This window comes from Variovorax sp. W1I1, assembly GCF_030815625.1.
Classification (GTDB): domain Bacteria; phylum Pseudomonadota; class Gammaproteobacteria; order Burkholderiales; family Burkholderiaceae_C; genus Variovorax; species Variovorax paradoxus_C.
In genome coordinates, this window is sequence record NZ_JAUSWZ010000001.1 from 6,190,362 (window position 1) to 6,244,427 (window position 54,066).

The following is a 54,066-nucleotide window of genomic DNA, read 5'->3' on the forward strand; positions in this document are numbered from 1 at the left end:
TCTGCAGGCCTTGCGCCGCGAAGCCGGCCTGCCAGCGCTGATCGTCGCGACAGATCAGGAGGGCGGCGCCGTGTCCCGCCTCTTGCCGTTGATCGAACGGCAGCCCGGCCTCTCCACGCTCATCGACGCCGACGTGCCCGAAGCCGAACTTGCACAGCGCGCCCGCGCCTACGGCGCGCAACAAGGCCGCTCGCTCGCCGCGCTCGGCATCACGCTCAACTTCAGTCCCGTGGTCGATCTGCGTACCGGCCGCGCGCCCGGCCGATGGGATCTGCACACCCGCATCGACGAGCGCGCCATCTCGGCCGACCCCGCACTCACCACGCAGGTGGCGCTCGCTTACGAGCAAGGCCTCGAGTCGGCTGGCGTGCGCGGCACGCTCAAGCACTTTCCCGGACTCGGCGGCGTGACCGAAGACACGCATCACGTCGCCGCAACGCTGCGTACGCCCGTCGCTCGACTTGCAACACATGACTGGAAGCCGTTTCAAGACGTGTCGAAAAACTCGAACGCCGCGATCATGCTCGCCCATGTGGTCGTTCCGGAACTCGATGCGGTCTATCCGGCCTCTTTCTCGCGCAAAATCGTGCAGCAGCTGATTCGCGGCGAGTGGGGCTTTCAGGGCCTGCTCGTCACCGACGATCTGACGATGGGCGCGGCCTACAACCGCGGGCTGTGCGATGCCACGGTCCGCGCCCTCGATGCCGGTGTGGACCTGGTGTTGATCGCCTTCGACCACGACAAGTATTTCGACGCCATGCATTGCGCGCAGCAAGCCGCGCAGCGCGGCGCACTCGACCTGCCGATGCTGGAACGCAGCGGCGCCCGCCGGCTCCAACCCATTCGCTAGCCACTTTCTCTATGTTCAAACGTTCAAGCTCCTCCCGATCCGACGACGGCGCCACGCCGGACGAACGCAACGCCCGCTGGAAACGCATCGGCAAATGGAGCGCCATCGTGGCGGGCTCCGGCGCACTGGTGGCGCTGGTCGCATCCATCGTCGTGGTGGTCGCCGTCTATCCGAAGCTGCCCGACATTTCCGAGCTCGCCGACTACCGGCCCAAGCTGCCGCTGCGCGTGTACTCGACCGAAGGCACGCTGATCGGCGAGTTCGGCGAAGAGCGCCGCAACCTCACGCCCTTCGCGAGCATTCCCAAGATCATGAAAGATGCCGTGCTCGCCGTGGAAGACGCGCGCTTCTACGACCACGGCGGCGTCGACTACAAGGGCTTCATGCGCGCCGCGGTGGCCAGCCTGAAGGGTGGACGCAAGCAGGGCGCCTCGACCATCACGATGCAGGTGGCGCGCAACGTCTACCTGAGCTCGGAGCGCACGCTCAGCCGCAAGACCTACGAGATCATGCTGGCCTTCCGGCTCGAGCAGCAGCTCACGAAGGACCAGATCCTCGAGATCTACTTGAACCAGATTTATCTCGGCAATCGCGCCTACGGTTTTGCCGCTGCGTCGGAAGCGTATTTCGGCAAGCCCCTGCAGAACGTGACGATCGCCGAAGCCGCGATGCTCGCCGGTTTGCCGAAGGCGCCGGGTGCGAACAACCCGGTGGCCAACCCGCGCCGTGCGCGCGCGCGCCAGCTCTACGTGATCGACCGCATGCAGGAGACCGGCTTCATCACCGCCGAACAGGCAGCCGAAGCCAAGAAGGAAGAACTGCATCTGCGCGACGCGGCCGACCCGAACCGCCTGCATGCCGAATACGTCGCCGAAACCGTGCGGCAAATGATGTACGCGCAGTACGGCGACAGCATCTACACCAGCGGCATGAAGGTCTACACCTCGCTGGTCGCGGCCGACCAGGCAGCGGCCTACAAGTCGCTGCGCAAGGGCATCATGGATTACGAGCGGCGCCAGGTTTATCGCGGGCCCGAGAAGTTCGTCGACCTGCCGACCGAGCAGAAGGAAGTCGATGAGGCCGTGGACGACGCACTCGCCGAGCATCCCGACAACGGCGACGTGATCGCGGCTGTCGTGCTCGATGCCAACGCGAAGGAAATCAGCGCGGTGCGCGCCAACGGCGAAGCGATCCAGATCACCGGCGAGGGCTTGAAGCCCGCGCAGTCGGGCCTCGCAGCCAAGGCACCGCCCAACATCAAGATCCGCCGCGGCGCGGTGATCCGCGTGGCGAAGACACCGAAGGGCACCTGGGAGATCACGCAGTTGCCCGAAGTGGAAGGCGCCTTCATCGCGATGGACCCGCGCAGCGGCGCGATCAAGGCGCTGGTGGGTGGTTTCGATTTCGGCAAGAACAAGTTCAACCACGTCACGCAGGCCTGGCGCCAGCCGGGTTCGAGCTTCAAGCCCTTCATCTATTCGGCCGCGCTCGAAAAGGGCTTCACCCCCGCCACCGTGGTGAACGATGCGCCGCTGTATTTCGATGCTGCCGCCAACGGCGGCCAGCCGTGGGAGCCGAAGAATTTCGAAGGCACGTACGAAGGCCCGATGCCGTTGCGCACCGCGTTGATGAAATCCAAGAACCTGGTGACGCTGCGCGTGCTGCAGTCGATCGGCGCGCCCTATGCGCAGGACTGGGTCACCAAGTTCGGCTTCGACAAGGACAAGCAGCCCGCCAACCTGCCGATGGGCCTGGGCGCCGGGTCGGTCACGCCGATGCAGATGGCGGTGGGCTACTCGGTGTTCGCCAACGGCGGCTACCGCGTCAATCCATACCTGGTCACCCGCATCACCGACATGAAGGACAAGGTCATCATGGAAACCGAGGCACCGGTGCTCGACGAAGCACGGCGCGCCATCCCCGCGCGCAATGCCTTCGTCATGGATTCGCTGCTGCAAAGCGTGGTGAAGGGCGGCACCGCGTTCAAGGCGCACCAGGCCCTGAAGCGCGACGACCTCTACGGCAAGACCGGCACCACCAACGATTCCTTCGACACCTGGTTTGCGGGCTTCCAGCCCACGCGCGTGGGCATCGCCTGGATCGGCTACGACACGCCGCGCCAGCTCGGCGTGCGCGGCGAAACCGGCGGCAGCCTGAGCCTGCCGATCTGGATCGGCTACATGCAATCGGCGCTGCAGGGCGTGCCGGTCACGCAGCCGACTGCACCGCCGGGCGTGGTGAGCATCGACGGCGAGTGGTACTTCGACGACTTCACGCCGGGGCACAACGTGGCGAGCCTGGGCCTGGAGAACGCCGAGCAGGCGCCACCGCCGGTGGAAGAACTCACCGGCGCGCCGATCGGGGCACCGCCGCCGCCTGAAGAACGCAACCGCATCCTCGATTTCTTCAGGTAAACGCTGACCGAAGGGGACGGCACCGGGTCTCTACACTCGGTGCCGTCCCTTTTTTTCTTTGGCCGAACGCATTCATTCATGGAAATCCTCACGCTGGTGGCGCTGCTTCTTGTCGGCGCCTACATCCTCAAGTCCAGAGACCAGCGCCAGCGCATCGCGCTGCTGGGCAGCCACCTCGGCCAGTACCAGATCGAGAAGCTCATGGAGAGCCTGACCCAGGGCTACCTCCGCTGCCTCGGCGAAGACGACCCCGAGCGCCGCCAGCAGATCTGGAGCCTGCTCGACACCACCGAGGAAAAGCTCTCGTCGCAGTTCGACAGCTTCGCCGCCGGGTTCGCGCGCCTTCCCGAAGCGGACACGCGCGTGAGCAAGCTGCCCATCGCCATTCCGTACGCGCACAAGCTGTTCCCGGCAGCGACCTTCGACCTGCGCGAAGCACTGAACATCCACGCACGCGGCATCGCCGGCGTGATGAAGAACGCATCGAACCGCCCGGCCAAGTCCAAGGCCTTCACCATGTCTGCCGAGTTGTTCCTGATGCAGCACACCTGCCACTGGTTCTGCAAATCGAAGACGGTGGCGTCGGCGCGCATGCTGGCGCGGCACCAGACGTCGTACGAGCAGCTGCTCGATGCGGTGAGTCCCGAGACGCGCCGCGCCTACGGCACCCTGACGGGTCAGTGATGTGACAACAACGGCAGCGTGAGCGTGGCCACCGCGCCGCCGCGCGTCGCATTGCCCAGTTCGATGCGCCCACGGTGCAGCGCTGCGATTTCCTTGACGAACGCGAGCCCCAGCCCCGTGCTTTTCTTCTGGTTGTGCGGCCGCGCGAGCGAATAGAACTTCTGAAAGACTTTTTCCTGCGCGTAGTCCGGAATGCCAGGGCCGTGGTCGCGCACGCTCACCCGCGCGAGCTTCGCCGTGGTCTCCAATGTCAGCAGCACTTCGCTGTCGGGCGGTGAAAAATCGATCGCGTTGTCCAGCAGGTTGCTGATTGCGCGGCGCAACAAGAACGGGTCGCCCTCGGTGCTGGCTTCGGTGCGGATGTTCACCAGCAGGCGAATGTTCCGCTTGGCCGCCGCGGGCTGCGCGCTGATGGCGATGTCGTCGATCAGCGAAGCCAGCGGTACGGGCTCGGTGCGCTCCAGCGCGCGCCGCGTTTCGAGCGCTGTGAGCTCCATCATGCGGTCGACGATTTCCTGGATGCGCTGCGTCTCGCGTTCGATGTTCTTCAGGAACCGCTCGCGCTCCGCATGCGGCATCGACGGCTCCTGCAGCAGCTCGGCCGCGCCGCGAATCGCCGAGAGCGGACTCTTCACTTCGTGCGTGAAGGTCTGCACGTAGTCGGCGACGTAGTTGCGGCCCGTCAGTGCATCGCGCATTTCGCTGAAGCCGGTGCGCACCGCATCGACCGCGCGCCGCGCCATGCGCGAAAAGCTCAAGGTGCGCTGCGCGCGCACCCAGGTCCAGTAGTCAGAAATCAGCCCGAAGGGCCGCACCAGCCAGACCGAGACGATCACCGCCAGCAGCAACAGCGCCAGGCCCGAACCCACGCCCACCCACAGCGTGCGGGCGCGCGCGTCTTCCACGAACTGGCCGAAGCTCTGCACCGGCTTGCCGACGCTGACCATGCCGACGATCTCGTTGTTCCAGCGGATCGGCGCGCCCACGTACATCACCGAAGTGCGCGGATCGCCGTCGACATCGCGCGAGGTGCGCGCGCCATAAAGGCCGGCGAGCGTGCGGCTCACGTCGCTCCATTGCGAGTAGTCGGCGCCCAGGTGCCTGCCGAGCGAATCGAACATCACGCGGCCGCTGCGGTCGGTGACGTACACGCGCAGTTCCACCTGGCTCTTGTGCAGGTTGTAGATCTGCGCGGAGAACTCGCGCGCGTAGACGGTGCGGAACAGGGGCTCCAGTCGCCCGGTGTTGATGGCGCCCGCGATCACGTCCTGCTCGACGAGGCTGGCCATGAGCTGCGAGGTCTCGACCAGCGATTCTTCTGCCGATTCGCGGTAGCGCGGATCGATGTCCGACACCACGCGGTAAAGCAAAAAGGCGATGCCCGCCGTGTAGATCAGCAGGATGCCGATGAAGATCCGCGTGCGCCGAGTCACGAAGCCTTGGCCGGCAATTCTTCGTTCAAGGCGTAGCCAGTGCCGCGCAGCGTGCGGATCGGCTCCACATCGGGTGCCACCGCCTTGAGCTTGGCGCGCAGGGTCTTGATGTGCGCATCGACCGTGCGGTCGAAGCTGTCGCTCGCATCGTCCCAGACGTGTTCCAGCAATTCGTCGCGGGTGAAAACGCGGCCCGGCCGCTGCACCAGCAGCCGCAGCAAGCCGTATTCGTAGCGCGAGAGCTCCAGAAGCCGGCCGTAATAGCGGATCTGCATGCGCTCGTTGTCGAGCGCGAAGGGCATTGGCGGGGTCTGTGGGGCCGTTGGCGGCGCTGGCGGCGAAATTTGAGGGGGTACCCCGTTTCCGGGTCCTGCGGCCGTTCCGGGGCCTCCAGGGCTGTTGCGCGTGCTGCGCCGCAGGATCGTTCGGACCCGCGCGACCAGTTCGCGCGGCGAAAACGGCTTGGCGATGTAGTCGTCGGCGCCCAGTTCCAGGCCCACCACGCGGTCGATTTCGTCGCTGCGCGCCGTGAGAAACAGCATCGGGACCTCCGGCCCGCCCTGCGACTGGTTCAGCGCTCTCAGGCGCTTGAAGAGCTCGAAACCGTTGAGATCGGGCAGGCCGATGTCCAGGATGGCCAGCGCGGGCGGCTCCTCTGCGAACTGCGCGATGGCCTCTTCGGCGGTGGCGCACCAGACCGGCGTGAAGCCGTCGCTCTTCAGGACGTATTGCAGCGTGTCGGCGATGCCCGATTCGTCTTCGGCGATCAGGATCCGGGGTTTGAAGCTCATCCGCGAATGTTAGCGAGGGCAAAGAAGGACGGCGGGCCCGCTTTCCCGTCCGAGGCGCCGGAGACCGGCGCGGCCTTTCGCGGCCTTTTTTTGGCGCGGCGCTCTTTCTGTCTTCTATTTCTTATTCTTCTTATTCAAATTAGTAGTAGTAGATAAGGGAAGCACTCTTCTGTGGACAGGGCACTTTTTTCCTTATGCGACAACGACTTGTCATTGCTCTGTCACTGTGCGCAGCCGTGCTTCCGGGATGTACCCGCAAAAGGGACAACATCGGGTAACCCGTCGGCCCTGTGGATAACCCATGGCTTGTGCCAGAACTCTCCCCAGAGTTGTCCTTTGACAGGCCCTGGAAAATCTGCGAAAGGCGGTTTTCGGTCGGAAAAATCCAGTGCCTCTTATTTGGGCAATATGTAGATTTCCCTTTGAGATCAACCACTTGCCACGCCCCTACACAGAAGTGCCGACGTTATCCACAGAGTTGCCCAAGTTTTGCGGGGACAACGCGCGAGGAACCTTCGCGCCGGTGGGCAACCCAACGCCGTCCTTCACATTGCAAAAAATTTCGAACATGACACCTTCAGAAACCAAGGCCATCGTGACCCTGAGCCTGCTGGCTGCCTTTGTCGACGGCGAGAAACACGAGCGCGAGCGCGCCGAGATCAAGCGCATTGCGGAGGGCCTGTCGCAAGCCGACGGGTTGAACCTGCCGACGCTCTACCAGGACGTGCTGATGAAGCGTGTGTCGCTGGCCTCGGTGGCGGGTGAGCTGACCAGCAGCGAATCGAAGCAGCTCGCCTATGAAATGGCGGTGTGCGTGTGCGACGCCGACGGCGCGCAATCGGAAGCGGAGCGCATGTTCCTCGTGGATGTGCGCACCTCGCTCGGCCTCGATGCCTCGGCGGCGCGGTTTTCAGAGCAGGCGGAAGAAATTGCCGCGGTGCCTGTCGCGGCTGCAGCGGGAACTGCCGTGACTTCGGTTGCCGCGCCCAACGTGCCGGACAGCGCCGAGCTCGACAAGTCGATCCTCAACGCCTCCATCCTCAACGGCGCGCTCGAGCTCTTGCCCGAGACGCTCTCGACCATGGCAATCATTCCGCTGCAGATGAAGCTGGTCTACCGCATCGGCCAGGCGCATGGCTACCAGCTCGACAGCGGCCACATCAAGGATTTCCTCGCCACCGTGGGTGTGGGCCTGACCTCGCAGTACCTGGAGCAAGCCGGGCGCAAGCTGCTCGGCGGTCTGCTCGGAAAGATGGGCGGCGGTCTGCTGCGCGGGCTGGGCAACCAGGCCGTGAGTTCGGGCATGAGCTTCGCGTCGACCTACGCCCTCGGCCATGTGGCCAAGCGCTATTACGGCGGCGGGCGCACCCTCTCGACGCAGATGCTCAAGGATGCGTTTTCGGGCGTGGTGAAGGAAGGGCAGAGCCTGCAGACGCAATATCTGCCGGCCATTCAAGAGAAGGCCCGCACGCTGGATGCGGGCAAGGTGCTGTCGCTGGTGCGAGGCGCCTGATCTAGGCTTTGCCCAGGTCGTCGAGGATCGGGCAGTCCGGGCGCGCATCGCCGTGACAGCAATGCACGAGGTGCGCGAGCGTGTTGCGCATCGACTGCATGTCCGCGATGCGCTGCTCCAGTTCGCCCAGGTGCTTTTCCGCAACCCGCTTGACGCTCGAACTCGCGCGCCGGCGGTTGTGCCAGAGGCCCACCAGCTCGGCGATTTCTTCCATTGAAAAACCGAGGTCGCGCGAGCGCTTGATGAAGCGCAGCGTGTGCACGTCGGCCTCGCTGTATTGCCGGTAACCGCTGTCGGTGCGCGCCACCGCCGGCAAAAGGCCCAGCCCCTCGTAGTGCCGGACCATGCGCGCCGACACGCCAGAGAGGCGTGCGGCTTCGCCGATGGCGACCTGGACCGTCATTGAACGGCGTAGCCCGCGTTCTCGATCGCGGCCACGATGTCCTTGCGCGGCTGTTCGCTCAGTACGTCGACATGGCCGGTTTCGAGATCGACCGTGACCTGCGCTTCGGGATCGACCGTCTGCACCGCGTTCTGCACCGCGTTCACGCAATGGCCGCAGCTCATGCCCGACACCTGGAATTTCTGGCTCATCGTTCTGGCTCCTTCTTTGGTGGATGAATGAATGATTGAAATGAGCCGCCAGTTTGAACCCTCTCACGATGTCAACGTCCAGCGAAGGGGCACTTCTAATCCGGCCTTGACCTTGCCATGGTGTGAGGCTTTAGTCTCCGGCACATGGAAACCTTGCAGCAACATCCTTCGGCCGCCACTGCCAACGCCACCACGCTGGACATTTCGGTCGGCGGTATGACCTGCGCTTCGTGCGTGATGCGCGTGGAGCGCGCCTTAAAGAACGTGCCCGGCGTGCAGGACGTGAGCGTGAACCTCGCCACCGAGTCGGCCCGCGTGGTGACCACCGATGCCGAAGACATGGACGCACGCTTGCGCCGCGCCGTGCGGGCTGCGGGCTACGAACCGCGTGCCGCAAGCAGCGCGGCCGACGAAGCGGCCGCACTGTCACCGTGGCACGGCTTCGGTCCGGTGGCCATCGGCCTCGCACTGTCGATTCCGCTGCTGGCACCCATGCTCGGCGACCCCTTCGGGCAAGACTGGATGCTGCCGCCCTGGCTGCAATTGCTGCTGGCGGCACCGGTTCAGTTCTGGCTCGGTGCGCGGTTCTATCGCGCGGGCTGGCACGCAGCGAAGGCCCGCACCGGCAACATGGACCTGCTGGTGGCACTCGGCACCAGCGCAGCGTTCGGCCTGTCCCTGTGGCTGTGGTGGCGCTCGGCGACGGGTGAACACGCGGGTCACGGCGAAATGCCGCACCTGTACTTCGAAGCTGCCGCCGTGGTGATCACGCTGGTGCTGCTCGGCAAGTGGCTCGAGGCGCGTGCCAAGCGCCAGGCGACCTCCGCGATTCGGGCGCTGCAGCAACTGCGGCCCGAGGTCGCGCACCTGGTCGGCGCGCGCGGTGAAAGCGATGTGCCGCTTGCCGAGGTGATGGTGGGCGACCGCCTCGCCGTGCGTCCCGGCGAGCGCGTGCCGGCCGATGCGCGCGTGATCGAAGGGCAGTCCGAAGTCGATGAATCGATGCTCACCGGCGAACCGCTGCCGGTGGCCAAGGGACCCGGCGATGCGTTGACGGGCGGCGCTGTCAACGGCGATGGCCGGATGGTGATCGAGGTGAGCGCGATCGGTGCCGAGACCGTGTTGGCGCGGATCATCCGTCTGGTCGAGGACGCACAGGCCGCCAAGGCGCCGATCCAGCGGCTGGTGGACAAGGTGGCGGCCGTCTTCGTGCCCGTGGTACTGGTGATCGCGTTGCTCACGCTGGCGGGTTGGCTGATCGCAGGCGCCGGCATCGAAACCGCGTTGATCTACGCCGTTGCCGTGCTGGTGATCGCCTGCCCTTGTGCGCTGGGCCTCGCAACGCCGGTCGCGGTGATGGCCGGCACCGGCGTGGCCGCCCGGCACGGCATCCTGATCAAGGATGCACGCTCGCTCGAGATTGCGCACCGCGTCGACACTGTGGCTTTCGACAAGACCGGCACGCTGACGTTGGGCCGGCCCGTGCTCACTGCTTTGCTGCCGGTGGCAGGCATCGAAGCCACGGAAGACCAGTTGCTTGCCACCGCCGCCAGTCTTCAAGGCGGCAGCGAACACCCGTTCGCACGCGCCGTGCTCGCGGCCGCTGCGCAACGCGGCGTGCAGGCGCCACCGCTGGGCGCGATGCAGGCCATGCCGGGCCGCGGTGTTCGCGGTGAAGTGAACGGCGCCACCTGGGCCATCGCGAGCCTGCGTTGGTGCCGGGAGCTCGATGCGATGCCCGCGGAAGCCGAGGTCGAGAGCCTGCAGGCGCAAGGCGCCACGGTGTCGGCGCTGTTGCGTTTCGACGAAGCAGGCGCCGCGCATGTGCAGGCCTTGCTGGCCTTCGCCGACGAACCCAAGCCGCAGGCCGCTGAAGCCATTCGCACGCTGCGTGCGCGAGGCTTGCGCGTGGTGATGATCTCGGGCGACAACCTGCGCGCGGCGCAAGCCATGGCGGCGCGGCTCGGCATTGCGATCGAGGATGTGCGTGCCGATGTGTTGCCGGCCGACAAGGCCGCGCAGGTCAGCGCGTTGCGTCGCGACGGCCATGTCGTGGCGATGGTCGGCGATGGCGCCAACGACGCGCCCGCGCTCGCCGCAGCCGATGTAGGCATCGCGATGGCGCCCTCGGGCGGCGGCACCGACGTGGCGATGGAAGCGGCCGGCATCACGCTGATGCGCGGCGACCTCGCGCTGGTGGCGCAGGCGTTCGAACTCTCCGCGCGGACGGTCGCGAAGATCCGGCAGAACCTGTTCTGGGCCTTTGCCTACAACGTGGCCGGCATCCCGCTCGCGGCCTTCGGCTTGCTGAGCCCGGTAGTCGCAGGTGCCGCGATGGCGCTGTCGAGCGTGAGCGTGATGGCGAATGCGTTGCTGTTGCGCCGCTGGAAGCCCTGATACGAATTGGCGATCAATTCACAAGAACCGTTCGGGCTGAGCTTGTCGAAGCCTTGCGCGGCGCTTCGACAAGCTCAGCGTGAGCGGTTTTATCTTTTCGAACGCCTTGGTATGGGCCGTTTTCTTCAGTCGAACAGCAGCGCCATCATGTGGTCGTCGATGGCCTCCGCGTCGCCGGCTCGTTTGTAGAACTTGCGCAGCGTGCCTTCGCGCTGGAAGCCCAGCTTCTCGTAGAAGCGCAGGCCCGGGGCGTTGTCGCTTTCGACGCAGAGCTCGATGCGCTTGACGCCGGCCGCTTTCAGCTCGTCGATGGCCTGGCTCACCATCGCGAGTGCCACGCCTTTGCCGTGCAACGTGGGATCGACGGCCAGCGTGCCCAGGCTGGCCACATGCTGTACCCGACCGGGATAGCGCGTCGCGCGGTAGAAGCCAGCGATGCGCCCGTCGAGTTCATAGACGAAGAAGCGCCGGCTCTCGAGCATCTCCTGATAGATGGGCCGAAATTCTTCGAGCGGCATTGGGTCGTAGCCGAGGTAGGGCACTACCTTCTCGTGCATGTAGAGCGTGAAGACCGCATGGAGGTCTTCGAGGGTGGCGAGCCTGCGCATTGGTGAAAGTCCCGGAGCGATGGAAGCGCCGAGCTTAGCGAGCGACTGCGCCTCAGGCCAGGAGCGCCACCGAGAACGCCAGCAGTGCGCATTGCGCGCACCAGGCCCATCGCAGGCGGATGCGCGAATCCAGCACAGCACCGATGGTCCAGAAACCCGCGATGGCCAATGCAAGGAGTTCGAGGCCCGTGCGGAACACGAGGTCGTCCGCGCCCCACAGGAAAGCAAGCGTCACGCCGATCCATCCGATGAAGTGGATCGTCGCCGAGACGACCTGCGCACGCGTCAGCACCGGATCATGGATGTGCATCGCTTCATCGAGCGAGAACGGCGCTTCCAGGAAACGTGCCGCCACATCGGCCGGCCGCCAGCCCGGCGGCTTGAACCACACCGCGAGCTTGTCGCGCCACCTGCGCGTGTGCCAACTGTCGCGCACGAGCGGCGCATACGGCGCGAGGATCGCCCGCACCGGATCGAAGCTCGCGAGCGCCTTGCGCGTGCCATAGACAGCGCGTTCGTTCTCTTCGGCGAAGGTGCCGAACATGCGGTCCCACACCACGAACATGCCGCCGTAGTTGCGGTCCACGTACCCGTCGTTCACCGCGTGGTGCACGCGATGGTTCGAAGGAGAAGAGAACACGCGGTCGAACCAGCCAAGCTTGCCGATGTGCTCGGTGTGGATCCAGAACTGGTAGACCAGTACGATGAGCCCCGCGATGCCGAACTGCTCGGGCGGCACGCCGACGACCGCCATCGGCAGGTAAAAGGCCCAGCCGAGAAAGGCGACCATGCTCTCCTGCCGCAGCGCGGTCGAGAAGTTGAACTGCTGGCTCTGGTGGTGAACCGAGTGCGCGGCCCAGAACACCGCCGACTCGTGCCCCGCGCGGTGCAGCCAGTAGTCGCAGAAGTCGAACAGCAGCACCGCCGCGATCCAGCCGATGGCGCCGTCCCAGAAGGTGGGCCGTGTCCAGATCGCGACGACCGGGTAGACCATCGCGTAGAGGCCGATCTGGAAGAGCTGCGTGCACACCGCGAGCGCCTGGCTCAACAGGCCCTGGCTCAGGCTGCCGAGCGTGTCGCTGAAGCGGTAGGTGTTGCGGCGCTTGAACCAACCCCATGCGAATTCGCACGCCATGAGCAGCGCGAACACGGGCACGACGAGAACGACCAGCCGATGCACCGCGTTGTGTTTTTCAGCAAGCCTTCAGCGAATCTTCAGCGATCCGGCGCGTCCGATGCATCTGAAGAGAGACCCGCCACGATCACCGCGTTGGTGCCGCCGAAAGCGAAGGAGTTGGAGAGCGCATAGCGGATGCCCTTGGCTTCGCGCGCTTCGCCGCGCACGAAGTCGAGATCGAAAGCGGCATCGGGCGTCTGCAGGTTCGCAATGGGTGGGAGCGATTCGCGCGCCAGTGCGCGCAGCGCGGCAATGAGCTCGATGGCGCCACCGCCGCCGAGCACGTGACCATGAATCGCCTTGGTGGCGCTCACCGGCGTGGCATTGCCGAACACCTCGCGGATCGATGCAGCCTCGGCCGCATCGCCGGCCGACGTGGCGGTGCCGTGCGCGTTGATGTGGCCGATGTCCGAGGCCTCGATGCCGGCATCACGCAACGCGGCGCGCATGGCGCGCACCTGGCCCGCGCTGTCGGGGTTCGTGATGTGGGTGCCGTCGCAGTTGGTGGCGTAGCCCGTGAGCACGAAGGGGGCGGCTTCCGCACCGCGCGCCCGTGCATGCGCCTCGGATTCGATCACCAGCGCGGCAGCGCCTTCACCGATGGCAAAGCCCGCGCGATCACCAGAGAAAGGCCGGCAAGCGGACGACGGTGCATCGGCCGGCGGCGGCGCCATCACGCGCATCGCGTGCCAGCTGGCCATCACGCCGGGCGTGAGCATCGCGTCGTGGCCTCCGACGATGGCAACGTCGATCCAGCCGCCGCGAATCGCGCGCATCGCCTCGCCGATGGCGACAGCCGAGGAGGCGCAGGCACATGCATAGGCGATGGCCGAGCCGCGTGCGCCGAAGTGCAGTGCGAGTTCCGCGACGGCCGCGTTCGGCATCACGGTAAGCACGGTCGTCGGGCGCATGCGCTTCTGCTCGCCGTAGAGCGCGCTGGTCGTGGTGTCGAAGGCGCCAGCGCCCGCAAGTCCGCTGCCCCAGAAGATGCCCAGGCGTTCGGGGTCGACGCTGTCGGCACCGAGTCCCGCCTGCGTGGCCGCGTCCTGTGCGGCAGCGAGCGCCATCGCCGTGCCACGGTCGAGCGGCAAGCGCGAGGTGCTGCGCACGCCGTTGGAATCGAAATCGCAGGCAGCCACGGCGAGCGACATCGGGTCCATGCCCTTGATCTCGAGCGTCTGCGCACGCACGGCCGAGCGGCCTGCGAACAGCGCATCGTCGAAGGCCTCCACGGTGCGGCCGATGGGCGTGACGAAGCCCATGCCGCTCACGCGCACAGGTGCGGATGCCGCACGCGCTGCAGACGCAGCCAGCACGGCGTGCGCGGCACCGCTGCTCATGCGTGGGCCACCTCAGCCGCAGGTGCAACCACGCCGCTGCTCTCGGTATCGATCACCTCGCACAGGCGCTGCAGCGTGATGCCGGCTTCGCGCGGGTCGAGCCGGTCCTCGGGAATGCGCAGATGGAACGCGTCTTCCACCGCGAAGACGAACTCCATCAGCGCGAGCGAATCGAGGCCGAGGTCGGTCAGCACGGTGGCGGGCGAGATGGCGCTGCGATCGACCTTGAAGTCGGTCTCCAGGATCGTCGCGATGCTGTTGAAGGTGGGCGAGGAGGACATGGGCTGTGTTCCTTTCAGGTGTGTTCGTTCGTGCGAACTCATGCGTACAGGGGATGCGCGGGCATCGTGCCGTGTGCGACCGCATCGGCGAACGACACGGTTTCGCGCACGACCTGCTGGCGGTCGTTGTCGATCGTGATCATGTGGTAGCTGTTGGCCACGACCACGGTGCGGAATGCGCGGCAGCGCAGGCCGCGCGCGAGGATGCCCAGGTTGGCCACGCTGGCCACCTCGTCCTGCTGGGCATGCAGCGCGAGCACGTTGTCGCACTGCACGGCGTTCAGGTTGCGACGCACATGGCGAATCAACCGGTCGTGTTCGCGCAGGTGATCGACGCCGAGCACCGAGCAGCCCGCGCGCGAGATCTTGCGGTGGCGCAGTTCGCGCTCGATCCAGGCGCGCACGCGTTCGTTCTTCACGCCATAGGGCGGCCGTTCGCGGTATTGCCAGAGGCGCCCGAGCGGCGTGTAGAACGCGAGCGGCAGCAGGAACTGCGTGCGCGGAATCGCCCAACCGTCGAAGCGCAGCGTGGTCGACATGAGCACCAGCGCATCGACATCGCGACCGCAGCGGATGGCCGCGCCCAGCGCGAGCGAGGAGCCGGCGGAGATGCCGACCAGCATCACGCAGTCGTGCTGCTCGCGCAGCGCCTTCACTTGGGCCTGGATGGCGTCGAGCCAGCGTTCGTACGGCGCGGCGTGCTGCATCGGCGCATTGGCATCGAAGGAGTAGCCGTCGATCGACAGCGGATGGACCGCATACCCCCGGGCGCGCAATGCCGATTGCACGGTCAGCAGCTCGTCAGGCGTGCTGCATAAACCATGCAGGAGGACCACCGCGGTGCGTTGCACCTCGGGGGGAACCAGGCTCAGCTCATCGGAGGCGTCACGTGCGCTCATCGTGTGGCGCCGGCCATGAAAATGGCCCGTGTTTCATGCTGCTGTCGTATGCTCATGCAACGACTATCGTGTGGAGCTACTGACCGGCCCCTGACCCATCCATTCAGCAACTCTTCACACTTCCACACCCCCACCACCATGCGAATCCTGCTTGTCGAAGATGACGCCGTACTGCGCGATGTGATGCTGCGCAGCCTGGCGGACGCGGGCCACCGGGTCGATGTGTCGACCAACGTCGAAGACGCCGACCACCTCTGGCGCGTGCAACCCTTCGATGCAGTGCTGCTCGACCTCAACCTGCCGGCCACCGCAAGCCCCACGAGCGGTCTTGCAAGCGGCCTCACCGCATTGCGACAGGCACGTGCGCGCGGCGACCGCACGCCGGTGCTGGTGCTCACCGCGCGCGGCCGCACCGAAGAGCGCATCGCCGGGCTCGATGCAGGTGCCGACGACTACCTGGGCAAGCCCTTCGATCTCGCCGAAGTCGAAGCACGCCTGCGTGCGCTGGTGCGCCGCGCGAAAGGCACCGAAGACATCGTGCTGCTCGGCCAGCTCAAGCTCGACCGCAAGGCGCGCCGCTTCTCCACCTCGGGCGGTCCGCTCGACCTGCCCGCGCGCGAGTTCGAGGTGCTGTGGGAGCTGATGAGCCCGCCCGGCCGCACGGTCAGCAAGCGTGCGCTATCCGACAAGCTCTCCAGCTTCGATGAATCGCTGGGCGACAACGCACTCGAAGCCTTCATCTCGCGTTTGCGCAAGAAGCTGCTCGGCACCGGTGCGAGCATCCGCACCCTGCGCGGCATCGGCTACCTGCTCGAAGCCGAGGTGTGACGGACAGCACTGCTGCCCCGATCGCACCGTCGCTCACGCGGCGGGTCCTGCGCAATGTGCTGGTGCCGCTGGCACTCACGTGGATGGTCGGCGCGGTGATCGCGCTGGTCATCGCCAACTACTTTTCCGAACGGGCCTTCGATCGCGGCATGCTCGACGATGCGTATGCGCTGTCGGCCAACGTGCAGGCGGGGGAACGCGGCATCGAGTTGCTGCTCACGCCGCGCGAAGTGGCCACGGTGCTGTTCGACCAGGTGGACAAGATCTACTTCTCGGTGCAGCGGCTCGATGGCACGCTGATCTCGGGCGAATCGGACCTGCAGGCGCCGCTGCCCGTGAACGGCGCGCGCTACCGTTTCTCCGACGTGACCTACCAGGGCAAGGCGATGCGCGCGGTGACGCTCGATCACGACGCCGAGCCCGGCATCGCCATGCCCTACCGCGTGGTGATCGCGCAGACCACGCTGAGCCGCACCGCGCTCGTGCGGCAACTGCTCGGCTTTGCATTGGCGCCGCAGATCCTGCTCTTGGTGTTGCTGGCCGTGTGGCTCTGGTACGGCATTCGCAGCGACCTGCGGCCGCTCGGCGACCTGCAGCGCGCGCTCGACCGGCGCGACGTGCGCGATCTGTCTCCGGTGGCGGTGGCGCAGACCTCGCGCGAACTGCAGCGCCTGGGCAACGCGGTCAATTCGCTGTTCGAGCGGCTGGGCCACAGCGTGCAGGCGCAGCGTGAGTTCGTGGGCAACGTGGCGCATGAGTTGCGCACGCCGCTCGCGGGCATCCGTGCGCTGGCCGAGTACGGTCTCGCGCAGCACGACACCACCGTCTGGCGCGAGCAGCTCGAGCGCGTGTCGGAACGCCAGGCGCGCGCGAGCCACCTGATCGACCAGCTGCTCGCGCTTGCCTTGGCGGAAGAAGCGCGCACCAGCCTCGCTCGCGCGCCGGTGCGTCTCGATGTGCTGGCCGAGCAAACGGTGCTGCGGCATCTCGCGCGTGCGGATGCGCGGGGCGTGGACCTCGGTGCGCGCGGCCTCGATGACGGCGTGATCGTGATGGCGAACGAAGCGCTGGTCGAAGGCATCCTCGACAACCTGATCGACAACGCGCTGCGCTATGGCGGCCGCACGATCACGGTGGAGCTGGCTGGGCGCACGCTGAGCGTGATCGACGATGGGCCCGGGATTCCGCTCGAAGCACAGCGTGACCTGATGCAGCGCTGGGCGCAGGGCCCCGCCGGTGAGAAGCTGGGGCAGGGCTCGGGGCTGGGGCTGTCGATCGTGTCGCGCTATGCGGAACTGCTGGGCGCCGAGCTGCGGCTCGAAGCGGCCGAACCCGTGGGCTTGCGCGTGAGCGTCGCGTTCGGCGAAGTGGCCTAGCGCTGTCTTGCTCCTTCCCCTCCCGGGGGAAGGCTGGGATGGGGGCAGGCCTTCGATTGGGCGCCGAGTTTCTCGCGGAGGCCGTCGTCCCCCACCCCGACCCTTGTATGTAGCAAAGTAGCGCTTGGCCGGCACAGGCCGATCGACCCAGGGTAGGCCTTCATGGTCATACCGAGGGGGAGCGAGGGTCGTGCCGGCCGACCTCGGTTCGTAGTGAACAGGCAGCCCGAACGGTTGTGAGGTCTGAGAGACCGCATCGAACACAAGGAAGGGCGCTGTGTCATGAACGACGAAATCTTTATCGGTATCGACGTATGCAAGGCCTGGCTGGACGTGGCACAAGTGCCCGCCTTGGCTGCAGGTGAAGCCAGTGCATTTGCTTTGCGCGTGGACAACGAGGATGGTGCCCGTGCCGTTCTCGTGGAGCAACTCAAACGGCTGCGACCCACGCTGGTGGTGCTGGAAGCCACGGGTGGCTTTGAAACTGCGCTGGCAAGCCAGTTGTGCCTGGCCGGCGTTCCCGTGGCGGTGGTCAATCCGAAGCGGGTGCGCGACTTTGCCCGCGCCGCGGGCATCCTGGCCAAGACCGACAAGCTGGACGCGCAGGTGCTCGCGGTATTTGCCCAACGCATGCGCCCGCAGGTGCATGCACTGCCTGACGAGGCGCAGCAGGAACTTACCGAGCTGGTGGACCGGCGCGCGCAACTGGTGGCGATGCGAGCGCAGGAGAAGGCGCGCCTGACCACGGTCAAGCCGGTTGCGCGCAAGAGCGTGCGCGAGCACATCGCGTGGCTCGATGCACGCATCAGGCAGATCGAGCGTGACCTGGACGGGCGCTTGAAGGACTCGCCTCTGTATCGGCCCAAATACGACCTTCTGGACAGCGTGCCGGGCGTGGGACGGGTGACGATCACCACCTTGCTCAGCCGCATGCCCGAGCTGGGCACGCTGGAGAGAAAGCGCATCGCTGCGCTGGCGGGCGTCGCCCCGTTTGCCGACGACAGCGGCAAGCGCCGTGGCCAGAGGTACATCCAGGGCGGGCGCGCAGACGTGCGCTGCGTGCTGTACATGGCCGCGCTCAGCGCAGCGCGATGCAACCCCGTGATCAAGGCGATGTACGAGCGCCTGCGCGCCGCCGGCAAGCCCTTCAAGGTTGCCATCACCGCCTGCATGCGCAAGCTGCTCGTCATTCTCAACGCCATGCTCAAGTCCGAGCAGCCCTGGCGCACTGACCCGATTGCTCGGTAGGTATTGACACGGTTGCTCCCCCGGAAGGGGAGGGAGAAAAACCAGCTACAGCGGCGTGCCCTGGTGAAACACCATGCGCCATCTGCCGCGCCGCAGTCGCCACAGTGAGCTGCGAAGCGAATTGGCTGCAGCACGCTCCGGTATCGCGGCACGGTGCGCGCGGTAGGTGACCAGCGCGATATCAGGCGCCATGCGCTGCACGCGGAATTCCGACATCGTTCGCTCCGAGAAGGCTTCGTCGCGCAGTGCATCGATGATCGCGGGCCGTGTCCATTCCGTGCCCGACACGCCAAGCTCGCGGAAGTCGTCGTCGAGCAGTTCTTCGAGCTGCGCAGCACTCGCTCGCACCTCGCGCAGATGCAGGGCGCCTTCGAGTTTCAGCAGCAGCGTGTCGAGGTTTTCGGTCGGCTCGGCTTCATAGAGCTCGAGCGGAAGGCCGTCGGGATCGGCGAAGAAAGTGAAGCGTCGGCCGGTGTATTCGTCGACGCGCAGTGGCTCCACCGCGATGCCTTGCGCCGCGAGTTCATCGGCCGCGGCCTGCACATCGTGCACTTCGAAGGACAGATGGCGCAGCCCCTGCGCTTCGGGCCGTGTGGGGCGTGCGGGTGCTTCGGGAAACGAGAACAGCTCGATCTGCGACCCGTCGAGCAGCGCGAGATCGAGCTTGTACGAAGCGCGCGCGGCGCGGTAGTTCTCCGCGACGATGCGCAGGCCGAGCACCTCGGTGTAGAAGTGCTTCGAGCGTGCGTAGTCGGCGCAGATGATGGCGACGTGGTGAATGCGGGCGAGCTGCATGGCGGTCACTTCTTCAGGGGCTTGCGCAGGAAGACGCGAGTGCGCTCCGCAAAGGCGAGGCGCTTGTATTCGACATAGCCGATGCGTTCGTAGAGCGCGCGGTTCTCGGTCATCTTCTCGTTGGTGAAGAGGTAGATCGAATCGTGGCCCTGGCGCAGCGCCTCGCGTTCCGCAAGCTCGAGCAGGGCGCGGCCGACGCCGGTGCCCTGGTGCGCGGGCCGCACTGCGATCACGTCGACGAGGAAGCCCTCGTCGATGATGTCGAGCACCAGCGCGGCAACGACTTCGTCCTGCTGGGTGGCCACCCAGACCTGTGCGTTCGCGATGGCGGCGCCGTAGTCCTTGGTCATCGGAGTCGGCATGAGGCCGAGACGTGGAATGTAGTGGCGGAAGGCCTCGACCGCGCAGGTGGTGATGGATGCCGCATCGCTCGCTTCGGCTCGTCTCAGCACCCAAGGTGCGACGCCGCTCACGCGTCGAACTCCACCTCGCCCTCGATTTCGACCGGAATGTTGAACGGCAGCTCCGCCATGCCCACGGCGCTGCGCGCATGCGCGCCGACATCGGGCCCGAAGAGCTCGAGGATGAGGTCCGAGAAGCCGTTGATCACCGCCGGTTGCTTGTCGAAGCCGGGCGCCGAGGCGACCATGCCGAACACGCGCGTCCACGCGGTGATGCGATCGAGGTCGCCGAGGGCGCGTTGCAGGCTGCCGAGCACCGCAAGGGCCGTGAGGCGAGCGGCCGCATAGCCTTGCTCGACGCTCACCTCGCGCCCGAGCTTGCCGAGCGGCGAGGCGATGCTGCCGTCGGAATTGAGCGGACCATGCCCCGAGATCAATGCGCGCCGGCCGATGAGCCGCACGAATTGGAAAGGCAGCACGACGCCAGGTGGCGGCGTCACGGTCGGGGGAAGAACGAGGCCGAGTGCGGCCAGTCGTTGCGCGATGCGGGCCATGGCATTTCTCTCCTGTGGCTGGACGCGGGGACGTGAAAAGTCCGCCGCATCTTGCCATGGCCGAGGGTGTCAGCCGAGTGCCGGATAGTCCGTGTAGCCCTTCGCGCCGCCGCCGTACATGGTGGCCTTGTCGAGCTCGTTCAGCGGTGCGTTTTCGCGCAGGCGCCGCACGAGGTCGGGGTTCGAGATGAAGGGCTTGCCGAAGGCCACGAGGTCGTCGCCTTCCTTCACGGCTTCGTCGGCCAGCGGCTTGTCGTAGCCGTTGTTGACCATCCATGCGCCCTTGCCGCCGGCTTCGCGGTACGCGGCCTTGAGGGCTTCGTAGTCGAAGGGACGGTCCTCGATCTCGCGCGGGCCGCCGGTGGCGCCTTCGATGATGTGGATGTAGGCGAGGTTCAGTTGCGCGAGTTGCTTCACTACATAGGTGAAGAGCGGCTGCGGGTCGCTGTCGTGCACGTCGTTGGCGGGCGTGACGGGCGACAGGCGGATGCCGGTCTTGCCGCCGCCCACCGCGTCGACCACGGCACGCGTCACTTCGAGCAAGAGGCGCGCGCGGTTCTGGATGGAGCCGCCGTAGTCGTCGGTGCGCTTGTTGCTGCCGTTCTTCAGGAACTGGTCGAGCAGGTAGCCGTTGGCGCCGTGCACCTCGACACCGTCGAAGCCGGCGGTTTCGACCGCGCTGCGCGCCGCGACGGCATAGGCGTGGACGATGCCCGGCAGTTCACCGGCATCGAGTGCGCGCGGCTCGGAGGTCTCGACGAAGGTCGGCACGCCGTCCTTGATGAGCACCGTCTTGGTCTTGGCGGTGATGGCCGAGGGGGCGACAGGCTTACCGCCATCGGGTTGCAGTTCGGTGTGCGAGACGCGGCCCACGTGCCAGAGCTGCACGACGATCTTTCCGCCCTTGGCATGCACCGCTTCGGTCACGCGCTTCCACGAATCGAGCTGTTCGGTGCCGTAGAGGCCGGGCACGTCGGAATAGCCCTGGCCCTGGTGGCTGATGGCCGTCGCTTCGGTGATCAGCAGACCGGCGGTGGCGCGCTGTGCGTAGTAGGTGACGGCCAGATCGGGCGGCACGGCATTGGGCGAACGGTTGCGCGTCAGCGGCGCCATCACGATGCGGTTGGCGAGCTTCAGGTCGCCGGCCTGTACGGGGTCGAAAAGGGTGGTCATCGTGAAAGAAGGGTTGAAACAGAGAGGCGCAAGGCTAAGCGCCCGGCCTCAACCCTGCTGTCGCACGGTTGTCCCGATTGGTGCTATGGGAGCAGCGCCAGCAGCGCGGCGCTCACGCGCACCGGCACCGCGAGCAGGATCTGCCCCATGCCCTTGCCCAGCGGGTCGTTGCGCAGCGACGCCATGCCGCCGCCGCCCAGCGCCGCTTCGCAGACGAAGTTGAAGGCATCGATGCCGGGCACCTCGTAGCGGGTGACGCGGCCCTTGACGAGGTGCGCGAGCCATTCGGCCACGCGCGCTTCGGTGAGCTGTTCGCGCAAGAGCGGCAGCAGGGCGGGGTGGCGCGCGATGACGCCGATGTTCGAGGTGTCGCCCTTGTCGCCGCTGCGAGCCCAGGCGAGGCGGATGAGGGGCACTTCGACGGTGTCCGCGGGCTCGGGTGCCGGTTCGTGTTGCGTGGCGTTTGCGGGCCGGGGCGCGGGCATGTCGGCCGCTGCGGGCGCGAGGGTGCGTGGCACATCGATGCGCTGCCCGTCGAGGTTCAGGCTGGCCTCCACCTGCGACTTGTCGAGCAGGAAGGCGTACTGCCGGATCGACGGCGACACCGACGCCCGCCCGCCGCCCGCGCCAGTGGTGCCTGGAGACCACGAGGTGCCGGCCGGCGCCACCTCGCGCGCGAACAGCTCGAGCGCTTCTTTGCGCGGATGCGTCACTGCGAGCCGCAGCACCACCTCGCGCGTCTGCAGCACCTGTGCATTCGCATGCAGGCCGTAGCAGGACTCGGCACCGAGCATCTCGATGTGCGTGGCGCTGTAAGGACCGAAGCCCAACTGCGTGAAGAGCTCGCCGGTGCGCGCGAAGATCGCCTCGCCCGTGCGCCTAGCCTTCGCGGCCGCATCGAAGCCCACGATGGTGAGCTGCGCCGCGGTCTTGAAGCCGTCGACATACGTGGCGCTCACCTTGTAGCTTGCGGTCGGTGCACGGCCGCGCGCGCCGTGCACGCGCACACGGTGTTCGCCGGCCTGCTCGATGCGCACCTGCGTGAAGTCGGCCGTCACGTCGGGCAGCAGGTACGCCGCGGGGTCGCCGATTTCATAGAGCATCTGCTCGCCCACCACCGCGGGCACGAGCTTGCCGCCGGTGCCCGCGGGCTTGGTGACAACGAAGCTGCCGTCCGCGCTGCATTCGACGATCGGATAGCCGATATGCGGCCAGTCGGGCACCGTGTCCCAGTCGGTGTGCAGGCCGCCGGTCGCCTGGCAGCCGCATTCGATGATGTGGCCCGCAAGGCTGCCGACGGCGAGCAGGTCGTGGTCGCCGGGCTGCCATTTGAATTCGTGCATCAGCACGCCGAGCGTGACGGCCGAATCCACGCAGCGGCCGGTGATGACGACCTGCGCGCCCGCGTCGAGCGCTGCCTGGATCGGCCGTGCGCCGAGGTACGCATTCGCGGTGAGCACGCGTTCGGGCAGCGCCGCGCCGCTCTGCAGTTCGCGCACCGGCGGCTGGGCTTGGCGAAGTTGCGGCAGCAGCGCGGAGACGTCGTCGCCGCTCACCACCGCGATCTTCAGTTCGATGCCTTGCTCTTTCGCGAGCGCCGCCAATGCGTCGGCGCAGCCTTGGGGATTCACGCCGCCCGCGTTGCTCACGACGCGGATGCCTTGTTTCACGACATCCTTGAGCACCGACTTCATCGCGACCGAAACGAAGTCGGTCGCATAGCCGAGTTCCGGCTTCTTGAGCCGCGCGCCCGCGAGGATCGACATCGTGAGTTCGGCGAGGTAGTCGAACACGAGGTAGTCGATCTGTCCGCTGGCCACGAGCTGCGGCGCGCCCACGCTGCTGTCGCCCCAGAAGCCCGAGGCGCCGCCGATGCGGACGATGCGTTCGTTGTCGTTGCTGCTGTCGTTCATCGCCCGCTCCAATGCGGCTTGCGCTTCTCGCGGAAGGCGAGCTGTCCTTCGGCTGCATCTTCGGTGAGCGCGAAGAGACCGATCTGGCTTTCGGTGAACGCCATCGATTCCTCGAAGGCCATCGCCTCGATCTTCTTCATCGTGTAGAGGCCGCGGCGGATGGCGGCGGGCGACTTGTCGAGCATGCGGCCGAGCAGCCAGTCAACGCTTTCATCGACGTCGTCGCTCGTGCGGTTGATCAGTCCATGTTCCAGCGCTTGCGCAGCGGTGATGGGCTCGCCGGTGATGCACATCTCGGCCAGCACGCGGCGCGGCAACAGGCCGTCGAGCACGCTGAGCACCTGCGCGGGAAAGAGGCCGACCTTCACCTCGGGCAGGCCGAACACGGCGCTGTGGCTGGCCACGGCCATGTCGCACATCGCCATGATCCCCATGCCGCCGGCCATGCATGCGCCGTTGACGCGCGCGATGAGTGGCACGGTCGATTGCCGCGCCTGGCGGAAGAGGTTGGCGAAGCCCTGGTAGGGCTCGGCGTAGTCGAACTTGAAGGAGGTACCGCTTTGCAGGTCGGCGCCCGCGCAGAAGGCGCGCGTGCCGGTGCCGGTGATGACGACCGCGCGCACGGCAGCGTCCGCATTAGCGCGTGCCAGTGCTTCGGACAGGCGCGCGAGCACGGCGGCGTTGATCGCATTGCGCCGCGCCTCGCGGTCGATGGTGAGCCACATCACGGGCCCGCGCATCTCTTCGCGCAGTTCGACGGTGGGAGGGGTTTCGGCCATGGCGCTGGGTTCCTTCGGTGTCTGGAGTTGCTGCCCCTAGCGTGACGCGAAAAAAAAGCCGCATCGTGCGGCTTGTGGCTGAAGCGGGCCGGGTTTTCCCGTAGGAGGCCCGGCCGCTCCACTGCTTCTGTGAGCTTCGGTTTACTTCAGCAGGCCTTCGGCCTTCATCGCTTCCTGCACCGCCGGACGGGCCGCCACGCGCGCATGCCAGGCCTGCACGTTGGCGAATGCCGAGATGTCGACGCCGGTCGGCTTGGTCCAGTTGGTCACGGTGAACAGGTAGCCGTCGGCCACGCTGAAGTGCTCGCCCATCAGGTACTGCTTGTCGGCGAGCTGCCCGTCGAGCCATTCGTAGCGCGACTTGAGCTTGTCCTTGAAGATGGTCTTGGCTTCCTCGGGCATGTTCGGGTTGAACAGCGGGCTGTAGCCCTTGTGCATCTCGGTGCCGATGAAGGTGAGCCACTCCTGCAGGCGATAGCGCTGCAGCGTGCCGTTGGCCGGCGCGAGGTTCTTGGTGGGGGCGAGGTCGGCGATGTATTGCACGATGGCCGGGCCTTCGCGCAGGCGCGTGCCGTCGTCCAGTTCGAGCATCGGCACGTAGCCCAGCGGGTTGATGCCGTAGTAGTCGGTGCCGTCCTGCAGCTTGTGGCTCTTGGTGCTGGCCATCACCGGTTCGAAGGCAAGGCCCGCTTCGTGCAGCGCGATATGGGGCGAAAGGGAACAGGCACCGGGCGAGTAATACAGCTTCATTCGAAATGACTCCAGGGAAATGGATGGGATGGCGAGGTTGATCTTTATGGGAAACCGCCGGGGATGCTAGCGGGTTTGGCGGCATCGCGTTTTTGTCCTACGGTGGCTTGGGGCCCGTGACTATCAAGGCGGCGAAGCGCGCTTTCTAAGCTCCCCGCACGGTGGGCGAGGCCCGCTGCAAGGAGTTTCGGATGTTGAAGTACGCGATTATTTTTGCGGTCATTTCGCTTGTCGCCGGCCTGCTCGGTTTCGGTGGCGTGGCTGCGGGCGCGGCCGGTATTGCCAAGCTGCTGTTCGGCCTGTTCCTCGTGCTGGCGGTGCTCTTCGTGGTGCTCGCAGCGCTTGGTGTGGGCGCGGTGAAAAAGGCGCTGGACTGATGCAGCGTCCGAGGACGAAGTGGCCGCAGGCGCGGTCGCTCGACATGCTGCTGCAGAGCCCCGCGCACCGCGTGGTGCGGGTGCTGCTCGTGACGCAAACACACTGGCAATTGCCTGAACACCGCTCGCGGCGACGACGGGCCTGAAAAAAGAACCCCATGCACATCTCCCACATCGACGCGCAACTCGACTATGAGGTGACGGCGCCCGCGCACATGCTGCTCAACATCGAGGCCGCGCGCTCCGGCGCACAGGCGGTGGTCGAGGAGACGCTGACCATCGAGCCGCCGACCGAGATGCAGGTGTTCTGCGACGAGGGCAGCGGCAATCGCTTCATCCGCTTCGATGCGAAGCCCGGGCCGCTGAAGATCGGCTACAGGGCGACGGTGCAGCGCTCGCACGTGCACGTGCCACCGGACCTCTGCGAGGTGCCGGTCAATGAAGTGCCCGACGAGGTGCTGCATTACATGATGCCGACGCGCTACTGCGAGTCGGATCTGATGTCGCGCTGCGCGCAGCAGCTCTTCGGCGAACTGCCGCCGGGCATCGGCCGCGTGCAGGCGATCGTCGATTGGATCTACGAAAGCATCGCCTACGAACCTGGCAGCACCGACTCGACCACGACCGCGCGTGAGGTGTTCGTGGAACGCGCGGGCGTGTGCCGCGACTTCGCGCACCTGGGCATCACTTTCTGCCGTGCCCTCAACATTCCGGCGCGGCTGGTGGTGGGCTATGTGTGGTTCGACGAGCCGCCGCAGGATTTCCATGCGGTGTTCGAAGCCTGGCTCGGTGGGCAGTGGGTGCTGTTCGATCCGACCCGCATGGCGCCGGTCGACCGGCTGGTGCGCGTAGGCACGGGGCGCGACGCGAAGGACGTTGCCTTCTGCACGATCTTCGGCGCGGTGCGGATGACGGACAAGAAGCTCGTGGTGCGCGAGCTGCAGGACGAAAGCGTTCCACCGCCGGCCGCGCCGGCGCCTAGCGGCGCGCTGGTCGGCATCGAAAAGCCGGTGCCGGTGACCCAACTGGCTGAAACCGCCGCCTGACAACGATAGTTTGCTATTAAATACATAGCAAACTATCAAACAACCACGGGCCGAAGCGGGCAGTTTGGTATCGCCCTCTAGCTTGCCCACACAACGGGCGCAAGACCGTGCCGCCGATTAAAATTGGCGCCCCTTTTGCGCAGCGCACGCGTCCCAGTAGTGCGCCCCCTTTTCAAATGCTGTACCCCGAAGAATTCGATGTGATCGTCGTCGGCGGTGGCCATGCCGGCACCGAAGCCGCGCTTGCCGCCGCGCGCATGGGCGCCAAGACGCTGCTGCTCTCCCACAACATCGAGACGCTGGGGCAGATGAGCTGCAACCCGTCGATCGGCGGCATCGGCAAGGGGCACCTCGTGAAAGAGGTCGATGCGCTCGGCGGTGCGATGGCGATTGCCACCGACGAGGCGGGCATCCAGTTCCGTATTCTCAATTCGAGCAAGGGGCCGGCCGTGCGCGCGACCCGCGCCCAGGCCGACCGCGTGCTGTACAAGGCCGCGATTCGCCATCGCCTGGAGAACCAGCCGAATCTGAGCCTGTTCCAGCAAGCGGTCGACGATCTGATGGTGGAGGGCGATCGCGTGGTCGGCGCCGTCACGCAGGTGGGCATCGCTTTCCGCGCGCGCACCGTGGTGCTGACAGCGGGCACGTTCCTCGATGGTCGCATTCACGTCGGTCTCGACAACTACCAGGCCGGACGTGCCGGCGACCCGCCGGCGATCAGCCTGTCGGCGCGCCTGAAGGAACTGAAGCTGCCGCAGGGCCGCCTCAAGACCGGCACGCCACCGCGGCTCGACGGTCGCAGCATCGACTTTTCGAAGTGCACCGAACAACCCGGCGACGGCATGCCCGGTGGGGCAGGGCCGATGCCTGTGTTCAGCTTCATGGGCCGCGCCGACATGCATCCGTGCCAGATGGCCTGCTGGATCACTCACACCAACGCGCGCACCCACGACATCATTCGCTCCGGCTTCGACCGCAGCCCGATGTTCACCGGCAAGATCGACGGCGTTGGTCCGCGTTACTGCCCGAGCGTCGAAGACAAGATCAACCGCTTTGCCGACAAGGAAAGCCATCAAATCTTCCTCGAGCCCGAAGGCCTGACCACCAACGAGTACTACCCGAACGGGATCTCGACCAGCTTGCCGTTCGACATCCAGTACCAACTGGTGCGCTCGATGCCAGGGCTGGAGAACGCCCACATCCTGCGGCCGGGCTATGCGATCGAGTACGACTACTTCGATCCACGCGAACTCAAGAGCAGCTTCGAGACCCGCTCGGTCAAGGGCCTGTTCTTCGCCGGGCAGATCAATGGCACGACCGGCTACGAAGAAGCGGCTGCCCAAGGCTTGTTTGCCGGTATCAATGCCGCGCTGCAATGCCGTGGCGAAGATGCCTGGCTGCCGCGACGCGACGAAGCCTATCTGGGCGTGCTGGTCGATGACCTGATTACCAAGGGTGTGACCGAGCCGTACCGCATGTTCACCAGCCGCGCCGAGTTCCGGCTGCAACTGCGCGAGGACAACGCCGACATGCGCTTGACCGAAGCAGGGCGCAAGCTGGGGCTGGTGGACGACGCACGCTGGAATGCTTTCAGCCGAAAGCGCGATGCTGTTTCACGTGAAACAGAGCGACTCAAGTCGATCTGGGTGAATCCGCGCAACCTGCCAGCCGCCGAGTCCGAGCGTGTTCTGGGCAAGGCCATCGAGCACGAATACAACCTGGCCGACCTTCTGCGCCGGCCCGACGTGAACTACGAAACACTGATGTCGCTGGATGGCGGGAAGTACAGCCCCAGCTCGGCCCTGAGCGAAACCGAGATCGAGCAGATCGAGATCTCGGCCAAGTACTCCGGCTACATCGAGCGCCAGCACGACGAAGTGGAGCGCGCCGCTCACTTCGAAAACCTGCGTCTGCCTGTCGATTTTGACTATGGGCAGGTCAAGGCCTTGAGCTTCGAAGTGCGCCAGAAGCTGGACAAGCACCGTCCGGAAACGCTGGGGTTGGCTTCGCGCATCTCCGGTGTGACGCCCGCAGCCATTTCGCTTTTGATGATCCATTTGCGCAAGGGTGGGCACAAAGCCTTCGCCCGTGACTCCGCCACGGAAGCAGCCGCCGAGCCGCAGTCCGCCGAATGAGCGCGCCCATCGACACGCTGCGCGCTGGCGCAGCAGCGCTTGGCGTCACTTTGTCCGATCGGCAGGCCGAGCAGTTGCTGGCGTACGGCACGCTGATGCTCAAGTGGAACAAGGTCTACAACCTGACCGCGGTGCGCGATCCGGCTGGGGTGATGACGCATCACCTGCTCGACAGCCTAGCGGTCATCGCGCCGCTGCGGCGCCAATATCCGGAGCAGGGCAGGTTGCTTGACGTGGGTTCGGGCGCCGGATTGCCGGGCGTGATCATCGCGATCATGCGGCCGGACATTGACGTGAGCTGCCTGGATGCCGTGGCCAAGAAGGCGGCCTTCGTCCAGCAAGTAGCTGTCGAACTGGAGCTGCCCAATCTCCGCGGACTGCATGCCCGGGTCGAATTGCTGGAAGGCAGCTACAACGTCATCAGCTCGCGGGCCTTCGCTTCGCTACCGGATTTCTTCAATGGCTCGAAGCATCTGCTGCCAGGGGACGGTGTCTGGCTTGCCATGAAGGGCAAGATGCCCGGCGACGAACTCGCTGTTCTGCCTCCGGAAGTGGCTGTGTTTCACGTGGAACAACTGACGGTTCCGGGCCTCGACGCCGAGCGCTGTATCGTCTGGGCGCGAAAAGCATCCGTCTGATTCCGTAAAAGATGCGGCACCGCTGGCAAAAGCCGGCGCCCGAACGGCCCTCCGCGCGCCGGCCTCGCTTAGACTCGACGCCTCCCCTTGGCTCTCTTCTTCGAGGCAAATTCCATGTTTGGCATCGCTGACTACGGCGCATTTGTCGCCGCCATCATCCTGTTCCTCCTGATTCCCGGTCCGGGCAATCTGGCGCTGATCACCTCGACCAGCAAAGGCGGAATTCGCGGTGGATTGGCAGCGACGACGGGTGTGATCGTCGGCGACCAGTGCCTTTTGTGGGCTGCGGTGGCGGGCGTGTCGGCGGTTCTGGCCGCTTACCCGACCGCATTCAAGGCGGTGCAATGGCTGGGCGCCGCCTACCTGGCGTGGCTCGGCTTCAAGATGCTGCTCGCCAAGCCGGGCTCGGCGCCGATCCTCAACATCAAGCCGGGTCACTTTTTCCGCCAGGCTTTCATGATCACCTTGCTGAACCCAAAGGCCATCGTCTTCTACATGGCGTTCTTCCCGCTGTTCGTCGACCCGGCACGGCATCAAGGCCTGATCACTTTCGGCGCGATGGCAGTGACGATCGCAGCGCTGACCTTCCTCTACGGCCTGACCTCGACGCTGCTCACGCACTTCCTTGCCGAGCGCATCCGTGCCAATCGCCGAATCTCCGGCACGCTCGAAAAGCTGGCCGGCGTTTTCCTGATTGCCTTTGGCGTCAAGCTCGCGATCTCGCGCTGACCGATCCTCTGAACTGACATGGCCAAGATTTTCTGTATTGCCAACCAAAAGGGCGGCGTCGGCAAGACCACCACCACCGTCAACCTCGCCGCCGGACTGGCCAAGGTGGGGCAGCGGGTGCTGATGATCGACCTCGATCCCCAGGGCAATGCGACCATGGGTTCGGGCATCGACAAGCGCGAGCTGGAGCTGACGGTGTACGACGTGCTGCTCGAGTCGGCTTCCGTGGCCGAGGCGCGCGTCAAGGCCGACAAGCTGGTGGAAGGCGGTTGCGGCTACGACGTGCTGGGCGCCAACCGCGAACTGGCCGGCGCTGAAGTGGAAATGGTGGCGCTCGACCGCCGCGAAAAACGCCTCCGCACCGCGCTGGCGGCCGTCGGTGCCGAGTACGACTTCGTGCTGATCGATTGCCCGCCGAGCCTGAGCCTGCTCACGCTCAACGGCCTGTGCGCCGCCCATGGCGTGATCGTGCCGATGCAGTGCGAGTACTTCGCACTCGAAGGGCTGACCGATCTGGTCAACACCATCAAGCAGGTGCACGCCAACCTCAACAAGAACCTGCAGATCATCGGCCTGCTGCGCGTGATGTTCGATCCGCGCATCACGCTGCAGCAGCAGGTGAGCGAACAGCTCAAGTCCCACTTCGGCGACAAGGTGTTCGATACGGTGATCCCGCGCAATGTGCGGCTGGCCGAGGCGCCGAGTTACGGCCTGCCGGGCGTGGTGTTCGATCCGGCGGCCCGGGGCAGCCAGGCTTTCATTGCCTTTGCGCAGGAACTGGTCGAGAAGCTGCCGCCGGCGAGTGCTTTCGCCTCTGGCGCAGTCGCGCCGCCGATCGCGCCGGTCGACCGCATCGCGCCTGATCTCGCCATTCCTGAAGACGTGCTGGCGCCCGCGCCCGCATCCGATGCCACTCCTGAAAAAAGCCTCTGACGCTTGCCCCGAATCGGCACGGCGCTATCAAGTTCGTAGCAAATGACAGTTTCCCGCATCCTGCTGCTGCCGGGTTGGCAGAACAGCGGCCCCGGCCATTGGCAGACCATTTGGGAGTCGATCCATGGCGATCGCCGCGTCGAGCAGCATGAATGGATGCGCCCACTGCGTGGCGATTGGTCCGCACGGCTCGAGGAAGAAGTGCTGTCGGCCCCCGGTCCGGTGGCCTTTGCCGCGCACAGCCTCGGCTGCATCCTCGTGGCCGCCTGGGCCGCGCATTCGCGCAACACGCACAAGGTAGCCGGCGCATTGCTGGTGGCACCTGGCGATGTGGAGCGCGAGGATCTTCGGCAACTGATTCCGGGCTGGGCGCCGATCGTGCGCCAGCCGCTGCCTTTCCCTTCGCTACTGATCGCCGCGAACGACGACCCTTACTGCGAAGCCTCGCGCTCGCGGCAACTGGCCAAGGACTGGGGCGCACGCTTCGTCGACGCCGGCAAGGGCGGTCACCTGAACGCCGAATCCGGCTTGGGCGACTGGCCCGAGGGCCGGCAACTCCTGAACGACATTTCGAAAGACAAGAACTGATGGCGACCAAGAAACCCAAGGGCCTCGGCCGCGGCCTCGAAGCGCTGCTCGGCCCGACGGCCGCACCCGCCGCCGACCACGGCAACTCGGGAACGGAAGAGGGCGCCGCGCCGCCGAACCCGACCACGCTGATGCTCGACCAGATGGTGGCCGGCGTCTATCAGCCGCGCACGCGCATGGACGAGGGCGCGCTCTACGAGTTGGCCGAGAGCATCAAGGTGCAGGGCATCATGCAGCCGATCCTGGTGCGCCGGCTCGATGCCGAATCGGCGGCCGCCAAGAACGCGGAGTACGAAATCATCGCGGGCGAACGGCGCTTCCGTGCCGCCAAGCTCGCGGGCCTGGAGAGCGTGCCGGTGCTGGTGCGCGACGTGCCCAACGAGGCCGCGGCGGCGATGTCGCTGATCGAGAACATCCAGCGCGAAGACCTCAACCCGCTTGAAGAGGCTCAAGGCCTGCAACGCCTTGTCGCCGAGTTTGGGCTCACTCACGAAATGGCGGCGCAGGCCGTAGGCCGCTCGCGCAGCGCGGCCAGCAACCTGCTGCGCCTCTTGAACCTGGCCGAGCCCGCGCAGCAGATGCTGATGGCCGGCGACATCGACATGGGCCACGCCCGTGCGCTGCTCTCTCTGGACCGCGGCACGCAGATCACCGCCGCCAACCAGATTGCCGCCAAGAAGATGTCGGTGCGCGAGACCGAGGCGCTGGTGAAGAAGCTCGCCGCCGAGTTCACCTTGACGCCGTCCCGCCGCGGCAACAGCGGCGAGAAGTCGCGCGACCTGCAGCGCGTGGAAGAAGAGCTGGCCGACCTGCTCACCGCCGAGGTCGAGGTGCGCATCAAGAAGCGCACGAAGCGCGGCGAAAGCGGCGAGCTCGCGATCCATTTCGGCTCCATCGAAGCGCTGAACGGATTGATCGAACGCATCCGCCGAACGGCCTAGTTTTGAAATCGGGATGGGTCGTTCGTTCGATTGATAACTGCAATCCTTTGCGCGTATCCTCGGCTGAATTTGTTAACTAATGTCTCTGACAATATCTCTGAAACAAGAGGGAGCCCGATCATGAAGTTCACCCAATTCCCGCTCGCGGCTATTGCCGTCGGCGCGCTTCTCCTCACCGGTTGCGCCACCACCGACATGCAGATGGGCAGCCAGTCGGCCAAGACCATGGCCACGGGCAGCGCCGCCGGTTCGGCCACCGCCGGCGAGAGCAGCCAGCTCGAGCGCTGCGAATCGCCGCTCGGCACGGTGTCGCTGATCGAGAACCAGAGCGCGGGCTGGTACACCATCCTCACCGGCGAATACCGCCTGCCGCCTACTGCAAATCTGTTGCGTTTGCTGGTGCAGCAGTCGAACTGCTTCATCGTGGTCGAGCGCGGCGCGGCCGGCATGAACGCCATGACGCGCGAGCGCGCACTGCAGCAGTCGGGTGAAATGCGCGGCGGCAGCAATTTCGGCCGCGGCCAGATGGTCGCTTCCGACTATGGTCTGTCCCCCGAGATCGTGTTCAGCAACAGCGATGCCGGCGGCATCGGCGGCGCGCTCGGCGGCTTGGTGGGTGGCGGCCGTGGCCGTGCGCTCGCAGCCATCGGCGGCAGCATGCAGACCAAGGAAGCCAGCGCGCTCCTGACCCTCATCGACAACCGCTCGGGCGTGCAGGTTGCAGCCTCCGAAGGCAGCGCCTCCAAGACCGACTTCGGCGCCTTCGGTGGACTGGCCGGGCGCAGCGGCGCCGGCGGTCTCGGCGGCTACACCAACACGGCACAGGGCAAGGTGATTGCCGCAGCGTTCATGGACGCCTTCAACCAGATGGTTCGTTCGCTTCGCAACTACAAGGCGCAGACCGTGCGCGGCCAGGGTCTTGGCGGCGGTGGGCGTCTCGGCGTCGATGGCGGTGCAGCACCTTCGCAGACCTACGTGCCGCCGGAGCAGGCACCGGCACGTCGTCGCAAGTAAGAATCGTCGGTCCTTCGGGGCCACGAAAAAGCCCGGCGCTCTCGCGAGCCGCCGGGCTTTTTTATGTGTGACCGAGATCGATCAGAGGCTGAAGATCTTGCCCGGATTCATGATGTTCTTCGGGTCGAGCGCACGCTTGATCGTGCGCATCATGTCGATCGCGCCGACACCCGCTTCAGTCACCAGGAAGTCCATCTTGTGCAGCCCCACGCCATGCTCGCCGGTGCAGGTGCCTTCGAGCGCCAGCGCGCGGCTCACGAGGGCATGGTTCAGCGCTTCGGCCTTCACGCGCTCTTCAGGGACGTTCGGGTCCAGCAGATAGCCGAAGTGGAAGTTGCCGTCGCCCACGTGGCCGACGAGGAAGTAGGGGATGCCGCTCGCATCGGCCTCGGCCACCGAGTCGAGCAGGCAATCGGCCAGGCGCGAGATCGGCACGCAGGTGTCGGTCGAGATCACGCGGCAGCCCGGGCGCGATTGCACCGCTGCGAAGTAGCTGTTGTGTCGCGCGGTCCACAGGCGCGTGCGTTCTTCCGGCGTGCTGGCCCATTCGAAGGCATTGCCGCCATGGCCGCTCGCGAGTTCCTGCACCGTCTCGGCCTGCTCTTTCACGCCGGCCGGCGAGCCGTGGAATTCCATCAGCAGCATCGGCTCTTCGCGCAGGTTCAGCTTGGCGTAGGCGTTCACCATGCGCACCGTGTTCACGTCGATCAACTCGACGCGCGCAATCGGCACGCCGAGCTGGATCGTCTCGATGGTGGTGCGCACCGCGGCCTCGATGCTCGGGAACGAGCAGATGGCGGCCGACACGGCTTCAGGCAGCGGATAGATGCGCAGCGTGACTTCGGTGACCACGCCCAGCGTGCCTTCGCTGCCCACCATCAGGCGCGTGAGGTCGTAGCCCGCCGACGACTTCTTCGCGCGCGTGCCGGTGCGGATGACTTCACCCGCGGCCGTCACCACTTCGAGCGCGAGCACGTTCTCGCGCATCGTGCCGTAGCGCACCGCGTTCGTGCCGCTCGCGCGCGTGGCGGTCATGCCGCCGATGGAGGCGTCGGCGCCCGGATCGATGGGGAAGAACAGGCCCGTGCTCTTGATCTCTTCGTTGAGCTGCTTCCTCGTCACGCCCGGCTGCACCGTGACCGTGAGGTCGTCGGCGTTGATCGACAACACCTTGTTCATGCGCGACACATCGATGCTGATGCCGCCCTGCACCGCCAAGAGGTGACCTTCGAGCGAAGAGCCGACGCCGAAGGGAATGACCGGCACGCTGTGTTCGCTCGCGAGCTTCACGGCATCGGCCACATCCTGCGTGCTCTCGGCGAACACCACGGCCGAGGGCGGCGGCGCATCGAACGAGGACTCGTCGCGTCCGTGCTGCGTGCGCACCGCCATCGCCGTGGAACAGTTGGCGCCGAAGCGCGCCTTGAGGCCCTCGATCAGGCTGGCGGGCACGTCGCGCAGATGAAGCGCCGGCATCAGGTGCGAGGTTTGGGTCGGGGCGTTCATCGGACTTCTCCTGAGGGGCAATGAGGGCAGGGGGGAAAGGCCATTTTACGGAGCGAGCACCATAATGCGCTTCGGAAAAAATGATGAACCCCACGACCCTCAGCGCCCTCGCGGCCTTCCCCTCGCAACTGGAGGCCCACTACGCCGCCATTCCCGAAGCTTTCAGGCATTGGGCGCCGCCTTCGTGGGAGGGCGTGCCCAGCGAGGCCTTCACCGCCATCGAGCAGCTCTGCCATGTGCGGGACATCGAGATCGAGGGCTATCACGTGCGCTTTCGCCGCACGCTCTCGGAAGATCGCCCGACGCTCGCCTCGATCGACAGCGAACCGCTCGCCATCGAGCGCAACTACGGCGCCGCCGATGCGAAGCAGGTGCTGGCCGATTTCCGTCTCGCACGCGCGCAGACGATGGAGATCGTCTCGAGCCTGACCGATGCGCAACTCGCCCGCACGGCCGTCTTCGAAGGCTACGGCCCGCTCACCATGCGAAGCCTCATCCACTATCTCTGCAGCCACGACCAGCAGCATCTGGCAGGCCTGCAATGGCTGGCCGGCAAGATCGACGCATCGACCGTCCCCGCATAACCAGGAGCGCGCCCATGGGCAACCGACTTTCCCAGATCGCCACCCGCACCGGCGACGACGGCACCACCGGCCTCGGCGACAACACCCGCGTGCCCAAGGACCATCTGCGCGTGCATGCGATGGGCGACGTGGACGAGCTCAATTCGCAGATCGGCGTGCTGCTCTGCGAACCCATGCCCGAGGCCGTGCGCGAGCTGCTGGTCGATGTGCAGCACCAGCTCTTCAACCTCGGCGGCGAACTCTCGATGCCGGGTTTCACGTTGCTCAAGCCCGAAGCGCTGCTTCAACTGGACAACGCGCTGGCCGATCACAACGCCGCGTTGCCGCGCCTGGCCGAATTCATCCTGCCGGCCGGCACACGCGCCGCCTCGCTCGCGCACGTGTGCCGCACCGTCGCGCGGCGGGCCGAGCGCGCAGTGGTGGCGCTCGGTGCCACCGCGGAACTCAACGACGCATTGCGCCAGTACCTCAACCGGCTCAGCGATTTGCTCTTTGTGCTCGCGCGCGTGCTCAACCGAATGGACGGCGGCGACGATGTGTACTGGAAGAGCGAGCGCATGGCGCGCGCCGCCGCAGCCGATGCCAACGACGAAGAAGGAAGCCCGTCATGAAGATGTCTACCTACAGCTTGGCCCTTGCGGCAGCGTTCTTCCTGCTGCCAACCGCAGCCGTCCGCGCGCAGAGCGCAGACAACCCGCCCAAAGCCCAGCGCGCCCACACGCTCAAGGCCCCGCCGCGCGACAGCAAGGTGGTGAGCGGCGTGCAGCGCGGTACCAACGCAGCAGGCCGCGGCATCGACCGCGCCGACAGCGCCACGCGGCGCGGTGTCAACAACGTCTCGGCCCGCGCGAGCCGGCCGGTGCGCAACGTGGGCGAGGCCTTCGGCCGCAAGCTCGCGCCGGGCTCCAGCGGCCGTGCGGCACCGCCGCCGGTGGGGCCACAGGGCAACGCGCCCTGATCGAAGAGGCCTCTGTTCGGGGCGGCGCTCACGCCGACGGTGGGCTCTGTTTCGCGAATGTCCCCCGCCTTCGGCTCCTCCTTGATTTCGCGAAACAGAGCCCACCATCAGCGCGAGCGCTTTCAGGGCAGTCGGTGATTCGCTGTTCAACCAGAGCGTGCCCACCTGCTGCAGGCGGCCGTCTGAGCCTCTTCAGCGCCAGCCCGCAGCCTTGAACTGATCTGCGAGCAGCTGCGCAACCTTCGCGTAGCCCTGTGCATTGGCGTGGATGCGGTCCGAGCGCAGCGACGCATCCGACAGCACGCTCGAATACACATTGGCGACGAGCAGCGCCTGCCCCGACTTCGCGACCTCTTCGTAGAACGGCGCATCGCTGAGCGAGCCGACGAACGCACGCATCGCGTCGGGCGCAGGCGTCGCCAGCAGCGCGACATGCGGCGTGTGCTCGCGCGCCTCTTTCACGAGCGCCGCGATGTTGTCGCGCGTGGCCGAGGCCGACACGCCGCGCAGCATGTCGTTGCCGCCGATGCCGATCAAGATCGCGTCGTAGCTGCCCGCGGCCAGCAGCGACGGCAGGCGCTGCAATGCGCCGGCCGAGGTGTCGCCGTTGACGCCCGCGTTCTCGATCTGCCAGCCGGTGATCTCGCCCAGCTTCACGGGCCAGGACGCGTCGGGCGATGCGCCGTAGCCGAAGGTCAGGCTGTCGCCGATGGCCAGCACGCGGGCATCGGATTTGAGCGCGGCGGTGGAGGGCTTGCGTTTGCCGCAGGCGGCCAGCGCGGCCGCGGCCGGCACGCCGCACATCAGGTGGAGGAGGTGTCGTCGATTCATGGAGCGCGCAGCTTAAACGCGGCTGGTGCACCCGCCTGCATTGACCCTTTGCTTGCTCGGAAAGTGCATAAGCCTCTCCGTTTTTTTTCGTTCCCCGACTGGGAGGCGCGGCGAAAAATCGTTGCCCTGCACGTTCATTCATCACCGAGGTCCGACGCCATGCCGCTGCTCCATCGCCATCGCTTTCTGCGCCATGTGGTCGCACTCTCCGCCGTGTTGCTGGCCACGCCCTTCGCAGCCCTTGCCGCACCCGCCACCGGCGAGCCGGTGTGGTTCGGTGTGAGCGGCCCGCTCACCGGGCAGAACGCGCAGTACGGCGCGCAATGGAAGGCCGGCTTCGACCTCGCGCTCGACCACATCAACGCACAGGGCGGCATCCACGGCCGGCCGCTGGCCTACAACTTCGAAGACAGCCAGAGCGATCCGCGCCAGTCGGTGGCCATTGCCCAGAAGCTGGTGAACGACAAGCGCGTGCTCATAGAGCTGGGCGATTTCTCCAGCCCGGCATCGATGGCCGCCTCGCCGATCTACCAGCGCGCAGGCCTCGTGCAACTGGGCTTCACCAACTCGCACCCCGACTTCACCAAGGGCGGCGACTACATCTGGAGCCCGTCGATCAGCCAGGCCGATGCGCAGCCGCTGCTTGCCGATCTCGCGGTGAAGAACCTGGGCTTCAAGCGCATCGCGGTGCTCTACCTCAACACCGACTGGGGCCGCACCAGCAAGGACGTGCTGGTGAAGGCCGCGCAGGAGCGCGGTGCGCAACTCGCCATCGCCGAGGGCTACCAGCCCGACGAGAAGGACTTCCGCTCGACGCTGGTGCGCGTGCGCGACGCCAACCCCGACGGGCTGGTGCTCATCTCCTACTACCCCGACGGCGCGCTCATCGCGGGCCAGGTGCGCAGCGTGGGCTTGAAGCAGCCGATCGCGGCGGTGGGCTCGGTGTATTCGCCGAAGTTCATCGAGCTCGGTGGCGCGGCCGTGAACGGCATCCACACCAACACCGCTTTCTTCCCCGAGGAGCCACGCGCCGAGGTGCAGGAGTTCGTGAAGAGCTTCCGCGCCAAGTACAGCAAGGAGCCGGACGCCTTCAACGCCTACGCTTACGACGCCGTGGTGTACGCGGCCGCCGCGCTGCGCCAGGCTGGCCCGAAGGCCGACCGCAAGGCGGTGCGCGATGCGTTCTACAAGATCAAGGACGTGCCCAGTGTGATCTTCGGCAAGGCCAGCTTCGACGCGCAGACGCGCCGCGTGGTTGGCGTCAAGAGCGTGAACCTGGTGGTGAAGGACGGCAAGTGGGCGCAGATCGACGAGAAGACAGGGGCGGTGGCGTTGGCCAAGTAAATGAGCTTCACCTCGTTCTTCGACTACACGGTCAACGGGCTGATCATCGGCAACATCTATGCGTTGCTGGCGGTCGGGCTTGCGCTGATCTTCGGTGTCTCGCACCTGATCAACTTCGCGCACGGTTCGGTCTACACGGTCGGCGCATACATCGGCTGGGCGAGCATCACCTACCTGCACACGCCGCTGCCCGTGACCATCGCGCTCGTGGTGCTGGGCTCGGGCGCGCTCGGCATGCTGATCGAGCGCGTGGGGCTCAGGCCATTGCAGGGCGCCGCGCGCATCGCGCCGCTGCTGGCCACCATCGGCATCAGCTTCGTGCTCGACATCCTCGTGCAGCTGGTCTTCAGCCCCGACCCGCGCTCGCTGCCGACGCAGTTGCCCGACTGGCGCCTCAAGATCGGCACCGGCACCATCGGCGCGCTCGACCTTTTGATCGCGGGCATCGGCTTCGCGAGCGCGGCCGTGCTGTTCGTCTTCCTGCGTTTCACGAAGCTCGGCTGGGCCGTGCGCGCCACCGCGCAGGACCGCGATGCGGCGCAGCAGATGGGCGTGGACGTCGATCGCGTGAACCAGACGGTATTCGCCATCGCTGCCGCGCTGGGCGGGCTCTCGGGCCTCTTGGTGGGCATGTACTACAACAACATCAGCCCGGCGATGAGCTTTCAGGCGACGCTCAAGGGCGTGGTGGCCACCGTCGTCGGTGGCGTGGGCAACGTGCCGGGCGCCATCGTCGGCAGCCTGTTGCTGGGGTTGATCGAGAGCTACGGCGTGGCGATCCTCGGCACGCCGTATCGCAACCTCTTCGCCTTCGCGCTGCTGCTGGTGATCCTGGTGTGGAAGCCGAACGGCCTCTTCGGACGCAAGCGCGCGTTGCCACCTGAGCCGTTGACCGGCACCTTCATCGCGCCGAGCAAGCCGTGGCATGTGCCGCGCAGGTTGCTGCTCGCGCTCTTCGCCGCGGCGGTCGCCTTGCCGTTCTTCGATCCATCGCCGTACCTGCTGCAGACGCTCACCAATGCGTGGCTCTACGGCGCGCTCGCGTTGAGCCTCACGCTGGTCGCCGGCACCATCGGGCAGATCTCGCTCGGCCATGCAGGGCTGCTGGCCATCGGCGCCTATGCGTCGTCGCTGCTGGTGCTCGACCTGCACCTGCCGGTCGGCACGGGCATCGTGCTCGCGGGCATCCTCACCTCGCTGATCGGCACCGCGCTGATCTTTCCAGCCTTCCGACTGCGCGGCCACTACGTGTCGATCGCCACGCTGGGCATCGGCGAAATCGTGGCGCTCACCATCCTCAACTGGGAAAGCCTCACGCGCGGGCCCATCGGCGTCTCGGGCATTCCGCCGCTCTCGCTGTTCGGCCGCGACGCATCGTCGAACGAAGCCGTCTACTGGGCCTCGTTCGGCGCGATGGTGCTGCTGGCCTTGCTGCAGTGGCGCCTCTTGCGCTCGCACCTGGGCCGCACCTTCCGCGCCGTGCGCGAAGACGAAGTGGCTGCGCGTGCCTACGGCGTGAGCCCCGACCGCTACAAGGCGCTCGCCTTCGGCTTCGGCGGCTTCGCGGCCGGCGTGAGCGGCGCCTTCACCGCGCACATGTACTCGTACATCAATCACGAGACCTTCGGCTCGCAGATATCGATCCTCGCGCTCACGATGGTGATCCTCGGCGGGCTCGGGAACATCAGCGGTGCATTGCTCGGCGCGGTCGCGCTCGTCAGCCTGCCGGAGCTGTTCCGCGTGACGGCCGAGTACCGCATGTTGATCTACGGCATCGCGCTGCTTCTCTTGATCCGCTTCCGCCCGCAAGGTCTGCTGGGCACTGTCTGAAAGAACCAAACACCATGAGCCACCTCAACGACTACCTCGCCGAGAAACGCGCCGCCGTGCTGGCGCGCAATGCCGCTGTCGAAGCAGGCACTGCGCAACCCGTGCAACTCAAGGCCAGCGTGAAAGCCGAGGGCCGCAGCGGTGTGCGGCGCCTGCGCATCCGCGAGCACCAGGTCATCAGCGACAGCCCGCCCGATTTCGCGGGCTACAACCTCGGGCCCAGTTCGCCCGAACTGCAGCTTGGTGTGCTCGGCACCTGCGTCACGCACATCTTTTTGATCCAGGCAGCAGAGCGCCAGGTGCCGCTCGAAAGCCTCGAGGTGGAAGTGACCGGTCTCATCGATCCGCGCGGCGGCAAGCCCGGCCACGAGCAGACGCCGATCTGGCCGCACGAGATCGGCTACACGGTGCACATCGATTCGCCCGCGAGCCGCGAAGAGATCGATGCGCTGTTCGAAGCGGTGGAGCGCAACTGCCCGATCCTCAACCTGCTGCGCAATCCGCAGACGATTCGCGCCGAGGTGAAGCTCATCAACTCGAAGGCGGAAGCGGCGAATGCACCGCAGGAAGCGGGCGATGCCGTCGCTGCTTGAGATCCGCGGCCTCACGCGCCGCTTCGGCGGGTTGACTGCGGTGAACGCCGTCGATCTGCAGGTGGGCGAGGGCGAGCTGCTCAGCGTGATCGGGCCGAACGGGGCAGGGAAGACCACGCTCTTCAATCTCGTGACCGGCCTCGATCGGCCCGATGCGGGGCAGGTGCTTTTCGACGGACAAGACATCACCGGATTGCCTGCACAGCAACTCGCGCAACGCGGCCTCGCGCGCACCTTCCAGCATGGCCGCGTGTTCGCGAATCTTTCGGTGCTCGACAACGTGCTGGTCGGCGCGCACACGCGGTTGCGCGCCGTAAAACCGCGCGTCGGCGGCGTGCCGGGCCTGGGTGCCCTGGCCGAGCTGGCGCTCGCGCTGCTGCAGCCTTCCGCCGTGCGGCGCGAAGAAGAAGCGCTGCGGAACGACGCGCTCGAAATCATTGCGCTCTTCGGCGAACGGCTCGCTCCGCGCATCGATCATCCGGCGTACAGCCTTTCGTACGCGAACCGCCGCCGCGTCGAGATTGCACGCGCGCTCGCGCTCAAGCCGCGCCTGCTGCTGCTGGACGAACCCACGGCCGGCATGAACGAGAGCGAGACCGCGGAGATGCTGGAGATCATTCGCGGCCTCAAGTCGCGCGGCCAGACGATCTTGCTGATCGAGCACAAGCTGGACCTAGTGATGCAGCTGTCCGACCGCGTGGCCGTGCTCGATGACGGACGCAAGATCGCCGAGGGTTTGCCCAACGATGTGCGGAACGACCCCGCGGTGATCGAGGCCTACCTTGGCCATCGCCACGTCGGTCAGACAAACACGGAGGCGGCTCTCGCATGATCGCCACCGTCGCCCGCACGGGTCTTCCTCCTTCGTCGCTATGGGGCGAGAACCGCGACGAGGGGGTGCCCGAACGCGCCACCGCGCCAGCATCCATCGACGCGAAGCAACCACTGCTCCAACTGCGCAAGGTCAACAGCTTCTATGGTCCCGTTCAGGCGCATTTCGACCTCGACATCGAAGTGCGCAAGGGCCAGATCGTGAGCCTGCTCGGCGGCAATGCGAGCGGCAAGTCGACCACGATGAAGATCGTGCTCGGCCTGCTCAAGCCGCGCTCGGGCGAAGTGAATTTCAACGGCGAATCGATGCTCGGTCTCGGTACGCCGCAGATCATCCGCAAGGGCATTGGCTCGGTGCCCGAGGCGCGCCGCCTGTTCCCCGCGATGACCGTGCGTGAGAACCTGCTGATGGGCGCCTATGCGCGCAGCGACCGCAAGGCGGTGGCCGAAGACCTCGAACGCATGCTCGAACTGTTCCCGCGCGTGGCCGAGCGCATCGAGTTCCAGGCCGGCACGCTCTCGGGCGGCGAGCAGCAGATGGTGGCGATGGCACGCGCGCTCATGGGCCGGCCGCAACTCATTTGCATGGACGAGCCGACGATGGGCCTGTCGCCGCTGTACGTCGACAAGGTGCTCGAACTCATCTCGCGCATCAACGGGCAGGGCGTCTCGGTCTTCATGGTCGAGCAGAACGCGAGCCTTGCATTGCAGATCGCGCACCACGGGTATGTGCTGCAGACCGGGCGCATCGTGCTCTCGGGGCGGGCGCGTGAGCTGTTGGCCGATGCGCGCATTCGCGATGCCTATCTCGGCGGCGAGGGCGCTGCCCGCACCGCCTCCTGAACGAACGAACGCACACAGGGAGAACCAAAGTCATGTCATTGAAACTCGACCACATCGTGATCGCCGTGCACGACCTCGAACGCACCATCGCCGACTACGGCGCGCTCGGCTTCCACGTGGTGCGCGGTGGCGCGCATCCAGGCCGCGCCACGCACAACGCGCTGGTGGTGTTCGGGGACGGCAGCTACTTCGAGCTGATCGCATGGCGCGAGCCGTCGCCGACCGAACGCTGGTGGCAGCTGTTGCAGTGGCATGGCGAAGGCATCGTCGATTTCGCGCTGCTGCCGCGCAGCACTGCGGTCACCGTGGCCGATGCGAAGGTGCGTGGCCTCGCGCTCGACGGCCCGCTCGATGGCGGCCGCGTGCGCCCCGACGGCGAGCGCCTGCGCTGGCAGACGGCGCGTGCGCCTTCGGCCGATCTGCCTTTCCTGTGCGGCGATCTCACGCCGCGCCATCTGCGCGTGCCCGAAGGCGAGGTGCGCGTGCATGCCAACGGCGTGCTCGGCGTGGCAAGCCTTGCGGTCGCGGTACGCGATCTCGACGCCACGCTCGCACGCTACCGCGCGCTGCTCGGCACCGTGCCCGACGATGCAGCCACGCACATCGGCGAGCCGGTGGCCGTGCCCGGCAGCAACGTGCGCGTGGCGGTCATCGCGCTGGGCAGCAGCGTGCTGGTGCTGTCGTCGCCGCGCGAGAACGCTGGTGTCGAGAAGGAGGGCGGCGATCCGCTCGCGCAGCGGCTTGCGGCGCGCGGCGAAGGCCCGTACGCGGTGGTGCTGCATACCGAGGCGCCGAAGTCGACCGGCGTGCTCGACCTGGCGGGCACCCACGGTGCGTTGATCGAGCTCGACCTCCCGCCGGTGGACCTGCACGTGAAGCACGGCGCGCGCAGCCAGCGGGTCAACAGTATGGTCGGAGGCTGAGAGGCTCAGGCCTCGCTGGAGGCTAGCCCAGGTGCGCCTTGCGGAGCGCCGCTTGCATCTTCTTCTGCAGCGCCGGCCCGCCTTTCTCCAACGCCGCCGCGGGCGCGCCGCTCTCCTTGGTGGCCGGCGTGTACTTGCGCCCCCAGATGCCGATCTGCGTCACCACCGGCAGCAGGTCGATGCCCATCGGCGTGAGGCTGTAGATGGCCTTCTGCTTGTGGGTCGGGTCGTCGGTCTTGCTGAGCACGCCGTACTCGACGAGCTTGCCGAGGCGCTCGGTCAGGATGTTCGAGGAGATGCCTTCCTCGGACTGCAGGAACTCCCTGAAATGCCGCTTGTCGGCAAACATCATGTCGCGAACGATCAGGAGGCTCCAGCGGTCGCCGAAGACTTCGAGCGCGAGGTTGATCGGGCAGAGCGATTTCTGTGCGGTGGCCATCGGGACTTCCGGTGCGGTTAAAAAACTGCTTGCATTTTCGCATCGGTTTGAGAATACTGCGGACTGCTTGCATTTCAAGAGCAGTTATTCCAGCCGACCCTTAAGGAGAGCCACCATGCGAAAGCTCATATTGCAGATGCAGATGTCCGTCGATGGCTACGTCTCGCCGGCCAACGGCAACCTCGACTGGCAGGTCTGGGGTTGGGGCGATCGCTGGGCCTGGGACGACAAGTTGAAGGCGTACTTCAACGCTGTCTTCGAAAGCGTCGACACGATTCTGTTGAGTCGCAAGATCGTGGAAGAGGGCTATCTCGATCACTGGGGCCGTGCGGCGAAGAACTATCCGGCCAACCCGCAGTTCGCCTTCGCGCAGAAGGTGGTCGATGCGCAAAAGGTCGTGCTCACCGACAAGCTGAAAGCATCGCGCTGGGAGCGGACCGTCATCGCGCGCGGCGGTCTGGTCGAAGAGGTGAATGCGCTCAAGCGCGAGGAGGGCAAGAACATCCTCGTCATCGGTGGTGTCGGCTTCGCGTCGTCGCTCGTGACCGAAGGACTGGTCGACGAGTTCCAGTTCTTCGTGAATCCGACGGCCGTGGGCGCCGGTCGCTCGGTGTTTCACGACCAGCGCAAGGGGCACAAGCTGCGCCTGCTCGGATCGGCTGGCTACGAATGCGGCGTCGTGGTCAACCGCTACACGCCGCAGTGAAGGACAACGCGCCGCCCCGATACCAGCGCTTACCTGATTTCACCTGACGGCGACCTGAAGTGAGCCGGCCAGACACAACGGCGGAACACAATGAACTCGTCATCAACGCATGAAGGAGTTCCAGATGAACATCAATTCGAAGAGCATGGCCGTCGCTGCTGCGGCGCTCGCGATGTGCATGGCAGCGGGAAGCGCCTTTGCGCAAGACCGCCGCTTCGACGGCCGGCCCGGCGACGATCGCAACGGACGTGCCGAGCAGAGGCACGACGACCGTCGGGGCGATCGCAATTTCGATCGCCGTGGTCCGCACCGTGATTACCGCGGCAACCAAGACTTCCGCGATGGTCGCCAGTTCGACCGCCGCGGGTTCCCGCAGCCGCATGCCGAATGGCGCCGCGGTGGCCGCGTACCGGCCGAGTACCGTGGCCGCAACTACGTGGTGAACGACTACCGTGCGTACCGCCTGCAGCCGCCGCCCCGCGGTTACCAATGGGTCGGGGTGGGTGGCGACTACGTGCTCGCCGCCATTGCCACCGGGCTGATCGCTCAGATCATCGCGGGCCAGTAAGCAAGCCGCGCGGCGCGAGCCGCATGCGAAACCGCCACAGGTCACTGTGGCGGTTTTTCTTTTTTGGGGACGCTTGTCAGGCCAGCGCGGTGGATGCGGACTGGGCGCACACGTTGCGCCCGGTGATGGTGAGGCGCAAGCCGCCACCGTGCCATTCGAGCCAGTTGAGGCTCACATACGCGTCGATGTCGTTGTCGTCGATGCGGTCGGCCTGGCGGCTCTGCAGGAGCTCCACCGTGGCGGGCAGCGCCCGTTTCAACCGTTCTCGTCGCTCCGCTGCATCGGCCGCCTTCTGGGCGGCCCTGATTTGCTGTTGCTGCTGCTGCGGGGTCGATGCCATTGCTGATCCGTTCCGGGAAGCCAAGGAATTAACCCGAATGTACGCCCCTTGTGTGAAGCCGCACGCTTTCTTTTGAACCCCGCCGTTTTCGCAGTACCCGCCGCGCAACAGCACCCCGCACGGGCTTGCGGCGCGGGCTAGATCTCGTAGTGGGAAGCCTTGGCTTCGTCGCCCAAAGCCTTCTCGACAATGGCGCGCGTCAGGGTCGGCGCGAACGATTCGATGAAGGCGTAGACGTACTTGCGCAGGTAGTTGCCGCGGCGCACCGCGAGCTTGGTGAGGTTGATGCCGAACAGGCGCCCCGCATCGATCGCGCGCAGCTGCGTGTCGCGCTCCGCTTCGTACGCCACGCCGGCCACGATGCCCACGCCCAGGCCCAGCGTCACGTAGGTCTTGATCACGTCGGCGTCCATCGCGGCGAGCACGATGTTGGGCTGCAGCCCGCGCGCCTCGAAAGCCTCGTCGATGCGCGAGCGGCCGGTGAAACCCGTGTCGTAGGTGATGAGCGGATAGCGCGTGAGCGCCTCCAGCGACAGCGGGGCATCGAGCAGCGGATGGCCCGGCGGCACGATCACCGAATGGGTCCAGCGGTAGCAGGGCAGGGCGACCAGTTGCGGGTAGTCGCCCAGCGCCTCGGTGGCGATGCCCACATCGGCCTCGCCGTCGATCAGCATCTGCGCGATCTGCTTGGGCGAGCCCTGGTGCAGGTGCAGTTTCACGTTCGGGAACTGCGCGCGAAATTCCTGCACCGCCACCGGCATCGCATAGCGCGCCTGCGAATGCGTGGCCGCGATGGAGAGCAGCCCGCTTTGCTGCGCGACGAACTCCTGCCCCGCGTGCCGCAGGTTGCTGCTCTCCAGCAGCATGCGCTCGATGATCGGCAGCACATGGCCGCCCGGTTCGGTGAGGCCGGTGAGCCGCTTGCCGGCGCGCACAAAGAGCTCGATGCCGAGTTCTTCCTCGAGTTCTCGGATCTGCCGGCTCACGCCGGGCTGCGAGGTGTGAAGGGTGTGAGCGACTTCGGTCAGGTTGAAGCCGCAACGAACGGCCTCGCGTACCGAGCGCAGTTGTTGAAAGTTCATCTGGCGCCGAGGTGTCATCTGGTCCCCGGGGTGGGGACCGACCGGCGATTCTCGGCAGAAGCGCTTATGCAGGGAACGATGCGTTTGTTGGTTCCACATGAGCAAAACATCTTTACGACCCGTCTTCTGCACCGTACTTGTAATTTCGCACGACTGTGCTAAAGTTCGCCGGATGGACGCCAAGACCCAGAAAAGCGAACTCACCCGTGCCGCCATCGTCGGCGCCGCGTTGGACCTTGCCCTGGCCGAGGGCCTGGAAGCGATCTCGCTGCAGGTCATCGCGAGCCGTCTGGGGCTTTCCAAAAGCGGCGTATTTTCCCGCGTGGGTTCGCGCGAGGCGCTGCAGAAGGCCGTCATCGAGGAGTACGGCCGCGGCTTCCTGGCCGATGTGTTCGTGCCGGCCATGCAGAAGCCCAAGGGCCTCGCGCGGCTGAACGACATCGTGGCCCGCTGGATCGCCCGCACCCGCGATGTCGAAGCCCAGACCGGCTGCCTATATGTCGCCGGCGCCTTCGAATTCGACGACCGCGAAGGCGAACTGCGCGACGTGCTCCTCGGAGAGATCACACGCTGGCGCGCGGCCCTGCGCCGCACCGTGACGCTCGCCATCGAGGCGGGCGAGCTCAAGGCCGACACCGAACCCGCACAGCTGGTCAGCGAGATCAACGGGATCATGATGAACCAGCTCCACGACGCGCGCTTCCTGCGCGACCCGCACACCGCCGACCGGGCCACGCAGACCTGGCAGCGGCTCCTTTCCAGCTATCTCGCCTGAGCGTGAAGCAGGCGGATTTCCCTCATCTTTGTTGTCAGAATTTCGCACAGCCGTGCGATAAATAGGAGAAGCAGCCATGCTGATCATTGCCCTTTGCCTTGCCATCTATGCCGTCGCCCTTGGCGTCGAAACCGCCCGCGACACGCTGCGCAGCCTGCCCCGCAGCAACCAGGACTGGGTCTGGTATTGAAAGGATCTCTTAAATGACAAGCACACCGGCCCCTTCGAGCTACTACGGCGCCAGCCGCCTGATGCGCGCGATGCGCTTCGGCCTCGGCGCATCGCAACGCCTCTGGCCGGCACTGGGCGTGCGCGCGGCCTACCGCGTGTTCGGCACGCCGCTGCCGCCCAAGTGGCTCTACCGCGGGCAGCACCCCGGCATCGACTGGCGGCATGAGGCTTGGTCCTTCGAGGACGCGAGCGTCGGCATCTACCACCTGGCGGCGCAGGATTCGGGCGCGGAATCGGAGCCGGTCGTGCTGCTGGTGCATGGCTGGGGCGGGCATGCGGGCCAGATGCTGCCGCTCGCGCAGGCGCTGGCGGCGGCAGGGCTTCGGCCGGTGCTGCTCGAATTGCCCGCGCACGGCCGCAGCGAAGGCACGGCGACCAACGGTGCGCAGTTCGCGCGCGCCATCGACTACGTCACCGCCCGGCTCGCGGCGGACGGCCGCGCGTTGCGCGCCGTGGTTGCGCATTCGCTGGGCGCCAATGCGCTGGCCTATGCCGCGGGGCGCGGGCTGCCGGCCGAGCGCATCGTGCTGCTCGCACCGCCCGCGTCGCCGCGCGAATACACGCGCTACTTCGCGCATGCCTTCGGCCTCAGCGAGCAGACGCGCGCCGCGATGCAGCGGATGTTCGAGGCGCGCGAAGGCGTGCTGATGCCGCAGTTCGAGCCCGCGCTCGCCGGCCCGCGCATTGCGCAGCCGACGCTGATCGTTCATGACCGCGACGACCGCGTGAACCGTTTCGCCGACGGCGAGGCTTACCGCGATGCGATTCCCCGCGCGCAGCTCTTCGTCACGCAGGGCTGGGGCCACCGTCGCATCCTCAAGGAAGAGGCCGTGCTTGCACAGGTCACGCAATTCCTGGTGCAGCCTTCGGCGGTCATGTGAGCGTGAAAAGGCGCCTCTAAACTGGGCGCCACCCATGGCCTTCGCTGTGGAGGACACACGCGACCACACATGGGCAATCGTTCCTGGCTCTATCTCGAACACCGTCTTTCCGGCGCCGACGACGGCGCCGACCACGAAGAAACTTCGGCCAACGAAATCGCCGAAGCCAACAACAACTTCCCCGTGCTCTGGCAGCTCCTGCTGGCCGATGGCGCAGCCGGCGACGCCATCGACGACCAGCGCGTCTTCGGCGATGCCGGCACCGATAACCTTGCCAGCGACGCGCACGCCGCGCTCGCGCGCATCCGGCAACTGCACGCTTTTGTCGAGCAGCATCCGATGCTGCACACGCTGCCGCAGATCGCGCTGCAGTTCGAGGCGCTGGCGCTGCACCTGGCCGAGCTGATCGACGAGGTGCCGGCCGACAGCGCGCCGCGCTTCTCCGCCAACCTCGACGAGCTGTCCTGGCTGGGCGGTGAAACCGGAGGCGAGGGCTTCATCGAACGCAACCGCCGCGAGTGCAACGAGCGATGGACCGAGGTGCGCCGCTGCATCGAGAGCGGCAACCACCCGGGCGTGGACGCGGCCCTCGGCATCCAGCGCTTCGCGGACTGGAAGGCCTGGGCCTGGCAGTTCGGTTTCGGCGGGCTGTCGCATCCGTACTTCGATGGCTACGAGGCGCCGCGCGACGAGCGCTTTGCCGACTTCGAGCCGGAAGAAGAAGACGACGAAGAAGGGTATGAGCGCCCCGACTACGACAACCACCTGGGCGGCGAACTCTGGCGCTTCGAGGTCGACGGCCGCTGGGGCGTGATGCGCCTGGTGCACGACGAAGACGGCGACGGCGGCGCCAGCCACCGCACCACCGTGGTCGAGCCCGCGTGGGACGACATCCGCTACGCCGGCGGGAGCGATCCGCGCCTGCTCTGGATCTCGCAGGGCGAGCGCTCCGGCCTGCTGCTCGCCGACGCCGAGGCGCCGCGCGTGCTGCTCGAACCGCAGCTCGACGAAGTCTGGGCCTTCGAGGACGACATCGCCACGGCCCTGGTCGGCGACCACATCGGCTTGCTGCGCACCGATGGCAGCTGGCTGCTCGAGCCCTCGGTCGACGAGGTCTGGAGCTTTGTCGAAGGCCGGGTGCGCGCCCGCGTGGGCGAGCGCATCGGGTACATCGACCTGCAGGGCCAATGGGCCATCGCACCCCGGTTCGAAGAGGCCGAAGACTTCACGCCCTTCGGCCTGGCGCCCGCGCGCGGCGACGAGGGCAGCTGGGGGCTGGTGCGCGCGGACGGCGACTGGGCCGTGCCGCCGGATTTCGAGCAACTCCAGTGGCGCCACGACTGGGAGGCATTCGAAGCCACGCGCAACGGCAATAGCGGGCTGCTCGATGCGCAAGGCCGCGTCGTGATCGAACCGGTGTACGAGCAGGTCGACCTGCTCGAGGAATACCTCATCGAGTTCCTGACGAGCGAAGACAACGATCCGGCGAACGAGCGCGGCGCCGAGGCCCGGCCGAAGCGCTTCGCCGTGGAACGCGCCGATGGCCTGTGCGGTCTGGTCGATGGGCGCGGCCGCGTGCTCGTGCCCTTCGACTACGGCCGGTTCGAGACCCTGGAGCCGCTGACCGGCCAGGAGCGCGCGCACGCCATGGCCCGGCGCGACCTGGTGCGCGTGGCGTCCAAGGGCGGACGCACGGCGAAGAACGCGCCGTGGCTGCGCGGCATCTACGACGTGGCTGCCGGCCGCGAGCTGGTGCCTTGCCGGCACCGCACGCTCCAGCCGCTGGCCTGGGGCACGCAGGACATCGGCTGGCTGGTCGCCGATCCGCTGCCGCGCGGCGCGAAGACCGAAAAGATCGAGAAAGGGCAGCTCGCTGTGGGCGTCCTGCGCGGCGACGGCACCGTGCTGCATCCACAGGCCTATCCGTGGATCGCCGCAGCGGTGTCGGTCGCCGACAGCTGGCTTGTCGCGGCGGTGCGCTCGGACTTGTGCAAGCGCTGGGGCGCGGGCGAGCCGGTGAAGGCCGTGCGCAACGACTCCGGCCTCTATGTCTGGCTGCATGCCGACGGCCGCGAGCAGCCGCACGCCGAGCACATGGCCGCGCGCCATGCCGCCGGCGACCTGCGGGCCGCCTACGAGCTGGCCTGCCATCTGCGCGACGGCGAGGGCATCGAGGCCGACCCGCGCGAAGCCCTGCGCTGGATGGCGCGCGCCGCTGGCGTGCGCGAGCCGGGCGACGCCCCCGCGACCGCGTCATCCGACGGCTTGCCCGTGGCGATGTGCGAGCTCTCGAAGATGCTGCGCTGGGATACGGCGGGCCTCGGCGCCGATGCCCAACTGGGGCGCGCGTGGCTGCTGCACGCCATCGCCCATGGCGGCGCGGACGACGCCGCCACGCAGGCCCAGCTCGGCTACATGCTGTGCGAAGGCGAGGGTGGCGAGCGCGACCTGGAAGGCGGCGTGCGGCACTACGAACTGGCGGCAGAGAAGAACAACACGATGGCGCTCTACAACCTCGGCCTGGCGTACAAGCTCGGCGAACCCGGGGAGCCCGACCTGGCGCGCGCGATCGGCTACTTCCGCCGTGGCCACGAAGCCGGCGACATCAGCGCCACGATGCAGCTCGGCCGCACGCTCTGCCTGCACGCAGAGGCGCTGGCCGAACAGGGTCATGGCGAAGCGGAAGTGAACGTCCTGCATGCCGAAGCCCTCTACGCGCGGCAGAAGGTGGCGGAGGACAGCACCCAGCGCGAGCAGGGCTGGGCCTGCTACGAACTGGGGTGGATGCGCTTTCGGGGCCAGGGCGCACCTGAAGACGCTGCGGCCGCGGAGCGCTGGCTGCTCGCCGGTGCCGCGCTCGACGACTGCGAGGAGAACCTGGAGAGCCAGCGCGCCTGCATGGAGGTTCTGGCAGAGACGTTCTACGGGGACCCCGACAGTCCGCTCTTCGACGAGGACAAGGCCAGCGAGTGGACACAGCGCCTGCTGGCGCTGCCCGCTACCACGCCGGATGCACCGGCGTGAACACCGGCCTGAACAGGTGGCGCCTGACGATCTCCCCGTAGCCCCGGTAATAGAAATGGCCGTTCGCGGCCAGCACCTCTGCGCGGTGGCGCCGGAAGTACACCGGAATCTCGTACCAGGGCATCGTCGGCGCCCGGTGATGCACGTGGTGCAGGTTGTTGAACAGATAGAGCAGCCCGAAGACCACGTTCGACTCGACGATGGCCACGCGCTCGTGCGGCGTGTCGGCCCAGCGGTGCTCGGTGAAGGTGCGTAGCGAGCCCAGCATCATCCCGGGGTAGACGAAGTACAGCAGGTACTCGCCGAAGCCCATGCCGCAGATACCGATGACGAAGTACAGCACCGGCGCCACGCTCAGCGCATGCCAGCCCCAGGTGGGCAGCCGCGAGAAGTCGCCCCCGCGCACCCGCCCCGCCTCGAAGCGCGCAAGCTTCCATAGCCGCAGGAACGGTCCGAGCACGACGCGGAACGCGATCGTCTGGTTCGCGATGTAGATCCACCGCCGCACCGGCCCATAGCCCGCCCACGCGGGCGCCGAGTGGTAGGCGCTCTCATCGTCGCGCTCCGGATGCGTGAGGTGGAAATTGACGTGGTGTGCGCTGTGCCCGCGGTTGTAGAACGGATACGGCAGCCACAAAGTGAGCGGCGGCCACACCACCGCATGGCGCAGCCACCTCGGCAGATGGCGCATTGCATGGATGCTCTCGTGCTGCAGCGAGGAATGCAGCTGCGCGAGAAAACCGCCCAGCAGGAACAGCGCCCATCCCGGCAGCGCCGCATGCCACCACAGCAAAGCCGCCCAGGCCCCGTACAGCGCCGCGGCGAGGGCGAGCGTCGGCACCTCGAAGTGCCACCACCAATGCCGCCTGCGCGTGCCGGACGAGGCGCGCGTCGGTGCGGTGGACGAAGGGGCGGTCGATGTCATGGCTTGACGGCTCAAAGGACTGCGATCCTAGGTATGAAGACGCCGTTCGCATGCGCGCTTTTCGAATAAGCAAGGCCGCGAAATTTCGTTTCCGTCCGGCCGTGAAATGCCTACGCTTGGCGGCTTTGGCCGAAATGAACAGCAGCGCTTCCACGACCCTCGCACCCGTGCTGCTGCAGGCGCTGCTGCTGGCCGAACCCGCCGGCGAGCTGGCCTTGCTGGACGTGCGCGAAACCCGCTGGTTCGTGCAGCGCCATCCCAACCTCGCGCGCAACGCGCCGCTCAGCGGGCTCGAACTGCAGGTCGGCGCCTTCGTGCCGCGCCGTTCCACGCCCGTGGTGCTTTACGACGACTACAACGCGCCCGACGGTCCGGCGCAGGTTGCGGCCGCGGTTCTCGCGCGCCTGGGCTACACCGACGTGCGCACGCTCGATGGCGGCCTGCAGCGCTGGGTGACCGAGGGCCTGCCCGCCATCGACGGCTACGGTACGCTGGTCAAGGCCTTCGGCGATCTCGCGCGGCTGCACTACGGCACGCCCTCGCTGTCCGTCGATGCCCTGCGCGCACGCCGGCGCGAAGGCCTTCCCACCACGCTGGTCGATGCGCGGCCGCGCGCGGAATTCGAATTCCTCTCGCTGCCCGGCGCGCGAAACCACGCCGGCACCGAGCTCGCGCTGCGCCGCTTCGAGGCGGACGATGCGGCGCACGTCTGGGCGATCAACTGCTTCAGCCGCACGCGCGGCATCCTCGGCGCCACCACGCTGCGGCTGCTCGGCCGCGCGCCCGATGCGGTATTCCTCGAGGACGGCGTCATGGCCTGGGGCCTGCAAGGCGCGCCCACGGTGCAGAACGGAGCGCCCGACGACGAGCTGCCACCCGAATCGCCCGAGGTGCTGCGACACATTGCCGACGAGCTGGTCGAGCGCTTCGCCCTTCCCGTGGCCGACGCCGCACAGCTCGCCAGCTGGTGCGCCGACGACAAGCGCAGCCTCTACATCTTCGACGTGCGCCCCACGGCCGACGCGGCCTTCGCGGACACGGCGGTGCAACAAGTCCCCGGCGGCCAGTTGTTCATGCACTTCGAGAACCTCGTCGGTACGCGCGGCGCCCGCATCGTGCTGATCGACGATCCGGCGCACCGCCTGCGCGCGGCGGTCACGAGCTTCTGGCTCACGCAGTTGAATCAGGCCGAGGTGTACGTCTACGACGGTGCGCTGTCGCCGGAGCAAGCGCCCCCAGCGCAAGCTGTCACCGTGTCGGATGCACCCTCACCGCTGGATGCCGAAGCCCTCGCGCAACTGCGCAGGAACGGCGCGGTAACGGTGATCGACGTGGGCGCGAGCCTCGACTACGAACGCGGCCACCTGCCCGGCGCGCTGTACATGCTGCCGGCCTCGCTGGGCCCGCTGGCCTCGCACGCCGTGGCCGGCCGCACGCTGGTCTTCACCTCGCCCGACGGCGCGGCTGCACGCCGCGTCGCGCGTGATGCGCAGCAGCGCTGGCCGGGATCGGGGGCGGTGTTCACCTGGCTCCGGGGCGGAACACAGGCGTGGAAGGCGTCAGGACGGCCGCTGTCGACCGCTTTCGTGCCCGCCCAGCGCCTCACCCCTTTCGACGACGACTGGGGCTCGGTCATGCGCGTCTTCGGCCCGC

Annotated in this window: 55 protein-coding genes (2 of these 55 running past the window's edge); 33 read left to right on the forward strand and 22 right to left on the reverse strand. The window is 66.6% G+C overall.

Annotated elements, in window-relative coordinates:
* From QFZ83_RS28790 to QFZ83_RS28800, 3 genes are all read left to right on the forward strand, one after another.
* A protein-coding gene (locus QFZ83_RS28790) for a glycoside hydrolase family 3 N-terminal domain-containing protein (RefSeq protein WP_307511800.1) crosses the window boundary here: on the forward strand, positions 1–850 show its 3' portion. The gene continues 443 nt to the left of window position 1, outside the view; the window shows 850 of its 1,293 coding nt (coding positions 444–1,293); its start codon lies off the left edge, out of view; it ends in the stop codon at positions 848–850.
* 11 nt (positions 851–861) lie between these two features.
* Positions 862–3,264, forward strand: coding sequence for a penicillin-binding protein 1A (locus tag QFZ83_RS28795; RefSeq protein WP_307511803.1), 2,403 nt, complete (start codon positions 862–864; stop codon positions 3,262–3,264).
* A 78-nt stretch (positions 3,265–3,342) separates the two neighbouring features.
* Positions 3,343–3,948 (forward strand): hypothetical protein, encoded by a 606-nt coding sequence (locus QFZ83_RS28800; RefSeq protein ID WP_307511805.1) that lies wholly within the window; start codon positions 3,343–3,345, stop codon positions 3,946–3,948.
* On the opposite strand, the gene creC is transcribed toward QFZ83_RS28800, so the two are convergent.
* Positions 3,942–5,381: a two-component system sensor histidine kinase CreC gene (creC, locus tag QFZ83_RS28805; protein ID WP_307511807.1), complete on the reverse strand. Its 1,440-nt coding sequence runs from the start codon at positions 5,379–5,381 to the stop codon at positions 3,942–3,944. The genes QFZ83_RS28800 and creC overlap by 7 nt on opposite strands.
* Positions 5,378–6,172 (reverse strand): two-component system response regulator CreB, encoded by a 795-nt coding sequence (gene creB, locus QFZ83_RS28810; RefSeq protein ID WP_013538499.1) that lies wholly within the window; start codon positions 6,170–6,172, stop codon positions 5,378–5,380. The genes creC and creB overlap by 4 nt, the downstream gene beginning before the upstream one ends.
* A gap of 568 nt (positions 6,173–6,740) precedes the next feature.
* On the opposite strand from creB, the gene QFZ83_RS28815 reads away from it, so the two are divergent.
* Complete coding sequence (locus QFZ83_RS28815) at positions 6,741–7,685, forward strand: YcjF family protein (protein WP_307511808.1); 945 nt, start codon at positions 6,741–6,743, stop codon at positions 7,683–7,685.
* A gap of 1 nt (position 7,686) precedes the next feature.
* Here the strand turns inward: QFZ83_RS28815 and cueR are convergent, their stop codons facing one another.
* Positions 7,687–8,088 (reverse strand): Cu(I)-responsive transcriptional regulator, encoded by a 402-nt coding sequence (gene cueR, locus QFZ83_RS28820; protein ID WP_013538501.1) that lies wholly within the window; start codon positions 8,086–8,088, stop codon positions 7,687–7,689.
* Positions 8,085–8,279 carry a heavy-metal-associated domain-containing protein gene (locus QFZ83_RS28825; RefSeq protein ID WP_013538502.1) on the reverse strand — a complete coding sequence of 65 codons (195 nt, stop codon included), beginning with the start codon at positions 8,277–8,279 and terminating at the stop codon, positions 8,085–8,087. The genes cueR and QFZ83_RS28825 overlap by 4 nt, the downstream gene beginning before the upstream one ends.
* A gap of 144 nt (positions 8,280–8,423) precedes the next feature.
* On the opposite strand from QFZ83_RS28825, the gene QFZ83_RS28830 reads away from it, so the two are divergent.
* The gene (locus tag QFZ83_RS28830) at positions 8,424–10,676 is read left to right on the forward strand and encodes a cation-translocating P-type ATPase (protein ID WP_307511809.1); all 2,253 of its coding nucleotides are present in this window, start codon (positions 8,424–8,426) and stop codon (positions 10,674–10,676) included.
* A gap of 125 nt (positions 10,677–10,801) precedes the next feature.
* Here QFZ83_RS28830 and QFZ83_RS28835 read toward each other — a convergent pair whose 3' ends face one another.
* From QFZ83_RS28835 to QFZ83_RS28855, 5 genes are read right to left on the reverse strand one after another with little or no spacing between them, the layout of a single operon-like run.
* Positions 10,802–11,284, reverse strand: a complete 483-nt coding sequence (locus tag QFZ83_RS28835) for a GNAT family N-acetyltransferase (RefSeq protein ID WP_307511810.1) — start codon at positions 11,282–11,284, stop codon at positions 10,802–10,804.
* Between the two features lie 52 nt (positions 11,285–11,336).
* Positions 11,337–12,464 (reverse strand): sterol desaturase family protein, encoded by a 1,128-nt coding sequence (locus tag QFZ83_RS28840; protein ID WP_307511812.1) that lies wholly within the window; start codon positions 12,462–12,464, stop codon positions 11,337–11,339.
* 35 nt (positions 12,465–12,499) lie between these two features.
* On the reverse strand, positions 12,500–13,801 hold the full coding sequence (locus tag QFZ83_RS28845) for a beta-ketoacyl synthase (protein WP_307511814.1): 1,302 nt from the start codon (positions 13,799–13,801) through the stop codon (positions 12,500–12,502).
* Positions 13,798–14,082, reverse strand: a complete 285-nt coding sequence (locus QFZ83_RS28850; protein ID WP_307511816.1) for an acyl carrier protein — start codon at positions 14,080–14,082, stop codon at positions 13,798–13,800. The genes QFZ83_RS28845 and QFZ83_RS28850 overlap by 4 nt, the downstream gene beginning before the upstream one ends.
* Positions 14,083–14,120: 38 nt before the next feature.
* Positions 14,121–14,981 (reverse strand): carboxylesterase, encoded by an 861-nt coding sequence (locus tag QFZ83_RS28855; protein WP_307511818.1) that lies wholly within the window; start codon positions 14,979–14,981, stop codon positions 14,121–14,123.
* 138 nt (positions 14,982–15,119) lie between these two features.
* On the opposite strand from QFZ83_RS28855, the gene QFZ83_RS28860 reads away from it, so the two are divergent.
* From QFZ83_RS28860 to QFZ83_RS28870, 3 genes are all read left to right on the forward strand, one after another.
* Complete coding sequence (locus tag QFZ83_RS28860; RefSeq protein ID WP_306881364.1) at positions 15,120–15,809, forward strand: response regulator transcription factor; 690 nt, start codon at positions 15,120–15,122, stop codon at positions 15,807–15,809.
* The gene (locus tag QFZ83_RS28865) at positions 15,806–17,185 is read left to right on the forward strand and encodes a sensor histidine kinase (protein WP_307511820.1); all 1,380 of its coding nucleotides are present in this window, start codon (positions 15,806–15,808) and stop codon (positions 17,183–17,185) included. The genes QFZ83_RS28860 and QFZ83_RS28865 overlap by 4 nt, the downstream gene beginning before the upstream one ends.
* A gap of 282 nt (positions 17,186–17,467) precedes the next feature.
* On the forward strand, positions 17,468–18,433 hold the full coding sequence (locus QFZ83_RS28870; RefSeq protein WP_013541048.1) for an IS110 family transposase: 966 nt from the start codon (positions 17,468–17,470) through the stop codon (positions 18,431–18,433).
* A 45-nt stretch (positions 18,434–18,478) separates the two neighbouring features.
* Here the strand turns inward: QFZ83_RS28870 and QFZ83_RS28875 are convergent, their stop codons facing one another.
* The 7 genes from QFZ83_RS28875 to gstA all read right to left on the reverse strand — a co-directional run bounded on the left by QFZ83_RS28875 (position 18,479) and on the right by gstA (position 24,798).
* Positions 18,479–19,228: a VOC family protein gene (locus QFZ83_RS28875; RefSeq protein ID WP_307511821.1), complete on the reverse strand. Its 750-nt coding sequence runs from the start codon at positions 19,226–19,228 to the stop codon at positions 18,479–18,481.
* 5 nt (positions 19,229–19,233) lie between these two features.
* Complete coding sequence (locus tag QFZ83_RS28880) at positions 19,234–19,701, reverse strand: GNAT family N-acetyltransferase (RefSeq protein ID WP_307511822.1); 468 nt, start codon at positions 19,699–19,701, stop codon at positions 19,234–19,236.
* Positions 19,698–20,183, reverse strand: coding sequence for a RidA family protein (locus QFZ83_RS28885; protein ID WP_307511824.1), 486 nt, complete (start codon positions 20,181–20,183; stop codon positions 19,698–19,700). Before QFZ83_RS28885 ends, QFZ83_RS28880 begins: the two co-directional genes overlap by 4 nt.
* A 69-nt stretch (positions 20,184–20,252) precedes the next feature.
* Positions 20,253–21,356 (reverse strand): alkene reductase, encoded by a 1,104-nt coding sequence (locus tag QFZ83_RS28890; RefSeq protein ID WP_306883283.1) that lies wholly within the window; start codon positions 21,354–21,356, stop codon positions 20,253–20,255.
* 83 nt (positions 21,357–21,439) lie between these two features.
* Positions 21,440–23,269, reverse strand: a complete 1,830-nt coding sequence (locus QFZ83_RS28895; protein WP_307511826.1) for an acyclic terpene utilization AtuA family protein — start codon at positions 23,267–23,269, stop codon at positions 21,440–21,442.
* Positions 23,266–24,048 (reverse strand): enoyl-CoA hydratase/isomerase family protein, encoded by a 783-nt coding sequence (locus QFZ83_RS28900; protein WP_307511828.1) that lies wholly within the window; start codon positions 24,046–24,048, stop codon positions 23,266–23,268. Before QFZ83_RS28900 ends, QFZ83_RS28895 begins: the two co-directional genes overlap by 4 nt.
* 141 nt (positions 24,049–24,189) lie before the next feature.
* The gene (gene gstA / locus QFZ83_RS28905) at positions 24,190–24,798 is read right to left on the reverse strand and encodes a glutathione transferase GstA (protein ID WP_013538517.1); all 609 of its coding nucleotides are present in this window, start codon (positions 24,796–24,798) and stop codon (positions 24,190–24,192) included.
* 191 nt (positions 24,799–24,989) lie between these two features.
* Here gstA and QFZ83_RS28910 point away from each other — a divergent pair, with 191 nt between their 5' ends.
* The 10 genes from QFZ83_RS28910 (at position 24,990) to QFZ83_RS28955 (ending at position 33,199) form a co-directional block, all read left to right on the forward strand.
* On the forward strand, positions 24,990–25,175 hold the full coding sequence (locus QFZ83_RS28910) for a DUF1328 family protein (RefSeq protein ID WP_013538518.1): 186 nt from the start codon (positions 24,990–24,992) through the stop codon (positions 25,173–25,175).
* A complete protein-coding gene (locus tag QFZ83_RS28915; protein WP_307511830.1) occupies positions 25,175–25,321 on the forward strand; it encodes a hypothetical protein in 147 nt (48 codons plus the stop codon). The genes QFZ83_RS28910 and QFZ83_RS28915 overlap by 1 nt, the downstream gene beginning before the upstream one ends.
* Positions 25,322–25,333: 12 nt before the next feature.
* On the forward strand, positions 25,334–26,221 hold the full coding sequence (locus QFZ83_RS28920; protein ID WP_307511832.1) for a transglutaminase family protein: 888 nt from the start codon (positions 25,334–25,336) through the stop codon (positions 26,219–26,221).
* A gap of 176 nt (positions 26,222–26,397) precedes the next feature.
* Complete coding sequence (mnmG, locus tag QFZ83_RS28925; protein ID WP_307511834.1) at positions 26,398–28,356, forward strand: tRNA uridine-5-carboxymethylaminomethyl(34) synthesis enzyme MnmG; 1,959 nt, start codon at positions 26,398–26,400, stop codon at positions 28,354–28,356.
* Positions 28,353–28,994, forward strand: coding sequence for a 16S rRNA (guanine(527)-N(7))-methyltransferase RsmG (rsmG, locus tag QFZ83_RS28930; RefSeq protein WP_307511836.1), 642 nt, complete (start codon positions 28,353–28,355; stop codon positions 28,992–28,994). The genes mnmG and rsmG overlap by 4 nt, the downstream gene beginning before the upstream one ends.
* 114 nt (positions 28,995–29,108) lie before the next feature.
* Positions 29,109–29,723 carry a LysE family transporter gene (locus tag QFZ83_RS28935; RefSeq protein WP_307512836.1) on the forward strand — a complete coding sequence of 205 codons (615 nt, stop codon included), beginning with the start codon at positions 29,109–29,111 and terminating at the stop codon, positions 29,721–29,723.
* An 18-nt stretch (positions 29,724–29,741) separates the two neighbouring features.
* Positions 29,742–30,656: a ParA family protein gene (locus QFZ83_RS28940; protein WP_307511838.1), complete on the forward strand. Its 915-nt coding sequence runs from the start codon at positions 29,742–29,744 to the stop codon at positions 30,654–30,656.
* Positions 30,657–30,698: 42 nt separating this feature from the next.
* Positions 30,699–31,244, forward strand: a complete 546-nt coding sequence (locus QFZ83_RS28945) for an alpha/beta hydrolase (protein ID WP_307511840.1) — start codon at positions 30,699–30,701, stop codon at positions 31,242–31,244.
* The gene (locus QFZ83_RS28950) at positions 31,244–32,185 is read left to right on the forward strand and encodes a ParB/RepB/Spo0J family partition protein (RefSeq protein WP_013538525.1); all 942 of its coding nucleotides are present in this window, start codon (positions 31,244–31,246) and stop codon (positions 32,183–32,185) included. Before QFZ83_RS28945 ends, QFZ83_RS28950 begins: the two co-directional genes overlap by 1 nt.
* 120 nt (positions 32,186–32,305) lie before the next feature.
* Positions 32,306–33,199 (forward strand): CsgG/HfaB family protein, encoded by an 894-nt coding sequence (locus tag QFZ83_RS28955; RefSeq protein WP_306883273.1) that lies wholly within the window; start codon positions 32,306–32,308, stop codon positions 33,197–33,199.
* 81 nt (positions 33,200–33,280) lie between these two features.
* Here the strand turns inward: QFZ83_RS28955 and QFZ83_RS28960 are convergent, their stop codons facing one another.
* Positions 33,281–34,705: an FAD-binding oxidoreductase gene (locus QFZ83_RS28960; protein ID WP_307511841.1), complete on the reverse strand. Its 1,425-nt coding sequence runs from the start codon at positions 34,703–34,705 to the stop codon at positions 33,281–33,283.
* 83 nt (positions 34,706–34,788) lie between these two features.
* Between QFZ83_RS28960 and QFZ83_RS28965 the strand changes: the two genes are divergently transcribed.
* From QFZ83_RS28965 to QFZ83_RS28975, 3 genes are read left to right on the forward strand one after another with little or no spacing between them, the layout of a single operon-like run.
* Positions 34,789–35,289: a DinB family protein gene (locus tag QFZ83_RS28965; RefSeq protein WP_306883271.1), complete on the forward strand. Its 501-nt coding sequence runs from the start codon at positions 34,789–34,791 to the stop codon at positions 35,287–35,289.
* A 14-nt stretch (positions 35,290–35,303) separates the two neighbouring features.
* A complete protein-coding gene (locus QFZ83_RS28970; RefSeq protein WP_306883270.1) occupies positions 35,304–35,900 on the forward strand; it encodes a cob(I)yrinic acid a,c-diamide adenosyltransferase in 597 nt (198 codons plus the stop codon).
* Positions 35,897–36,247 (forward strand): hypothetical protein, encoded by a 351-nt coding sequence (locus QFZ83_RS28975; RefSeq protein WP_306883269.1) that lies wholly within the window; start codon positions 35,897–35,899, stop codon positions 36,245–36,247. The genes QFZ83_RS28970 and QFZ83_RS28975 overlap by 4 nt, the downstream gene beginning before the upstream one ends.
* A 192-nt stretch (positions 36,248–36,439) precedes the next feature.
* Here the strand turns inward: QFZ83_RS28975 and QFZ83_RS28980 are convergent, their stop codons facing one another.
* Positions 36,440–37,078 carry a GDSL-type esterase/lipase family protein gene (locus tag QFZ83_RS28980; RefSeq protein ID WP_306883268.1) on the reverse strand — a complete coding sequence of 213 codons (639 nt, stop codon included), beginning with the start codon at positions 37,076–37,078 and terminating at the stop codon, positions 36,440–36,442.
* Positions 37,079–37,237: 159 nt separating this feature from the next.
* Here QFZ83_RS28980 and QFZ83_RS28985 point away from each other — a divergent pair, with 159 nt between their 5' ends.
* From QFZ83_RS28985 to QFZ83_RS29010, 6 genes are read left to right on the forward strand one after another with little or no spacing between them, the layout of a single operon-like run.
* Positions 37,238–38,422, forward strand: a complete 1,185-nt coding sequence (locus tag QFZ83_RS28985; protein ID WP_306883267.1) for an ABC transporter substrate-binding protein — start codon at positions 37,238–37,240, stop codon at positions 38,420–38,422.
* Positions 38,423–40,252, forward strand: coding sequence for an ABC transporter permease (locus QFZ83_RS28990; protein WP_306883266.1), 1,830 nt, complete (start codon positions 38,423–38,425; stop codon positions 40,250–40,252).
* Between the two features lie 14 nt (positions 40,253–40,266).
* Entirely contained in the window at positions 40,267–40,845 is a 579-nt protein-coding gene (locus tag QFZ83_RS28995) for an OsmC family protein (RefSeq protein WP_306883265.1), read from the forward strand.
* Positions 40,829–41,677: an ABC transporter ATP-binding protein gene (locus QFZ83_RS29000; protein ID WP_306883264.1), complete on the forward strand. Its 849-nt coding sequence runs from the start codon at positions 40,829–40,831 to the stop codon at positions 41,675–41,677. Before QFZ83_RS28995 ends, QFZ83_RS29000 begins: the two co-directional genes overlap by 17 nt.
* Positions 41,674–42,519, forward strand: a complete 846-nt coding sequence (locus QFZ83_RS29005; RefSeq protein ID WP_306883263.1) for an ABC transporter ATP-binding protein — start codon at positions 41,674–41,676, stop codon at positions 42,517–42,519. The genes QFZ83_RS29000 and QFZ83_RS29005 overlap by 4 nt, the downstream gene beginning before the upstream one ends.
* Positions 42,520–42,551: 32 nt before the next feature.
* Positions 42,552–43,442, forward strand: coding sequence for a VOC family protein (locus QFZ83_RS29010; RefSeq protein ID WP_306883262.1), 891 nt, complete (start codon positions 42,552–42,554; stop codon positions 43,440–43,442).
* A 22-nt stretch (positions 43,443–43,464) separates the two neighbouring features.
* Here QFZ83_RS29010 and QFZ83_RS29015 read toward each other — a convergent pair whose 3' ends face one another.
* Positions 43,465–43,881, reverse strand: coding sequence for a helix-turn-helix domain-containing protein (locus QFZ83_RS29015; protein ID WP_307511842.1), 417 nt, complete (start codon positions 43,879–43,881; stop codon positions 43,465–43,467).
* A gap of 115 nt (positions 43,882–43,996) precedes the next feature.
* Here QFZ83_RS29015 and QFZ83_RS29020 point away from each other — a divergent pair, with 115 nt between their 5' ends.
* The gene (locus QFZ83_RS29020) at positions 43,997–44,587 is read left to right on the forward strand and encodes a dihydrofolate reductase family protein (RefSeq protein ID WP_306883260.1); all 591 of its coding nucleotides are present in this window, start codon (positions 43,997–43,999) and stop codon (positions 44,585–44,587) included.
* A 124-nt stretch (positions 44,588–44,711) separates the two neighbouring features.
* On the forward strand, positions 44,712–45,155 hold the full coding sequence (locus QFZ83_RS29025) for an RcnB family protein (protein ID WP_013538534.1): 444 nt from the start codon (positions 44,712–44,714) through the stop codon (positions 45,153–45,155).
* A 76-nt stretch (positions 45,156–45,231) separates the two neighbouring features.
* Here the strand turns inward: QFZ83_RS29025 and QFZ83_RS29030 are convergent, their stop codons facing one another.
* Complete coding sequence (locus QFZ83_RS29030) at positions 45,232–45,495, reverse strand: hypothetical protein (RefSeq protein ID WP_013538535.1); 264 nt, start codon at positions 45,493–45,495, stop codon at positions 45,232–45,234.
* 137 nt (positions 45,496–45,632) lie between these two features.
* Positions 45,633–46,577 carry a CysB family HTH-type transcriptional regulator gene (locus QFZ83_RS29035; RefSeq protein ID WP_013538536.1) on the reverse strand — a complete coding sequence of 315 codons (945 nt, stop codon included), beginning with the start codon at positions 46,575–46,577 and terminating at the stop codon, positions 45,633–45,635.
* A gap of 172 nt (positions 46,578–46,749) precedes the next feature.
* Here QFZ83_RS29035 and QFZ83_RS29040 point away from each other — a divergent pair, with 172 nt between their 5' ends.
* The 3 genes from QFZ83_RS29040 (at position 46,750) to QFZ83_RS29050 (ending at position 51,488) form a co-directional block, all read left to right on the forward strand.
* On the forward strand, positions 46,750–47,352 hold the full coding sequence (locus QFZ83_RS29040; protein ID WP_306883259.1) for a TetR/AcrR family transcriptional regulator: 603 nt from the start codon (positions 46,750–46,752) through the stop codon (positions 47,350–47,352).
* Positions 47,353–47,555: 203 nt separating this feature from the next.
* The gene (locus QFZ83_RS29045; RefSeq protein ID WP_306883258.1) at positions 47,556–48,464 is read left to right on the forward strand and encodes an alpha/beta fold hydrolase; all 909 of its coding nucleotides are present in this window, start codon (positions 47,556–47,558) and stop codon (positions 48,462–48,464) included.
* Positions 48,465–48,533: 69 nt separating this feature from the next.
* Positions 48,534–51,488 (forward strand): SEL1-like repeat protein, encoded by a 2,955-nt coding sequence (locus tag QFZ83_RS29050; protein ID WP_306883257.1) that lies wholly within the window; start codon positions 48,534–48,536, stop codon positions 51,486–51,488.
* Here the strand turns inward: QFZ83_RS29050 and QFZ83_RS29055 are convergent.
* Positions 51,463–52,413: a fatty acid desaturase gene (locus tag QFZ83_RS29055; RefSeq protein WP_307511843.1), complete on the reverse strand. Its 951-nt coding sequence runs from the start codon at positions 52,411–52,413 to the stop codon at positions 51,463–51,465. The two genes, QFZ83_RS29050 and QFZ83_RS29055, sit on opposite strands and share 26 nt — an antisense overlap.
* A gap of 134 nt (positions 52,414–52,547) precedes the next feature.
* On the opposite strand from QFZ83_RS29055, the gene QFZ83_RS29060 reads away from it, so the two are divergent.
* On the forward strand, positions 52,548–54,066 hold the 5' portion of the coding sequence (locus QFZ83_RS29060; RefSeq protein WP_307511844.1) for a rhodanese-like domain-containing protein. Its footprint extends 131 nt past the window's final position; 1,519 of the gene's 1,650 nt are visible here — the first part of the coding sequence; the start codon lies at positions 52,548–52,550; the stop codon falls past the right edge of the window.

What these genes read in the sequence shown, in the direction of transcription:
- QFZ83_RS28795 (WP_307511803.1), top strand. Translation starts at nt 862, where the DNA reads ATGTTCAAACGTTCAAGCTCCTCCCGATCCGACGACGGCGCCACGCCG.
- QFZ83_RS28800 (WP_307511805.1), top strand. Translation starts at nt 3,343, where the DNA reads ATGGAAATCCTCACGCTGGTGGCGCTGCTTCTTGTCGGCGCCTACATC.
- creB (WP_013538499.1), bottom strand. Translation starts at nt 6,172, where the DNA reads ATGAGCTTCAAACCCCGGATCCTGATCGCCGAAGACGAATCGGGCATC.
- QFZ83_RS28815 (WP_307511808.1), top strand. Translation starts at nt 6,741, where the DNA reads ATGACACCTTCAGAAACCAAGGCCATCGTGACCCTGAGCCTGCTGGCT.
- cueR (WP_013538501.1), bottom strand. Translation starts at nt 8,088, where the DNA reads ATGACGGTCCAGGTCGCCATCGGCGAAGCCGCACGCCTCTCTGGCGTG.
- QFZ83_RS28825 (WP_013538502.1), bottom strand. Translation starts at nt 8,279, where the DNA reads ATGAGCCAGAAATTCCAGGTGTCGGGCATGAGCTGCGGCCATTGCGTG.
- QFZ83_RS28830 (WP_307511809.1), top strand. Translation starts at nt 8,424, where the DNA reads ATGGAAACCTTGCAGCAACATCCTTCGGCCGCCACTGCCAACGCCACC.
- QFZ83_RS28835 (WP_307511810.1), bottom strand. Translation starts at nt 11,284, where the DNA reads ATGCGCAGGCTCGCCACCCTCGAAGACCTCCATGCGGTCTTCACGCTC.
- QFZ83_RS28845 (WP_307511814.1), bottom strand. Translation starts at nt 13,801, where the DNA reads ATGAGCAGCGGTGCCGCGCACGCCGTGCTGGCTGCGTCTGCAGCGCGT.
- QFZ83_RS28850 (WP_307511816.1), bottom strand. Translation starts at nt 14,082, where the DNA reads ATGTCCTCCTCGCCCACCTTCAACAGCATCGCGACGATCCTGGAGACC.
- QFZ83_RS28855 (WP_307511818.1), bottom strand. Translation starts at nt 14,981, where the DNA reads ATGAGCGCACGTGACGCCTCCGATGAGCTGAGCCTGGTTCCCCCCGAG.
- QFZ83_RS28860 (WP_306881364.1), top strand. Translation starts at nt 15,120, where the DNA reads ATGCGAATCCTGCTTGTCGAAGATGACGCCGTACTGCGCGATGTGATG.
- QFZ83_RS28870 (WP_013541048.1), top strand. Translation starts at nt 17,468, where the DNA reads ATGAACGACGAAATCTTTATCGGTATCGACGTATGCAAGGCCTGGCTG.
- QFZ83_RS28875 (WP_307511821.1), bottom strand. Translation starts at nt 19,228, where the DNA reads ATGCAGCTCGCCCGCATTCACCACGTCGCCATCATCTGCGCCGACTAC.
- QFZ83_RS28885 (WP_307511824.1), bottom strand. Translation starts at nt 20,183, where the DNA reads ATGGCCCGCATCGCGCAACGACTGGCCGCACTCGGCCTCGTTCTTCCC.
- QFZ83_RS28890 (WP_306883283.1), bottom strand. Translation starts at nt 21,356, where the DNA reads ATGACCACCCTTTTCGACCCCGTACAGGCCGGCGACCTGAAGCTCGCC.
- QFZ83_RS28895 (WP_307511826.1), bottom strand. Translation starts at nt 23,269, where the DNA reads ATGAACGACAGCAGCAACGACAACGAACGCATCGTCCGCATCGGCGGC.
- QFZ83_RS28900 (WP_307511828.1), bottom strand. Translation starts at nt 24,048, where the DNA reads ATGGCCGAAACCCCTCCCACCGTCGAACTGCGCGAAGAGATGCGCGGG.
- gstA (WP_013538517.1), bottom strand. Translation starts at nt 24,798, where the DNA reads ATGAAGCTGTATTACTCGCCCGGTGCCTGTTCCCTTTCGCCCCATATC.
- QFZ83_RS28910 (WP_013538518.1), top strand. Translation starts at nt 24,990, where the DNA reads ATGTTGAAGTACGCGATTATTTTTGCGGTCATTTCGCTTGTCGCCGGC.
- QFZ83_RS28915 (WP_307511830.1), top strand. Translation starts at nt 25,175, where the DNA reads ATGCAGCGTCCGAGGACGAAGTGGCCGCAGGCGCGGTCGCTCGACATG.
- QFZ83_RS28920 (WP_307511832.1), top strand. Translation starts at nt 25,334, where the DNA reads ATGCACATCTCCCACATCGACGCGCAACTCGACTATGAGGTGACGGCG.
- mnmG (WP_307511834.1), top strand. Translation starts at nt 26,398, where the DNA reads ATGCTGTACCCCGAAGAATTCGATGTGATCGTCGTCGGCGGTGGCCAT.
- rsmG (WP_307511836.1), top strand. Translation starts at nt 28,353, where the DNA reads ATGAGCGCGCCCATCGACACGCTGCGCGCTGGCGCAGCAGCGCTTGGC.
- QFZ83_RS28935 (WP_307512836.1), top strand. Translation starts at nt 29,109, where the DNA reads ATGTTTGGCATCGCTGACTACGGCGCATTTGTCGCCGCCATCATCCTG.
- QFZ83_RS28940 (WP_307511838.1), top strand. Translation starts at nt 29,742, where the DNA reads ATGGCCAAGATTTTCTGTATTGCCAACCAAAAGGGCGGCGTCGGCAAG.
- QFZ83_RS28945 (WP_307511840.1), top strand. Translation starts at nt 30,699, where the DNA reads ATGACAGTTTCCCGCATCCTGCTGCTGCCGGGTTGGCAGAACAGCGGC.
- QFZ83_RS28950 (WP_013538525.1), top strand. Translation starts at nt 31,244, where the DNA reads ATGGCGACCAAGAAACCCAAGGGCCTCGGCCGCGGCCTCGAAGCGCTG.
- QFZ83_RS28955 (WP_306883273.1), top strand. Translation starts at nt 32,306, where the DNA reads ATGAAGTTCACCCAATTCCCGCTCGCGGCTATTGCCGTCGGCGCGCTT.
- QFZ83_RS28960 (WP_307511841.1), bottom strand. Translation starts at nt 34,705, where the DNA reads ATGAACGCCCCGACCCAAACCTCGCACCTGATGCCGGCGCTTCATCTG.
- QFZ83_RS28965 (WP_306883271.1), top strand. Translation starts at nt 34,789, where the DNA reads ATGAACCCCACGACCCTCAGCGCCCTCGCGGCCTTCCCCTCGCAACTG.
- QFZ83_RS28970 (WP_306883270.1), top strand. Translation starts at nt 35,304, where the DNA reads ATGGGCAACCGACTTTCCCAGATCGCCACCCGCACCGGCGACGACGGC.
- QFZ83_RS28975 (WP_306883269.1), top strand. Translation starts at nt 35,897, where the DNA reads ATGAAGATGTCTACCTACAGCTTGGCCCTTGCGGCAGCGTTCTTCCTG.
- QFZ83_RS28980 (WP_306883268.1), bottom strand. Translation starts at nt 37,078, where the DNA reads ATGAATCGACGACACCTCCTCCACCTGATGTGCGGCGTGCCGGCCGCG.
- QFZ83_RS28985 (WP_306883267.1), top strand. Translation starts at nt 37,238, where the DNA reads ATGCCGCTGCTCCATCGCCATCGCTTTCTGCGCCATGTGGTCGCACTC.
- QFZ83_RS28990 (WP_306883266.1), top strand. Translation starts at nt 38,423, where the DNA reads ATGAGCTTCACCTCGTTCTTCGACTACACGGTCAACGGGCTGATCATC.
- QFZ83_RS28995 (WP_306883265.1), top strand. Translation starts at nt 40,267, where the DNA reads ATGAGCCACCTCAACGACTACCTCGCCGAGAAACGCGCCGCCGTGCTG.
- QFZ83_RS29000 (WP_306883264.1), top strand. Translation starts at nt 40,829, where the DNA reads ATGCCGTCGCTGCTTGAGATCCGCGGCCTCACGCGCCGCTTCGGCGGG.
- QFZ83_RS29005 (WP_306883263.1), top strand. Translation starts at nt 41,674, where the DNA reads ATGATCGCCACCGTCGCCCGCACGGGTCTTCCTCCTTCGTCGCTATGG.
- QFZ83_RS29010 (WP_306883262.1), top strand. Translation starts at nt 42,552, where the DNA reads ATGTCATTGAAACTCGACCACATCGTGATCGCCGTGCACGACCTCGAA.
- QFZ83_RS29015 (WP_307511842.1), bottom strand. Translation starts at nt 43,881, where the DNA reads ATGGCCACCGCACAGAAATCGCTCTGCCCGATCAACCTCGCGCTCGAA.
- QFZ83_RS29020 (WP_306883260.1), top strand. Translation starts at nt 43,997, where the DNA reads ATGCGAAAGCTCATATTGCAGATGCAGATGTCCGTCGATGGCTACGTC.
- QFZ83_RS29025 (WP_013538534.1), top strand. Translation starts at nt 44,712, where the DNA reads ATGAACATCAATTCGAAGAGCATGGCCGTCGCTGCTGCGGCGCTCGCG.
- QFZ83_RS29030 (WP_013538535.1), bottom strand. Translation starts at nt 45,495, where the DNA reads ATGGCATCGACCCCGCAGCAGCAGCAACAGCAAATCAGGGCCGCCCAG.
- QFZ83_RS29035 (WP_013538536.1), bottom strand. Translation starts at nt 46,577, where the DNA reads ATGAACTTTCAACAACTGCGCTCGGTACGCGAGGCCGTTCGTTGCGGC.
- QFZ83_RS29040 (WP_306883259.1), top strand. Translation starts at nt 46,750, where the DNA reads ATGGACGCCAAGACCCAGAAAAGCGAACTCACCCGTGCCGCCATCGTC.
- QFZ83_RS29045 (WP_306883258.1), top strand. Translation starts at nt 47,556, where the DNA reads ATGACAAGCACACCGGCCCCTTCGAGCTACTACGGCGCCAGCCGCCTG.
- QFZ83_RS29050 (WP_306883257.1), top strand. Translation starts at nt 48,534, where the DNA reads ATGGGCAATCGTTCCTGGCTCTATCTCGAACACCGTCTTTCCGGCGCC.
- QFZ83_RS29055 (WP_307511843.1), bottom strand. Translation starts at nt 52,413, where the DNA reads ATGACATCGACCGCCCCTTCGTCCACCGCACCGACGCGCGCCTCGTCC.